Here is a 57228-nt window from a genome sequence, read left to right as displayed (position 1 = left end):
AATCCTGAGTTCCTGACGGATAGGCAAGCCAGGCACCGGCTGGCGTTATCCATCTTCCTGAGGATTCGCAAGGGTCGTGCATTGACCTACCCGGAGCTCACGACACTCTACAATCTCTGCCTGGTTCCCGACAAACAGCTCGATCTTGCCCTACCTTTGTATACGGCACTCACTGGCGAGGCTGCCCCGCATCCTAAAGATGTTAGCGGCATTCGCATCCCCATTCGGACAATGTTTGTTCTCTTGTGGACTAAGGGGAATGCCACACTCCCTCATGACTTCAACATCAGTGGCGTATGGGCTAAGTATCCGGAGCTGATTGATAGATCGCAGGGCTTTATCCACAAGATCGCGGGAGTCAAGACATCGAATCTGCATCGCTGCACTCGAAATTTTCAATACCGAGTCAACTGGCAGCGGCCCGAAGACATTGTATTTGAAGAGTTGTGGGAAGCAGCGCCTGTAGTAGTCGACAAGCAACGTGAAATAAAAAGCAAGTCTAAGAAGGGTAGCAAATGCACTGATTTTTCCTACCTAACATGGCTTCATCTATTTGCCAGAGAGCATCCAAAAATTGTAAGCCCGGATCAAGCCCGGCTTCTTGAAGGCTATCATGCTCACCTAAGTGCCACAACGTTCGAAATTTCGAGCACCGAGAACAGGAAATCTTATGCGCAGTTCGTCAAACACTGGGGCTCGATGGGTAATAATTACTCAAAAAATGAGAATCTCCAATCCAGAAGAGCCCGCTACGCCTCAGGAATAGATGGCCGAAAACACAAGGACAAACAACGAACCGAAGAAAAAAATACGCGAGCTGAGGAAACCAAAAAGGAGGCACAAGACTTACTCCCCCCGAGGAGTATGCTCTTTTGCCTGGTCGTCGCCGACCAACTATTTATAACTATGACTGGGTGAACGGCTACTACAATACCCAGGACCACCTAGACATTGAAAAGAACTTGTCCTGTTGGATTAAGGCTGGCGAGCTGCACCTTGAACACATTGAAGAACTCATAAGCATTAACAGCAGAAAGCAAGAAGTTGGATACATACATATTCTGATGGATTACCTAGGTAGGTATCTGCCTACTTGGCTTAGCAAACACCCCAACAGCGGCATCGAGATCCCGACCAACATTGAGAATTTTCACCGCTCCATTTTTTGGCATCGTACGTCCAAAAATAGCAACCTAAGCAACCCAAAGGACAATTCAAAAATCGATTTGCCGCTCACACTGATGCAGTTTTACGACCTGAAGCGCAGCATCAAAACCAAAGCCAGGTTCATTTTTTCGATATGGCGATATTTCGAAGTCGCGATAGCGAACGGCAACGTAGTAATGCCTAATGGTGAACCTCTAGTCAGTGGCCTCTATAAAAATCCGATCCATCCAGATTTGGACTCCACAGGAAGTGGCTCGGCAGGTAAAAGTGACAAAATCCCCCTCCCCATCGACTCAATGTTGATGGTGGAAGCCTATATGCTCGCACTCGACGCTATCGGGGTCGAGCTTCAAAACAAATGCCTCAGAGGTATCTATAGCTTCCAAGACACTTTGGATCTAAAAAACAGCAGCTGGATCGACCTCGAAAAATACGGAATCTCTTATTCCATCAAGTTGTGGAACCCGAATGACACCTCGCAGGAATTGGAGGTACCGCTCAAAAAAATCATCAATGCTTACTCGTGGAAAAGTGAAAAATACAAATCACCTAGCAGCGAAATTTACGTTCCATGGCTGTCACAGGTGAGGATGCTCACAACGGCTCTCTTCTCAGGGCTGCGCCTGCAAAATTGCCAATGGTTGGATATCCGCAGCTTTGATAAATATTACGACCACTCTATGAGGGGAAGCCTGAGCAGCTGCATCCTCTATCTCAATACGGACAAAAGCGGAAAAAGCCGCCCCATCACACTCCCTTATAAAGTCATGGATGTGCTGCTCCAGGAACGCCATTTCCAAACCAGGGAGTACGGAAAAAAATACACAGGCGTGCATTATCAAAATGACCCTAAGAGCACTAAAAAATACAGCAAGATCCACCCTCTTTTCCGTAGCCCTTGGCTCAATAACGGCGCTCCGTTTTCTGACACTTCTTACACCCTAAAATGGACGTTGGTTCTTCGCGGATTTCAGGAGATATACAACGAATTCGTACCTCCAGAGCGTCGTCATGAGTTCGTAGAACGCACTGCCGCTGGAGATTGGTCGGCAGTACATACTCCACATGCTCTGCGGGCCACATGGATTACCCATCGCCGTATCTATGCGAGCCTTGATTACGCCATTATCGGAGGGCAAGTCGGTCATGCTCAGAAGTATACAAGCGCGCATTATGTAGTGCCGACTCATCAAGAAGCTCTGGCCTTGATTGATTCCGCCAACAGAGCGGTCTCCGAGCATGCGTTTGCAGCTCTGACCGGAAGTCCTCCCAGCCCATCATCGCCTAATTCGGCGCTGGTTAAAGGCTGGGAACAGAACCGCAAAGAGACCGTGCGCGACCAGCATCTCATCTCCGTAATCCCTGATATCTTGAACGCCGACGAGACAGGCCTGGACTTGATTGCCAGCACTAAAACTCAGCGCGTAAAGTTCTTAGACTGTTGCATTTGTGCTCTTGATGGTGACTGCCCGAAAAAGCTGATGACTTTCACGCGAAAGGCTCGCACCTGTGGTATTTGCCCTTACGCAGTATTCGGGATCGATCATCTACCTGCCCTGAATGCAAGAGTCCGCGATCTTGCCTGTCGTGTGGAGCAACTCAGACCAAAACTTCAACAAACCCTTAAACACCAACCAAAATCGTCCAGCACAGAGATAATTTACAACGAACTTTCGCTTTGCACCCTGGAGCTGGCTGGTTATCGCCAAGTCATCCAGATCTTGGAGAAAAATTGGCGAGAAGAAAAATTTTCGAACGGGTACATCGCTCGTCATCGTGACCTTGCTAACGCTGTTCGTCACAGTGTTGATATGGCAGATCCCAAACAGCGCGTTATTTCGATGCTGATAGACGCCTCCCAGTTCCCAGCCTTCGCTTCAGAACATTACCCCCTGATTCTTGATGAATTGGCACGTAACCCGGAATTCCTCCAGGTTGCCAACCAACCATTCGAGGAAAGGGAAATCTACATTGGGCAGATCTTGTCGATCATGGGCGGTACAGGCCTTTCATTCGAGGAAATCTCCGCGTATGCGCTGAGCAAGCCCTCTGCCCTCCTCCTCAATCATCAAGCCCCGATGGCAGGGGCAAACTGAGATGACCTGGCGAACTCGTCTGTCCAAGTTAGGTTAATTGGCCAGACGAGCTCGTGGGACTGCGCACAACTGAACATGAAAAGAAAACCCACCAATGCTCTGTCTACCCCAACGCCTAAAGAGCGAAGAGGTGCAGCACAACTCAAGGCAACGATCGCTCGAATCCATGCCGCTTTGCAGATCCTTCAACAACAGGCTGAGCCCTTCAAAAACATCAGTCAGTTGGCAGATGAAGTCGCTCGTATATGCGGCATCGACCGCAGCCTGCTCTTGAAGCGCGGAAAGTCATACAGGAAGTGCCTCGACGCTTACCCAGGGCTCCTTGGCGATGGAGGTACCCCACCCACCCCATACAACACGGACATAGATCCACTGCATCCGGTCATGATCCGAAACACCCAGTTGGAGGAGGAGAACGCCAAGCTTCGCAACATCGTGGACGATTTGTCGAAACGCCCCGTGCAGGCTGCCCGGTCTCAGGACGTTGCTACCAAGGCCAGCGGAGTGGCTGAGTACCAGCGCGAGTATGAAGTGACCTGCCAGTTGGTGGACAGGATCCTCGATCACAAGCGGGCCATTCGGATCATAAACGACACCCTGACCGACCTCTCAGATGTCAGCGGCATCCCGAAACCGATAGCCGACTCAACACTCATTGCCCCCTATGTCGAATGGAAGAATGCCCGTGCGTGAACTGAATGATCGTATCTCCAATGCTGAGGCTGAAGTTGGGTTGGGAGCTGGGGCTAGGTCAGCCGGGAGTGCTTCTGGAGATGCTTCTGGAGGCGGTTCGCCGCATGAGGTGCTACGCGCCATGAAACCGGAACTGGAGTCGGCGAAGAGGCTGCGCCAGGTAGCTCTGGAGATCATCGAGTCAGGTAAGAGCGTGCCGATGCGGGCCGGCAAGATAAACCTTGCATGGCTGGCCGGGACGGTGGGTCTTACCAGGCAGGTCTTCTACGAGGGGCGTGGCGGGCCAGAGCTGTCCCAGATTGCTGAGCTGCTGCTGGAGCATGTGCGATCTCAACCCTCCACCAAGGCCCATTCGCAGTACGACAAATCACTGGCCAGCTTACGAACCGAGATCCAGCTGCTCAGAACCCAGCTGCGAGATGCCGAGCGCGGCTTGAAGCGTGCGGCTTTCCGGGAAGAGATCATTCGGTCAGGGAAGATCCTCACGTTCTGACTGGGCCCTTGGCAGGCCCCGCTTCGCGGCTCTACAGCAGATTCCGTCCAGCTTCATTCCCCTGTCTTTCTACCCAACGGTGCATCAGGCCAATGGCAAAGTACTACTTCGTCCGGAAATTCACGCTCACGCTGGGTGGCGAGCGGCAATTCCATCTCCTATCGCTGGCCACCGGGACATCCTTCAAGGCGCAGCTCGATCCGGAGCTAGTGTCGAAACCCATATTCCCCGGCATGACCTATCGCGCGTCCATCGCTAAGCGCGGTAGAGGGCTGGTCATTACCTACCTGTACCCCGCTCTTTGCGTGGAATACGATGAATGCAGGGCACTGGCGGGCTTCGTTGGTACACAGAAAGCGCTCCCCCAATACTCACCGCCGTCCGGACTCGCGAGCGTTTTGGAACAAGCTGCTTTGCTGGAACAGCGCAGTGTGCGGCAGCTGCTTGACCATGAGAGTCGGTTCATTCTTGGGAAGCACCTGGGCGATGCTCAGACGGCCCAGTTGCAGTTCGCATGGCAGGAGTACAAGGCCTTCCAGGAGTCGGTGTCTGGAATCATGATTCAAGAATTCGATCAAGCCAGTGCGGAGCAGATGGTGATTTGTCTGCCACTAAACGCCTGCTTCCTCCTTATTCATCCCCCACTGGCACTGCCGTTTCTTGAGACCAATGACGACTCAGTTCTGGATCATCCAGGCTTCGATCAGACGCCTGGATTGAGGAAGGCCTGGGCACTGCTAAGGCATCTGGAAGCCCAGTCAACGGCGGGGAACACCCTTGTTGAGGTCGCTTCTGTTTATGGGTGTGGGGCTGACGTGGTTGGGGTAAATGCGGTGGAGGTAGCTGGCGGTGGTGATGTTATCGGCAGCGTCATCGCGGGCTCGGATGATGTGCTTGAGGCGATTCGCGAGTGTGAGGGCCACGGCTGGGTTGTGGCGACGGAGGGCCACGTTCAGCTCAAGTCGAACCATATCCTGCAGAGCGCAGTACGCCATCATCTGACCAGGATCTGCACGCCCTTTCACCCAACCTATAGCGAGCGTGAGATTGAACACGCCTTCAGCCGCTTGAGCGCGTTCACCCCGGACATGTTCGCTTTCGACATGCTCGACGAAGTGACCCTGGCACTGAATTCACGCGTACTGCTCGTTCGATATGACGATGTCAAAGCAGCCGTCGAATTCACCCAGCAGTACTGTGCAGTCTCGGAGCTTTTGACGAATACCGTTCCGACCTCGGTGACGATCGCGAAGGCCAGGAGCGAGGCCTATGAAAATGAGTTAGGTCATGCCCCTGTCCCGTTCTACGAAATTACAGATGGCGCTCATGCGCAGGCAATCGTCGTACATCAGTTTAATCAGTTGCCCTTGTTCGAGATTTTTCAGCTGCTGGCAGAGCTGGAGAATGTGGTGAATTTGGTTGCGCTGGTCGATGCCACCCTGCCGGCCAATGCAGCTGTTGATCAGATGTCTCGCTACTTCCCCACCGTGGATGTCCGCATTCGCCAGCAAGGTGCTTTGCCAATCCAGCAATGCCTTCGGAAACTCTCCGAGATCGAGGCACGGATCGATGCAGAGGACGTTCAGCGCATCGCGGTGATCTGTGACTGCCCTGAGATTGCCCACCTGCTGAACCGGCGGTACAGCTCAGTTCCAGCAGATACGAAAGTGCCTAAAAAGGGCGATCTGATTCGGCTTTCTCCTCGTGGTCTTCGACGTAAGGATGACGCCCTGATTCGCATTGTGAACGTCAGGTCGAATGAGCTTTTCGTGTCTCAGTCACAGATGTATCGGATGATCAAAGCAGACGAGTTCGCAGGGTACTCATGGGATGCAGGATTCGCACTGAGCCCGAACGAAGCACTGGGGGTCGAGCTCCCTCCGGTACTGGTGTTCACCTCCGCTCAAGGCGGCGCTGATGGGGAAAGGCCGGGGGCTGCGTTCGTCAGGAACGTGCAGGCGCAAGGAGCTCGCGTGATTGAGCACTGCGTGTATGAGATTGAGGGCTCTCCGAGGCTTGCGAACCCTGGGACTTTGCAGCGGATTGTGCCGCTGGTTGAGTGATGTCAGGAACTGCTGAGCATAACTCCAACCATGCGTTGTGTCGGTTGCTTACAGAGCTCGCATAGACACGACCGATCAATAAACGCTTTGGCTCGGTATCCGCTGACTGAGACGCTTTTGGGTGCGAAGAGCCTGCAGATCCTCCAGTTGACAAACCAAGATTTCTGCACAAAAATACCGGTTGACAGTATCCCTTATTTGCACAGTTTTCGAGGTCGTATCGATGCACGAAATCCAGCACCCAAGTCATTTCGCACCCGAGTTGCTCCCCGAATACCTGGATCTGGTCTGCCAGGAAGTGATCTCAGTTGCGTATCAGGCGCTGGCTGATGCATCTACACCAAACGATACCGCATACACCCGCGCGACCCTGCTCTACGGGCGTCTTCAAGGGCTCTGTAAGGCGTTGGGTGCCGATGTGACCCTGCCATGGCTTGAGCTGCGAAACGGCACCATGGACTTCACGATCAGCATCAACGGAGTTTTGCTACAGATCGTCACCGACGATCCTGATGCTCCTAAGAAACTGCATCGGCTCAAGGCCAATCTGGTCGAGCTGTACCAACTGAGTCTCTTCGAGGCCAGCCCCGAGGTTTCCACCTGGAGACTGTTTGTCGATGGGAACAACGACCTCGAATTCCCTGAGTTCAAAGCCACGATCGTGGGCTTCGATATCAACCAAAATATCCTTTGCCACTGGGCACATGAATACAAGGCCAGCGTGCCGGTCAGAACCAGCGATCTCCCTGCTCAAGTCGAGATCGAGGAACCTTTGGTGGTTCGCAGAAACAAAGACGCCGACACGAAAAAAACCGACGAACCTGGCAGCGTAGATGGACGATAGAACACAGCAACTGGCATTAGGCGACGAATTCTCTCCGGACAAGCTGCGCCTTGCGCGCTGCGCGTCCGGCTGGTCGCTTGCAGACATCGGTGACCTGCTTGGAGTTACCCGGCAGTATGCTCACAAACTGGAGGTAAATGGATTTCCCTCCGCCGTACAGCTGGAAATGCTGAGCACGGCTCTGGGCGTCACTCAGGAGTTTTTCTTTGCGCCCAGACGCAGCTCCGTTGAACTTGAGCAATGCCATTTCCGAAGCGTGCGCGCCTCAACTGTGACGGTGAAGAAATCGATTGCAGCTCAGGTTGAGCTTTTCGAACTGCTGATTGATGAGCTCGACAAAGAAGTCGCGTTCCCGGATATCAGCTTTCGGACACATGATGAACCAGTGACAAGTGTCAATACTATCGAACAGATTGCTGAGCGTTTTCGTAGAGAGCAATCGTTGGGGCTTGGGCCTCTCTCGAACGTCACCAGACTGGTCGAGAAAATTGGAGTGCTGGTCGTCAATATCGCTGAAGCGGATGATCGCATCGACGCGTTTTCCTTACACAACAAGCGCCCACTGATTGTTCGCAACACCGCAAAGCAGAACCCATGCAGACAACGTTTCGACATCGCCCATGAGCTCGGTCACCTGGTGATGCACCAAGGTGTGGAAACGGGCTGCCGGCACACGGAAGATCAGGCCAACCAATTCGCAAGTGCCCTTTTGATGCCCAGGGCAAGCTTTGCAGGAGAATTCCCTGCAATGCGAGGCCGGTATCTCAACTGGCAAGCATTGGGTGAGCTAAAGCTGAGGTGGAAGGTTAGTTTCAAGGCTCTGATCTATCGGGCTCAGGCTCTGGATCTCATCAGCCAAGAGCAGGCCAAGTCAGGCTTCACTTACCTGAATCGTAAGGGCTTCACACGGCGGGAAGATCTCGATGATCAGATCGAGATGGAGTCACCTCGACTGGTGCAGCGCGCCCTGGATTTGCTGGATCATGCGAGTTGGAGAAAAGCTCTCAAGGCTTGTGGGCTTACCCGCGAGATGGTTGAAAGCCGCTTCATGCTCACACCACCTGAGCCACCTTTGAGGCTGGTCTAAAGGATCTACTACGAGGCGGATATGGAGCTCAATTTCGAACGGCTGCAGGCACATATCCTCCCTCTGACGACGGCAGAACCATAAAACCAAAATCCTGAAAAATGCAGGTGCAACTAATCGACCTAATCAGCAAGCAACAGATTTAGCCTGACGTCATAAGAAGATAATATCGAATGCAACATCGGTTACTTTTAAGCCCGCAACCCACACATCATGTTTTGAATGCGACGCCCTAAAGCCAACTTGACAGGCTGGCCCAACAGCATCGCTAGGCCGTAAAACACGGGTAGTATTCCCACTATTTACATACAAGGATGTCTGCAAGTGAAAACACCATCATACTTGCTAGAAAGTGCTCGCTTTGACTTCGGAGACGGCTCTGACGGACATGTTAAATTTATCGGCGAGAACGCCAACTTAAAGAAAACACACATCTCCTTTATCGTTGGAGCAAATGGCACTGGCAAAAGCCGCATGCTAGCCAGCCTAGTAGATGCTTTTAATGAGCAACATTCACAAAACTCAATTGAAGAAAAATATCATCGCCAACTATCAGGCTCACACAACCTGCCATGCATTGAAATAGTGGCGAGGGCACATGGTATCTCAGATCAGACAAGGGCCCAACACTCCGAAGAGAAAAAACTTTCTACACCACATCTTCCATCAAGAATCCTAGCCATTTCTAACCTAGTGATCGATAAGTTTCCTTATCGTCAAGATAGCATCGACGAAGATCAATTCTATTATTACCTAGGAGTCAGACAAGCGACCAATCTGACCACGACGGGATCGACCGATAGAGCGGTGGCTGAGTCGGTGATACGAATGCTTGCCGATAGCACGCGCCTGGAAGCATTTGGGTCATGGATTGATATGGTCTTCGGCAATGGCAGGGAAATCGCATTTGGGTTCAACAGACGTAAGCTTCAGGAAATACGAAAATTCCTCAAAATCGCTAACAAGTTCGAATATATACAAGAGCGGCTAGAGCGGCGCATGGGCTCTAGAAGGGCTGACATGATCAGCGGTGAGGAGCTGCTAGCTATGACAGGCCATATTGAGGAGCTGTTCACTCTACTGGAAAATAATCTTCAAACTCAACTCTACTCTAAAGTCGAGAGAGCCACATTGAGACTGGCCACACTTCAAGAGCAGGACAAATCTAATCTGAGTAGACTTGTGATTGGTTTTTTAGCTGCGAGTCGCGCTGGTATTTCTGTGTGGCCAAGCCTTTTGTTTGAGGGAAGATCGTGGTTGGGCTTTGAGGAGTTGAGTTCAGGGCAGCAAAATTTACTGTCAGTCGGCGCGAAAGTCATTGCCTACGCGACCCCTGGCTGCCTAGTGGTGATTGATGAGCCTGAGGTTAGCCTCAATGTAATTTGGCAACAGCGTTACGTGGAATTATTACAAAAGTCTTTAGCAGGGGCCACTGGGAGCCACGTCATCATCGCGACCCATTCGCCTCATATGCTGTCAAGCGTAGCGCATGGACTTGCCAGTATTGTCACGCTGGGGCGCAAGTCGGATCAAATAGTCGCTGAGGTTCAAGATGGCGTATTCGAGGGTTGGGGTTCCGAATCCGTCTTGTATAACGTATTGCAAATACCGTCTGCGTCAAACTACCACCTGACGAGAGAACTGAGCGCCGTGCTTAAGCACATCCAAGACGGGGGAAAAGACAGAGATTTTCTCAACGGCTTCATGACCAAGATATCTCGCATTAACTACAAAGGCATTGAGCCGCTGGCGCTAGTAGTTAAGGAAGTCCAAACTTACATGGAGCGTCTGAATTGAAAAGGTTCATAGTCCCCTCGTATGGATGGAAGCTAGTCAAAGAATTAAAGCATTATGCAATTACAACCAAGGCCAAAGATCCCTGGAGCCATGGAAAACAGGCAACTAAGAATTTCAAACAAGAAATGACGAGACTCATGCTTATCGAACAGAAGAGGCGCTGCGCTTACTGTGGCTGCCGACTGTTCGAAAAGCGCCCTCACCGAGATCATATAGCCCCGAAGGAATCGTATAGAGAGTGGATGTTTTGGCCTACCAATTTAGTTTTATCATGCTATACGTGCAACACCGACCTTAAGAAAACTTTCGACCCAATATTGGTCAAAGGAAGCACCTATCGACGGTCAGAATTCTCATTCGTACATCCTTACTTTGATGACCTCGACGACCACATCACCTATACATCGGAGGATGTTAAAGTTTTAATCCAAGAGCGTAACGGCTCGACTAAAGGCAAAAAGACCATCGATGTATTTGAGCTCTCCAGCGCGGAGCGTTCCAATCAGCGAGCTAAAGACTATCTCCATGACGAGGACGCGGCAGACTTGTATGGCCACCATCGTGCGTTGCTGGAAAACGCAAGAGCTGCCATTGAGACGCGGCTGTTGAAGATGAATGACTAGAAGCCATCTTGGTGAGGATTGAGTGACACTAATGAGTGTCCTCCCCAGTTCTCAAATGCAAAAGGTGCCTATGCGCCTTTTGGTCGCTGCATATTTACGCCGATGCGACATTCGATTCCCCGTTTACCAAGCTCTGCCCCGCTGGACATGACCAGCTGCGGAGCTGGGGGGCCGCACTGATTCCACCTCGGAGACTCGCAAGCGGATCGACGTCTTGATCAATACCCCAGGTGCTGGTCAGGGCCACTAGCCTATTGAACCATCGATTTTGGCGACCGGCTGACGCACCATGCGCCTGCCGTTCGCCGATTTCAGACGTACTCTGAGTGGATATCCACTACCCTTCCACGAAAGGCACTAAGTAGTTGGCCAATCTGTCCGCGCGTATCTGCGAGTGCTCGATTAAATGCTGGCAATGCCCTTCAAGCTCAATGTCGGTCAATTGAGACTCGCAGAGCGCTCTCAGCAATACCCTAGAATCTGCAACCATTTGATTCAGCCGATCAAGCGTGAGGGCATAGCTCTCGTGTGCTGACGCTGCTGCGGTTGCCTTGTTCGTGGGGTGCACAACCACACGTAGACTTGAGTATCCAGGGTAGTTTTGAACAAACCACTGCTCTGCGACAAGAAGCTGGCCATGCTCCTCCTTGGTTAAAGGGTTCCTGTCCTGCTTGCGACTTTTTGCTTCCAGGATCAGAGCAGCCTTGTTGGGTAGAAGCCATAGTACATCAGGCCCCTCCCCACCGACGTCATGGCGTTCGGTAGAAAGGCCTATCAAGACACCGAGATCTGCAAGCGCCTGCTCAAACTGGTTGGCAGAAGCGTTGCTGTTCAACCTGGATACCACCTGCTCGAAGCGTTGAAGCAAACCACGTCTCATCCGATATCCACGCAGCTGAGATGCAATAGCTGCGCCCTGCGCACCGGGAGTAGGGAGGGGTCGGTAGGGTGATGAGGTGCGCGGACGTAATAGGTTACGGTTCGCCGAAAATGCCGATCGTTGGAGCTCGTCACTGCGCTCGGCTTGCCCCCAATTGTTCGCTATCCGGCCTGCCAATTGGTATAGCCAACCGCGTGTTTGGTCATCAACCGCGTCCTGGGCACCAGCTACCTGATCCAAGCGAGCGATGGCCTTGTCATAACAGCCATCCGCCCAGAGGTTGAAAGCTTTGCGCTCCGTCGACGCCGTATCGAACCGCCTCGGATCTGGCGCTTCCGGCCCCACGTTTTCCGCGAGCGTAGCGGCATGGTATTCAACCCATTCAGTGTTCCGGTTGATGCTGAGCCCGATTGTATTTCCCAAATCGTTAACGTCACTGACTTCCTTGCTGACCGTCGACCCCATTTCGAGCTGTGCTCGGGTCGCACTCGTAAGCAACTTGAAGTTCGCGTCCTTGGCAATCCAACCTGCCAAATCAGAACCAAGAAGCAGCACTACGCAATGGTCACCCGCTCCACGCGCTCCACGTCCAATACCCTGCTCTATGCGCTGCGCTAGCATGCGGCTGATGGTAGCCCCACCGTATAGGGTGGCAGCACGCAGGAGCTCATAATCAGATGTCCCGGAGGGAAGCCCTTCCATCACCAGGATTCTGCATGAATCGCCAGGTAAATCGATCCCATCGTAACGGTTGGCAAATACGACTGGCCCACTCGTTCTGCGAGATTGCAGTGCCTCAATTGCATTCTCAACTTGGTCTGAGCCTTCGGCGAATTGAGCAGTGCCATCCCATGCCTTTGCAGCATAATTGGCATGCACCAACACCACAGCCCCAAGGTTCATCGCAGCGACTTGCTTGAGAATGGATTTAGCGACGCTTTGCGCATCGAAATCGAACTGCATCAGGCTTGGGATCAGGATCATCCGCTCACTGATCCCTGCGAGAGATCTGGAGGCCAACGCGTTGTTCACATGCTGAGGATCGGCGTCGAACGTACGGACAATTTCGCTATCGTCAGCGATGGTCGCCGACATATAGATTCGCCGGGGAGCATCAGCGAATGTGGGGAAATTGTTCACCTGGGGCAGGACAGTCGTAACGGTGAATGCTTTGCTACTGATCAGCGCATGGCACAGGTGCAGATTGTCCCGCAGTAATGGCCAAGCAAACGGAACGTCCTCGCCGTTGCCACGCAACATTCCCCTTACGGTGTCCAACTGCTCATTCCAGGCCCAATAAGGTACTTCCACGACGCCGTTGTTCAGCCCCGAAACGGTATCGTCAAAGGTTCCCAGTCGATCAATTTCTCGAAAGGCGTTACGGAATAAGGTGCACAGCGCGTTATACGTTTCCTTGTCATCCTCAGATGAGACCTCAAGAGTGAACGACTCGCGCACAACAGAGAATGCCACATGGGCGTCATCGAGGATTACTGCACCCACTTTAATGGGCATCCGCCCCCCACGAACCCCAAACTTGCTATGGCCGTTGAATAAGGCTTTGTACGACGCGACCATCACCGCTTTGCCGTTTATAAAGTCATCGTGCAGCGGCTGCCCTCGGGTATATGGGACAGCGAGAATCCCAAGCGATTTTGCTTTCTCCAGGGTTTGCTTGACCAACTGCGTGGTCGGAGCCAGATACAGCACAGGCTCTTTCAGATCATTCAAGGTCGACTGAGCAATCAGCAGACCTACTAGAGTCTTTCCTCCCCCGGTATGGAGCTTGACCACCGTGTCACGCTCGTCCTTACGCTTGAACCAGGCCTCCAGCACCTCAGCTTGACTGGTGTAAAGATCATTGATGCCTTGAGGCTTTGGCATGCGCCTGAAGATTTCCAGGGGATCTATCGGTGCCGGTCGCTGAGACTGCGATCTGAGTTTGTTGAAGTCCACCATCCTTGTTTACCTCCCAATCGCCGTTGAGCTTGAGCTTGAGCTTGAGCTGCCCATGTTCGTCCGATTGGATATCATCATCAACGATTAATTGTGATAGATCAGAGCATTCCCTGACAGCTTGTTCCATCTCTTGCAGATGGTCGCGACGCCCACAGGGTCGTCGCCAAGGATAGCGTGCTCCATTAGCAACACCCGAAAGCCCTATAGGCCGTCCTCCCCTCGAACGGGAACTCAATGTGCCACCTTCGTACTCACAATGGTCGAATCATCTACCCCACGCCGCGGGTACTAAGGTCGACTGATCTAGTCGAACGCGAGAAAGGCAGGTATTGGGACGTTGATCTCTCCCAGATACCTCTGCAACGAGAAAAACAGGGCAACGTGAATAGCCCGTTAGAGTATTCACTCTCCTCTGCCAATTTCAGTGAGATTGAACCGATCAGGTGTGAACATCTTCACGTGATGAGCGAACGCCTTCTCCATCGCATCCTTGACAGGGGAAATATAGGCCTGCCAGGATTCATGATTGTATTGCCTGATGATGGACAGGACTGAAAACTCCAAGTGATGTAACGAGTACTTCATCAAGGTATCCCCATCAGAAAGTTTTTCCCTCAGCACATTATAGAACTCATGACAATCAACTCTACCTTTGCCATCTTTCATAGTATGGCAGGGTATTGACCTTGAGGCATTTGCTATTCGGTTAACCTCTTCCATGTCTTTATAAAGGCACATCAACTCTGTCTCGATACTAGGCCTAACCCTCTCTTCTGCCCGTTCAAGAGCAGATTCAAGAATTTGAACTCTTTCTCGGTGATATTCATTAACAACTTCTTCAGAGACATCATTGAGCCATAACTGATGATGATATTCAGGAAGGCCGCCAATAGGCTTAAAATTTTGCAAATGAAAATCATGTAGACTGCACTTAGCAAAAGCCAAAGCTTGTTTCATATCTTCGGGTACGTTGATGCCGCTATGTACCTTTTCGAGCACTTTGTTAAGCTTGTCGTTATGAATATCGCCATCAGTCACGCACACAACCTCAAGGAATCTATTATCCCCAGACGCCTTTAGCTGCTCGCGATATACATAGATACCATACATGAGCGTTGGCATGTTATCCCATGCACCCGCTGTGATGACTTTGTACGACCCTTTCGACTCATGGGCGACCATCCCGAGAATAGTTTTGGCTAAATCATCTTCACAAATGACGATCACGGAAGGGATAAGATTACTAACCATAGAGCCATGGCGTTCTATCAATGTTTTCTTTGAATTTTCATCCATTGATGTGCTGACAGAGGTCATGCCCATAAACCCGACTCCAACATTCACCTTGAACACATTGACCTTCTCATCTTCCATGGCTCATCCTTTGACAAAATTTACGCTAGAATTTTAGCGATTAGCAGCATCACTTCAACGGCAGTTAATCAAATTTTGGTCACAAAAACCATTCATCAAAATGGCTGCCCAGAATGCACCATTTCCTCAAAAAATAGATACTTTTTGTGTTGTGCAGGGCGTCAGCACCCGATGGCCCTTGACCAGCCTATGGATGACGCGAAAGTAAATGCTAATGGGGGGATAAAGCATGCTTCTGCTGTACGAATGGGCTAGCCGTACAAGGATGCGCTCACTTAATGAGGAATGATGACTCAAGGCTACTGGCCATTTGCATACTGTCCCCGTAAGGAGCTCTACCATCCATTTTCGAGATGTCCAACAGCGCACCATTGCCGTAGCCGATCGGCATGATGATCATGGTGCGATGTGAAGGTCGTCGAGTCGAAGCGACGGATCTGCTGACCGACACCGGTGTCGGTGGAAGTGAACACGCTGGCCACCTTGCCGACTAATACACCTTCCGCCCGAACTCCGCTGGACTAGCGACCGGACTACCTTGTCTACGTTGCCATGCGCTGCTTTGAAGGCCTCAGGATTAAACAATAGGTGATTGGTCACCTGTCTGTGGGGGCATGGATATCAGGGTGCACCATGGTGCACAATCGAGAACGGAGCTATTCACCCGTAAAACCGGGTCATAGCGGAAGGAGACCACTACACGGATACACGCTTTAGGCCCCAAATGCCCAATAAGGGTTCGATTCCCTCTACCCGCTCCACATCATTGTGTTCCCACGCCAAATTGTTTTTAGCGGGGAATGATAAAAAACCGGCTCATGGAGCCGGTTTTTTTACGCCCGGATTTTACCCATCAATCCCCGCCTGCTCAGCCGCCCCCACCCGCAAAACCGTGTAATACCTCCAGCCGGCAGCCCTGGCGTTCCCCCATACACTTCTTGAACGACCTGCCGCTGCCGTTTGGTAGGTAGAGTGTTGATAATTTTTTTTCAGTGGTTATAGTCACCACCAACACACCACAAGGAGGTGATGTGGATAGCCGATATTTGATAGGCCATATCGTTGCAGACGGCTGGTATCTGGCACGCGTCAGGGGCAGCCATCATCATTTCAAACATCCAACCAAGCCTGGGCTGGTGACCATTCCCCATCCCCGGAAAGAGCTGTTGGACAAGACCGCCAAGAGCATTTTGAAACAAGCTCTGCTCGGTTGAGCGTTCCAGGGAGAACCACGAACATGCTGTATCCGATTGCAATCTCAACGGGTGACGACGACCACGCCTGGGGAGTGGAAGTCCCCGACATCCCTGGGTGTTTCTCTGCCGGAGATGACCTGGATGACGCCATGGCCATGGCACGGGAGGCCATAGAAGGTCACTTCGAGCTGCTGGCGGAAGATGGCGCGCCCATTCCCAGCGCGCAAAAAGTCACCCACCACGCGGCCAACCCTCTGTACGCCGGCTGCATCTGGGCGGTAGTGGACATTGATGTGACCAAGTACCTGGGCAAGGCGCAAAAACTCAACATCACCTTGCCGGGTTATCTGCTCAACCGCATTGATGAATACGTGCTGCATCACCCGGAAGAAAAAAGCCGCTCCGGGTTCCTCGCTTCGGCAGCGCTGAAAGTGCTGCAACAAGAGCGGTGACGCTCCCGAATTTGACCGCAAGAAACGTAGTTCACGCAGCTGCGATGAGCGCTAAAGTGCCAACCTGTCCACTAAATGGTCCGCCCAACAAGGAGCCCGCTCATGCCGTGTGAATACAAACTCATGCCCTCCCCCGTCGGCCAATTGACCCTGGTCGCACGCAACGGCAAGCTCGCCGCCATCTTGTGGGAAACCGAGCGCGCCAACCGGGTGCGCCTGGGCGAGTTGGTGGAGGTCGATGACAGCCCAGCGCTGCTGCAAGCGGAACGCCAGTTGAATGAATATTTTGCCGGCACCCGCGACCGCTTCGATCTGGAACTGGATTTCGAAGGCACCGAATTCCAGAAAAAAGTCTGGGCCGCGCTGTTGACCATTCCCTTCGGCGAAACCCGCAGTTACAGCCAGATAGCCACGCAGATTGGCAGCCCGAAAGCGGTGCGTGCGGTGGGGGCCGCCAATGGGCGCAATCCGATTTCAATCGTCGCGCCCTGCCATCGGGTGATTGGTGCGTCGGGCCGGCTCACCGGGTTTGCCGGTGGCCTGGAGGCCAAGCAGTACCTGCTCACGCTGGAGGACGGCGAGCCGACCCGGTCGCTGTTTTGATGACGCTATGGCTGGTCGGCCTTGGAATCCTTCATTTGCACGGATGATTTGCTGCCATCGGTATTGTCCTGGGTTTCGTTGTTCGAGCTGTCGAAGCAGCCCTGCAGGAGTACCAGGCAGCAGGCCAGGCAAAGGGTACGGGTAAGGTTCATGGTCGTGCGTCCATTCAACGGGGTGATAAGACAGTGACCCATCGGCCCGGGCCTGGGTTCGATACCCCCACGGTTGGCCCGCCGAACGGTCAAGCGGCATAAAAAAACGGCGGTTGGAGTTCAATCCAACCACCGTTCTCGGGAGCGCAACCTCCCTCAACCGTCGCCGCGACGACTCTTGCCGTAGGACGATGCCAGCGCCCGGGCTTTTTCCAGGCGGGTTTCCAGCTTAGGCAAGGTCTCATCGACCAATGCTTTGATTTCGGGGATCTCCGACGCAGCGCCTTCCTGCTTGAACAAGGCGATTGCATCTTCGTTGGCCTTGACCTGCTGGGCCGTGTAGGCGGCGTCAAACGAATCGCCATCGGTCAGTTCAGGCATCAGGGTTTCGGCCTTGTCGGCGATCTGGTCGCGAGGCGCCACCGGCAAGTCGAGTTTTTTCGCAATGGCCGCCAAATGCTGGTTGGCCAGGGTGCGTTCGTTGATGACCTCGATGGTGTAGTCCTTGATTTCCTGGGACGAAGTCTTGGCGTGGGCCATGCGGCTGGTTTCGATATCAGCCATGCCTTTGGCCGAGGCTTGTTCGATGAATTCGGCAGGCCCTTGGGCGAGCGCATTGCTGGCGCCGAGGCCCAGCAGCATCGCGAAAGTGGCGGTGCGTAACCGGATAGCCGTGCGGCTCATGATGGGTTCCTCCAGGTAATAAATACATGCCGGGGAACGAGCCCCGCCCTGAATCTGAATTTTCAGGGCGGCAAAGGTTTAGAAAAAACTTGTTGGTGCGACGAACGGTCGTGTGGCGTCAGGCGGTTTTACTGCCCAGCAAGCCCGGCAACGCATGGGCCAGGGCATTGAGCGCAAAGCCGATAAACATCACGCCACACAGCTTGGTGATCAACACTTCATGGCGCTGATACACCGCACGCACCTGCCGCGCGCCGACAACTGCGATCAGGATCCCATAGGCCAGCAGGCCGCCAAAAAAGCTCAGGACGATCAACCACGGCAACATGCCCCAGGTCAGCAACTCGGCCCGGCTCGACAGCAACGCAGTGAATGTAGCCACGGCCACGGGATATGCCTTGGGGTTGGTCAGGCCAAACAGGATGCCGTGCCAGAACGGTTGGCGCGCTGCACCCTGGGGCGACTCGTCGCTGCGGTTGCGGGTACGAATCGCACGAATGCCCAGCCAAAACAGATACAGGGCGCTGAGCACACCCAGCACATCAAACGCGCTGCTGCCGATTTCCCGCGCGCCGACAATCGCCACCAGCGCGGTGCTGCACCACACCACATCGCCCAACAGGTGCCCGCACAGAAAACCGGCCCCGGCCCGCCGGCCGCGCGCGGCGCCAATGCCAAATACCGCCAGCACCCCTGGACCCGGCGTGATGCCGTAGATAAAGCCCGAGGCAATGACGGCAAACAACAATGATGAAGTCATGGGTAACACGCTCAGAAAATAGTAGGGGCGCGTCGATTGTGCACAATCCACCCCACACTGCAATGCTAGGTTCCACGTCTGGCCAGCACGTCCTGCACTTGCGCGATCAACCACTGTAACGCGCCGTCCCCGCCGCGGCGTTTATGCCAGGCCAGTACAAAACCGAAGGACGGAATATGAAACGGTGGCGGTACCACCAGCAGATGCCGCGGATCGATATTCAGCAGCCCCTGTGAGGACACGGTAAGGATCAAGTCGGTGCCCTGGATCAACTGCGGCGCGACGCTCCAATGCGGCAGGCTGATCGCCACATGCCGCCGCTCACGGATCGCGGTCAGCGCCCGTTCGATTTCCGGGGTGCCACTGCCGCGCATTTCCAGCAACACATGGGGCCGCGCCAGGTAGGTGGGTAAGTCGAGCACACCCTCGGCGGGCAAACTATCGCGGTCCACCAGGCAGGCGTAGTGCTCTTGGAACAATGGGGTGCTGCGCAACTCGGCTGGCAGGTCGGGAAAGACCCCGGCGGCCAGGTCGATTTCGCCACTGAGCACCCCTTCTTGCATGCCCTCACGACTGGCGTGGGTGATGGCCAGGTCAATCCCCGGCGCCTGCTCGCGCAGCGCTCTTGCCAGCCCAGGCAACAGCAGCGCCGCGCCATAATCGGACATGGCCAAACGAAAAGTGCGCTTGGCCGACGCCGGTTCGAAACGGTTCGGCGCCAGCAGCGACTGCACCTGGGCCAGCGCATCAGCCAAGGGCGCCGCCAGTTCCAGCGCACGAGCGGTGGCGACCAGGCCACTGCCCTGGCGCACCAGCAACGGGTCGCCCAGCAGGTCCCGCAAGCGTGCCAGTGCATGGCTCACCGCCGGCTGGCTCAGGTGCAGGCGCTCGGCGGCGCGGGTGACGTGCTGCTCGCTGAGCAACGCGTCGAGGATCACCAGCAAGTTGAGGTCGATACGGCGCAGATCATTCATATGGTGCATGTTCAGCATAAGAACTTGGAATTTAAATCTGCGCGACGAATACCGTAGAGTCCAGTAAAACCTTTGGGAGATTGATCATGACCACGTTGCATTGGCTGGGCTTGTTACTGTTGGCGGTGATTGCCGGGGCGGTGGTGCCGTTTCAGAGCGCGATCAACGCTAACCTCGGGCGCGGCCTTGGGCATCCGCTGTGGGCGACACTGGCCTCGCTGCTGGTGAGTATCCTGGTGTTGCTGCCGGTAATTCTGGCGTTAAGGTTGCCGCTGCCAAGCCTGGGTTTTATCAGCAAGGCCCCACTGTGGATGTGGACCGGCGGCGCATTCGGCGTGTGTTTTATCTCCCTGGCCCTGGTCCTGCTGCCCAAGCTCGGCGCCTCCGGATTTATCGCCCTGGCCCTGAGCGGGCAGGTCCTCGCCTCGTTGTTACTTGATCACTTTGGCTTGTTTGGCTTGGTGGAGCGGCAACTGACAGCACCCCGTTTGCTCGGGGTGCTGATGTTGATCGGGGGGGTGGCGTTGATTCAGTTCAGTGCCGCACCGACCAGGGCGTTGACCGCCGTGGGATGAGGGTTCAGCGCTTGTCGGAGGTGCGCAATAGGTGTGGCAGGCCCCAGAGCAACAGCGCCGCCGCAATCAACGCGCACACACCAATCACATACAGCGCCGGGGTGGTGCTGCCTGTGATGTCCTTGATGCGCCCGACCATTACCGGGCTGACAATGCCGCCCAGTTGGCCCAGGGTATTGATCAAGGCAATCCCGCCCGCTGCACCTGCGCCGGCACCGGCCAGTAGCTTGGGAGGCAAGGTCCAGAAGGTCGGGATCGAGGCGATAATACCGGCGCCCAACAGGCCCAGGGCGATGATCAGGAATGTCGTGTGGTCATCAAAGATCCCGGCGCAGAAGAAGCCCACGGCACCCAGCGCCACCAGGCCGCTGACAAACTTGCGCCGCTCACCGGTTGCATCCGACCAACGTCCGATCACCACCATGCTGATCGCCCCGCAGACGTACGGAATCGCCGTCAGAAAACCGATGGTGACCGAACTCTGGACGCCAGTGCTGCGGATCAGTTGCGGCGCCCAAAAGTTCAGGCCATAGGATGCCACCTGGATCAGGAAGTAGATCAACCCCAGGGTGAGGAACCCGGGAATTTTCAGGGCCTGGAGCAATGAGCCTTTCTTGTGAACTTCATGCACCGCGATGCGACTCGACAACAGGGCTTTCTCTTCAGCGCTCAGCCACGGCGCATCTTCAATGCGGTCCTTGAGCTGGGTCAAAACCATCCATGCCAGCACCACGCAAGGCAAGCCACCGAGCAGGAACAACCAGTGCCAGCCGCGCAGTTGCAGCACGCCATCCATGTGTTCCAGCACCAGGCCGGAAAACGGCGCGCCCACCAACCCGGCAAACGCCGAGGCGAGGAACAGCATTGAGGTAATCCGCCCGCGGAAATCCTGGGGGAACCACAAGGTCAGGTAATACAGCACCCCCGGCGCAAAACCGGCCTCCATGGCGCCGATCAGAAAGCGCAATGTGTAGAACTGCCACTCGGCCGTCACAAATACCATGGCCGCCGTGGCAAGGCCCCATGACACCATGATCCGGGCGATCCAACGTCGGGCTCCGACCCGGTACAACATCATGTTGCTCGGCACTTCGAAGATCACATAGCCCATCACAAACAACCCCGCGCCCAAGCCGTAGGCGGTGTTGCTCAACCCCAGATCGGCCTGCAACTGGAACTTGGCGAAGCTGATATTGATACGGTCAAAAAACGCGAACAGATAACACACCATGATCAATGGCATCAGGCGCCAAGCGACCTTATTGACCAGGGCTTTCATTTCATCGGGCTCAACGGCCGGGCGTACGCCGGCCTCCATCGTCTTTGGCTTCATGTGTTTCTCCAGGGGGACTGCCCACAGGCGTCCGAATTGTTTTTGTTGTCTGGGTGAGGCTCACAGGGTGGCGATATACGCCGGGGGCGGATGCAGGTCACTGTTGCGGCCGGCCTTGACCACCTGGCCAGGCAGTTCATGGCCGAGCAGCGCCGGTAATTGCCTGGACATCTGCAACAGATGTGGCAAGTCGATACCGGTGGGGATGCCAACTTCTTCACACAGGTTGACCAAATCTTCGGTGCAGATATTGCCCGACGCCCCCGGTGCAAACGGGCAACCGCCGAGCCCGCCGAGGGCCGCATCAAAACGCCGGCCTCCGGCCTCGTAGGCCGCCAGTACATTGCACAACCCCAGGCCACGGGTATTGTGAAAATGCAGGGTCAAATCGCTGGCGCGCACACGCTGCAACACCCGATTGACCAGGCGCCGGACCTGACGCGGGTTGGCCATGCCGGTGGTATCGGCCAGGGTGATGCCCTGGACGCCCAGTTCGAGATAGGCGTCCACCAGGTGCAGCACATGGTCCTCGTCGATCTTGCCTTCGAACGGGCAACCGAAGGTGGTGGCGATACTGCCATTGAGGCTTACCGGGTAATCGCTGGCAAAATTCACCACCTCGCCGAAGGCCGCCAGCGAGGCTTCGCAGCGCATGCGCAGGTTGGCCAGGTTGTGGGTCTGGCTGGCGGACAGCACCAGGTTCAACTCATCCGCGCCAGAGGTAACTGCACGCTGGGCGCCCTTGAGGTTGGGGATCAGTGCCACATAGATCACCCCGGTGCGACGGCGAATCCCCTGGAATACCTGTTCGCCATCCCGCAGTGCGGGAATAGCCTTGGGCGAGACAAAGGAGCCGGCCTCGATGCGCGAAAAACCGGCCTGGGACAATTGGTCGATCAGGCTGATTTTATCGGCGGTCTCGACCCAGCCCGGCTCGATTTGCAAGCCGTCCCTGGGCGAGACTTCCTGCACAATCAGTGGGTCGGAATAATCAACGATCATTGCACTACTCCCGCGTTTTTCAGGCGCTGAATATCAGCCTCGGCCAGGCCCATGCCGCCGAGAATTTCATCGGTGTGCTGGCCCAGGCTGGGACCTTGCCAGTTCACGGCGCCGGGGGTTTGCGAGAGTTTGGGCACAATGCCCGGCATCTTCACCGTCAACCCGCCAGGCAGTTCGGCGTTGAGCAGCATGCCCCGAGCCTGATAGTGCGGATCGGCGACGATATCAGCCACCGAATAAATACGTCCGGCGGGCACCTCGGCCGCCTGCAAGGCATCGAGCACCCGTTCGATGGGCAGGCTGCTGGTCCAATGGGTGATGGCCGCATCCAGCAGGCCGCTTTGCGCCGCACGGCCGTCGTTATGGGCGAGCGCCTCATCCTCGGCCAGATCGATGCGGCCAATGGCAGTCATCAGCCGTTTGTAGATGGGGTCACTGTTACCGGCGATCACCACATAGGCGCCGTCGGCAGTCGGGTAAGTATTGGACGGTGCAATACCGGGCAAGGCGCCACCGCTGCGTTCACGAACATGGCCGAGCATGTCGTATTCCGGCACCAGGCTTTCCATCAGGTTGAACACACTCTCAGCCAAAGACACGTCCACCACCTGCCCATCGCCCTGCCCGGTCTTGACCCGCAGCAGCGACATCAAGGCGCCGATCACCCCGTGCAACGAAGCCAGGGAGTCGCCGAGGCTGACCCCGACCCGGGCCGGCGGTGAATCGGGGTTGCCAGTGGTATAGCGAATCCCGCCCATGGCTTCGCCGATTGCACCAAAACCCGGGCGGTCGCGATAAGGCCCGGTCTGGCCGTAGCCGGAGATGCGTACCAGGGTCAGCCTGGGGTTGAGGGCATGCAACACGTCCCAGCCCAGGCCGAGTTTCTCCAGGCCGCCAGGGCGCAGGTTCTCGATCAGCACATCGGCATCGCCAAGCAACTGCTTGACCAGCGCCAGGCCTTCGGCTGACTTGAGGTCCAGGGCCAGGGATTTCTTGTTGCGCGATTGCAGATACCACCACAGCGAGGTGCCCTGATGCAGCTTTCGCCATTTGCGAAGCGGGTCGCCTTGGCCCATGGATTCGATCTTGATCACCTCGGCACCAAACTCGGCCATCAACCGGGCGGCGAACGGCGCAGCAATCAACGTGCCGATCTCGATCACCTTGATACCGCTCAGGGGAGCCGTCATAGGGCGTACCTCTTGTGCTTGGAATGTGAACCCAGGCTAGAGGACGGTGAAGGGGTAAATCCAACCTTCAATTGGCAACGAGCGTTCGCAAAACGCGAACGACCAGGGAACGAGCCGACAGACCATTCCGTCAGACCGCACCCTCAGAGGCGTGTAGATATTCAAACAATAAACGGCTGACCGGCGACAGCGCGGCTTCATCGCGCACCACCAGGACCAAACGGCGTACCGCCCATTCATCCGTCAGCGGGACCGCCTGCAGGCCCAGCGAGCGCCCGAACAATTCATAGGCTTTCTGCGGCAGGATGCCGATGCCCATGTGGGCCTGGACCATGCGGCACATCGCATCGAAGCCCGGCACATGGATGCGCAGGTGCAGCATTTTGCCAGCCTCCCGCGCCGCTGCGTGGGTACGCATATTGATCGAACTGGCGACATGCAGGCCGACATAATCGCAGCCCAGGGTTTCGCTGAACGACAACCCCTCACGGTCGGCCAGCGGGTGATCCATCGGCATCAGCACCATCAGGTTGTCGCGGCGATACGTCACGCTGAACAAGCCCTTGGTATCGGTATCGCTGGAGCAGATCCCCAAGTCCGCCACACCGTCGAGCACACCCTGAACCACACCCGTGCTGGGGCGTTCTTCAAGGTCGGTCTTGAGCTGCGGATGCAGCGCGGTGAAGTCGCGCAAATCTTCCGGCAGGAACTGGATGATCGCCGACAGGTTGGCCAGCATCCGCACATACCCACGCACGCCATGGCTGTGTTCGCCCAATTCCAGGCCCATCTTCTGCACGTTGAACAGCATCTGCCGGCCGTGATGCAACAAGGTTTCACCCGCCGCAGTGAGGCTCATGCCCTTGGCCTGGCGCACAAACAATGTCAGGCCCAGCATTTTTTCCAGATCCACCAGACGCTTGCTGGCGGCCGATACGGCAATGGATTCACGCGCTGCAGCGCGGGTCAGCGTGCCCTCCTCGTACACGGCGACGAACAGCTGCAAGGTGATCAGATCCAGGCGACGGATCAGGCTTTTGGACAACATCACATACGCTCAGCGGCCAGACGGTGGATCTCGGCGGGCTCGATCACCGCTTGCGGCGCGCCATGCCGGACCACCGCCAGCATCGCCCGTCCGACGGTCTCAGTACTCACGACCCACGCCGGCCGCACACGACGCACCAACGACAGCAGCGGCCCGATCAGGTTGTAGATTGTCTGGTAAAGCGGGGTTTTAGAACGCACGCCATGCAACGGCTGGATGATCCCCGGACGGAACAGGTAAACCGCCTTGAACGGCAGGCGCAGCAAGGCATTCTCGGTCTTGCCCTTGACCCGCGCCCACATCACCTTGCCCTGCTCGGAGCTGTCGGTGCCCGTACCGGACACATACACAAAAGTCATCTGCGGATTGAGCCGCGCCAGGGTGCTGGCGGCGACCAGGGTCAGGTCGTAGGTCTGGCGGGTGTAGGTGGCTTCATCCATACCCACCGACGACACCCCCAGGCAAAACAGGCAGGCATCAAAGCCTTGCAGCAAATGCTCCAAGGGTTGGAAGTCGAACATATCGGCGTGTAGCACCTGATGCAGCTTGCCATGCTCCTGGGTCAACGCCGTGCGCCCCACCGCCACCACTTCCTGCACATCAGCGGCCAGCAGACACTCACGCAACACGCCCTGGCCGACCATGCCGGTGGCGCCGAATAGCAAAACTCTCATAAGGGTGGGCCTCGGTGGCAAGCTTCAAGTTAAGAGCAGTACAAGCTGCTCAGATTAACAGCTTGTCGCTTGAAGCTTGCCACTGCTCGACTCAAAACGCGCTGCGGAAAATCTCCTCGATCTGCCGCTGGTCAGCGCGCCGTGGGTTGGTCAGGCCGCAGGCGTCCTTGAGGGCGTTGGTCGCCAGCAACGGAATGTCTTGCAGCTTGGCGCCCAGCTCACGCAGGCCGGCCGGGATTTCAACGTCCTGGGACAGGCAGCGGATCGCTGCGATGGCCGCCTGCGCGCCTTCTTCGGGGCTGGCGTGTTTGTCGGTCACACCCAGGGCGCGGCCGACGTCGCTCAGGCGCGCCGCGCTGACGCTGGCATTGAAGCTTTGCACGTGGGGCAGCAACACCGCGTTGCACACGCCATGGGGCAAGTCGTAAAGGCCGCCCAACTGGTGGGCCATAGCGTGGACAAAACCCAGGGAGGCGTTGTTGAAGGCCATGCCCGCCAGAAATTGCGCGTAGGCCATGTTTTCACGGGCCGCCATGTCGCTGCCGTCACGCACCGCCAGGCGCAGGTTGGCGCTGATCAGTTCGATCGCCTTGATCGCGCACGCATCGGTGATCGGGTTAGCCGCCGTAGAAACATAGGCTTCGATGGCGTGGGTCAACGCGTCCATACCGGTGGCGGCGGTCAGGCCCTTGGGCATGGCGACCATCAGCGCCGGGTCGTTGACCGACAGCAATGGCGTGACGTTACGGTCGACGATGGCCATTTTCACGTGGCGGGTTTCGTCGGTGATGATGCAAAAACGGGTCATTTCGCTGGCAGTACCGGCGGTGGTGTTGATGGCCACCAGCGGCAGTTGCGGCTTGCTCGATTGGTCGACACCTTCGTAGTCGCCGATATGCCCGCCATTGGTGGCACACAGGGCGATACCCTTGGCGCAGTCATGGGGCGACCCCCCGCCCAACGACACCACGAAATCGCAGCCACTGGCCTGCAACAACGCCAGGCCGTTCTCGACGTTCTCCACGTTGGGGTTGGGTTTGGCGCCGTCGTAGAGCACCGAATCGATGTCCTGCATCGCCAGTTTCTCGGCAATCATGCGGGCCACGCCCGCCTTGGCCAGGCCGGCGTCGGTGACGATCAGCGCCTTGCGAAAACCGTAGTTGCGGATCGCGCTCATGGCTTCGTCGAGGCAATCGATGCCCATGATGTTGACGGCGGGAATGAAGAACGTGCTGCTCATGGTGAACCCTCGGGGATACGTTGATGCCTACAGCATCAACCCCACCCGCCTGCGGCATCTTGACCAAGATCAACGCCCGCCCGTGATAAAGTCACCGCCCAGCCGTTTTTGAGTAGACCCGCCGCAATGAAGGATTTCCAGGATATCGACGCCGCCCTTGAAGACTGGACCGCACTGCGCAGCAGCACCGCCTTTTCCGCGATCCTGATCGGCAACGGTGCCAGTCGTGCGGTATGGGAAGATTTTGCCTACGACTCGCTGTTTGAAAACGCGCGCACCGTCGAAGAGAAGCCCTTGAGCGCTTCCGAATTGAGCGTGTTTGACGCGATGCAGACCCGTAGCTTCGAGCAGGTGCTGGGCGCCCTGAAAACCACCAGCCGCGTCAACAAGGCCCTGGCCGTCAGCTCCGCCGCGCCACGTAATCGCTACTACGCGATCAAGGAAGCGCTGATCAATAGCATCCACGCCGTGCATATCCCCTGGCGCCTGGTGCAACCCTCGACCCTGGCCACGATCAATCAGGAACTGGCGAGCTACAAGACGGTGTTCACCAGCAATTACGACCTGCTCAACTACTGGTCGATCCTGCACACACCGGGCATCGACGACCTGTTTCGCGGCGCCGATTCACGCTTTGACCTGCGCGACACCGCCACCGCCGCGACGCGCATTCTGTACCTGCACGGTGGCCTGCATCTGGTGCGCAACCTGGATGGCTCGGCGCGTAAATTGCCGTCCACCGACAGCACGTTGCTCAGCAGCTTTGCCATCAACAACACCATCAAGACCCTCGACGATGTGCCGCTGTTTATCAACGAAGGCCCCAGCAGCGAGAAGCTCAAGAGCATTCGCAGTTCGGATTACCTGTCGTTCTGCTATGAACAGTTGCTGGGGCAGGCAGGCGCGCTGTGCATCTTTGGCCATCACCTGAGCGAACAGGACGGGCACTTGGTGCAAGCCATTCGTCGGTCGCGGATCAAGACCCTGGCGATCTCGGTGTTTGGCCGCAGCGACGGGTTTATCCAGCAGCAGAAGCGGCGGTATGCCGCGCTGTTCGAGGGGATGGAGGTGGAGCTCAGGTTCTTTGCGGCGCGCAGCCATGCGTTGGGCAAGCCGGCATTGTCGGTGCCGGTCGAGCACTGATCCCAGCCTAACTGGAGACCCCATGTGGGAGCGGGCTTGCTCGCGATAGCGGTGGGTCTGACGCTGGATGTGTTGAATGACACACCGCTTTCGCGAGCAAGCCCGCTCCCACACAAGCCAGCTCCTACATTGACCGCGTTCCAGGCCTATTCTTCGGCGCTGTGCACCACTACCAACAACTGCGCCTGCACCTCACCGACTGAACGGATCCGGTGGGGCTTTTGCGCATTGAAGTGCAGCGCATCGCCGCGCTCCAGCAGCACCCGCTCGCTCATGAAGTCCACTTCCACCCGGCCTTCATGCACAAACAAAAACTCCTCCCCCACATGCTCCTTGAAGGTCTTGTCGCTGAACTCCGACGGCGGGTAGATGATGAACGGCAGCAGGCTGCGCTCGCTGACCTGATGGGCCAGTACCGCATAACCCGGCGAGGTATCAGGCCGCTCATGGCTGCGCACCAGGCTGTAGCTGTCGAGGCTGACGCTGTCTTCGCTGAACAATTCTTCGACCTTGACGTTCAACGCCTTGGCCAGTTTCAGCGCGGCGGCAATCGACGGGGTGTTCAGGCCGCGTTCGACTTTGGACAGGTAACTCTTGGTCATCCCGGATTTTTCGGCCAATGCCTCCAAGGTGACCCCGAGTTTTTTTCTCAATAATTTCAAACGGATAGACATGCGCAGCGTTTAATCCAAGCAGGATGCGATGATTATTGCTTGCCAATGACACAAAGTGTCATATAGCCTCTTTAGTGTCATTTGCAGAACCCAACGACCTTGCGAGCAGCGGGAACCCGCAAATCGACGTCCATTGAACCACCCAAAGGACACCGATATGGCCAAGACATTAGCACTCCCCAAAGACCAACTGGTCAAGCAAGCGCTGACCCAGATGCAAAGTACCCTGGCGGATAATACGTGGACCGACCGGCAAAAGCTGGCCCTGACCTGCCGTATTCTGTTCGAGAACGGCCACGACTCGGGCCTGGCCGGGCAGATTACCGCCCGTGGCCCGCAGCCTGGCACCTACTACACCCAGCAACTGGGCCTGGGTTTCGATGAAATCACCGCCAGCAACCTGCTGCTGGTCAACGAAGACCTGGAGGTGTTGGAAGGCCACGGCATGCCCAACCCGGCCAACCGTTTTCACAGCTGGGTCTATCGTGGCCGGCCGGATGTGAACTGCATCATCCACACCCATCCGACCCACATCGCCGCATTGTCGATGCTCGAAGTGCCGCTGCAGGTGTCGCACATGGACCTGTGCCCGCTGTATGAAGACTGCGCATTCCTCGAAGCCTGGCCGGGTGTGCCGGTGGGTAATGAAGAAGGCGAAATCATCACCGAGGCCCTGGGCGACAAGCGCGCCATCCTGCTGTCTCACCACGGCCAGTTGTCCACTGGAAGCACCATCGAAGAAGCCTGTGTGATCGCGCAATTGATCGAACGGGCGGCCAAACTGCAATTGCTGGCCATGGCCGCCGGTACCGTCAAGCCGATCCTGCCGCAGTTGGGACGCGAGGCCCATGACTGGATCTCCAAGCCCAAGCGCCACGGCGCCGCGTTCAACTACTACGCTCGGCAGAACCTGCGCCAACACGCCGATTGCCTGAACTGAAGCCTTTTTCGACCGGAGACATTCCATGTCCACCCCAACTATTCACGGCATTATCGGCTACACCATCACCCCGTTCAGCGCCGACGGCAGCACCCTTGACCTCGACGCCCTGGGCCGCTCCATCGACCGTCTGATCGACAGCGGCGTGCACGCCATCGCCCCGCTAGGCAGCACCGGTGAAGGCGCCTACCTGAGCGATGCCGAGTGGGATGAAGTCAGCGCCTACAGTATCCGCAAGGTCGCCAAGCGCGTGCCGACCATCGTCAGCGTGTCCGACCTGACCACCGCCAAGGCCGTGCGCCGCGCACGCTTTGCCGAAGCCGAGGGCGCTGATGTGGTGATGGTACTGCCGACGTCCTACTGGAAGCTCAGTGAAGCGCAGATCCTTGCGCACTACGCGGCCATTGGCGATAGCGTCGGCGTGCCGATCATGCTCTACAACAACCCGGCCACCAGCGGCACGGATATGTCCGTGGAGCTGATCCTGCGGATCGTCAACAGCGTTGATAACGTGACGATGGTCAAGGAGAGCACCGGCGATATCCAGCGCATGCACCAGCTGTACCGCCAGGGCGAAGGCCAGGTGCCGTTCTACAACGGCTGCAACCCCCTGGCCCTGGAAGCCTTCGCCGCCGGGGCCAAGGGTTGGTGCACCGCTGCGCCGAACCTGATCCCACAGCTCAACCTGGACCTGTACCAGGCGGTACTGGCCAATGACCTCAACCGAGCGCGGGAGGTGTTCTATCGTCAGTTGCCGGTGCTGGACTTTATCCTCAAGGGTGGCTTGCCGGCGACGATCAAGGCAGGTTTGCGCATGACCGGGCTGGAGGTGGGTGATCCGCGACTGCCGGTGTTCCCGCTGGACATGGCGGGCCAGGCGCAGTTGCAGAAACTGCTGACCTCATTGAGCTAAACCACAACCCTGTGGGAGCGGGCTTGCCCGCGATAGCGGTGGGTCAGACACATCGCAATCGCGAGCAAGCCCGCTCCCACATTGGATTGCATAGGCCTTTAAATTTACGGAGACAAATAGCAATAGTTCTCGATATCATTCGCGACTTTTCTGCAGCGTGCTGCGTCAAGAAGGATATCCATGTCTCGTTTCAAGCCCGACCCGTTGTCGGCCGACGCCTTTCGCGGGTTTTATGCAGACATCCTGCATTACCTGCGCAGACGCACGGACAACGCCAGCGACGCGGCGGACATGACCCAGGATGTCTTTACCCAATGGCTGGACTACAACGACCGGACCAAGGTCGAGCAGCCACGGGCCTTTCTGTTTCAGATGGCACGCAACCTGTTGCGTGACCATTGGCGCAAACAGAAGGTGCGGCACAGCGTCCACCATCAACAGGCCGAATGGGACGCCGAGCCTGTCACCGACGAGCAAAACGATCCCATGGCCGCCGCTCAACGCATCCAACGCCTGGAACAGTTGAAAGAAGTCCTCGCCGAACTCTCGCCCCGCAGGCGAGAAGCCCTTATGCTGCACCGCTTCGAAGGCCTGAGCCAGGCGCAGATCGCCGAGCGCATGGGCGTTTCGATCAGCATGGTGGAAAAGCACATCGCCTTTGCCCTGCTGCACTGCAAGCAGCGACTTCAAAAAGACCCGGGCAAGGAGCAGCCAGAATGACCCGCTTGAGCACCCGCGACGGCCACGGAATTGATGAGCACGACACCATCGATGCCCAGGCAGCCAGTTGGTTTGCACGCAATCGCAACGAAGTTGGCACGCAGGACCGCAAGGCCTTCGCCGCCTGGCACGCCGTGCCGGCCCATGCGCGCGCCTACGCCGAATTCGAACAGCTGTGGGCCGACCTTGGCGAACTGCAGCAACTGAACAAACCCGTGCCCCTGCCCACGCGCAAACCCGCGCCTTGGCGCCCGGCGCTGGCGTTGGCTGCCGCGCTGGTCTGCGCGTTGCTCGCCAGTAACCTGGGGGCCCCGCGTGGGCTCTATCACACCGAGGTCGCGGCGCAGGCCAAAGGCATGCGCACCCTGGACCTGCCGGATGGCAGCACCTTGTACGTCAACGCCAGCACCCGCTTGCGGGTGGACTTCGATGCCCATCGCCGCGTGATCCATCTGGACCAGGGCCAGTTGTACGTGGAGGTGGCGCCCGACAAGGAGCGGCCTCTGTTCGTGCGCGCGGGCGAGGCCGACGTGCGGGTGGTGGGCACTGCGTTTGACGTGCGTCGCAGCCAGCAGCAACTGGTGGTCAGCGTGGCCCACGGGACCGTCGCCTTCGCCCCCGACCAGAACGCCAGCGCCGTGCTGCTCAGCGCTCAACAACGGGCGACCTACAGCTACGCCAAGGGCTCCATGCAGCAGCAAACCCTGGCCGCTGGCGAAGTCGCCGACTGGCGCAGCGGCCACTTGTCCTTTCGCAACCGCGAGCTGGCCAGCCTGCTGGATGAGCTGAGCCTGTATCGGCCCAAGGCCGTGGTGTTGGCCGATGGCCCAGTGGCGCAACTGAAGGTTTCCGGCAATCTCGATGTCAACGACCCGGATGCGCTGCTCAACGCACTGCCTGCCTTGCTGCCGGTGAAAACCGTGCCCCTGGCCGACGGCAGGGTCCGTATCGAAGCACGTAAGTAGCGCCATTTGAGAATATTTTGCATTCGCATGTGAGGATTTTTTTTCCTGCCGCGTCTTCCTCCGGTCTGCGTTTGATACGCATGCCTTTTTTGGCTATTTAGCCGCCTTGGGGGATTTCATGTTTCGCGCGCCTTGCCTTGCCCTGCACCTGTCTCTTCGACCGACACTCATCGCCGCCTGCCTAGCCGTCAGCCTCACGGCCCAGGCCGAGTCGCTCAAACTGCAACTGCCGGCCCAACCGCTGGCCACATCCCTGAGCCAGGTGGCGCAACAGGCGAAAATCCAGCTGCTGTTCGATGAGGACCTGCTGAAAAATGTCCAGGCGCCCGCGATCAACGGTGATTACACCCCCGAAGTAGCGATCCGCACCCTGCTCAAGACCGGCGAATTCACCCTGATCAAAGTCGGCAGCACCTATGTCGTGCGCCCCGAAGAAAGCCGCACCACCAACAGCACCAGCGTGCAGTTGGACGCTTTGAGCGTGATCGGTACCGGCAATCAAGTCGATGCCAGCACCGTTGGACGCTCGACCCTGTCCCAGGCCGATATCGACCGCCTGCAACCCAACAACATCGCCAGCCTGGTACAGACGCTGCCAGGGGTGACCATGGGCGGCTCGATGAAGCCTGGCGGACAGATCATCAACATTCGCGGGATGGGCGAGGCCGAAGACGTGCCGATGACCGTCGATGGCGCGGCCAAAAGCGGTTTCGAGCGCTATCAGCAAGGGACCGTGTTTATCGAGCCCGAGATGATCAAGAGTGTCGAGGTGGAAAAAGGCCCGCACTCGGCCTTCACCGGCAACGGAGGCTTCGGTGGTACGGTCAACATGGTCACCAAGGATGCGCCAGACCTGCTCAAGGACGGACGCAACAGCGGTGCGATGCTCAAGTATGGGTATGCCAGCAACGACCACGAACAGGTCTACAGCGGTGCCGTGTATGGCCGCACCGACGACGGTCGCATCGACGCCCTGGCCTACCTGACCAAGCGCGACGGCGGCGACATGAAGCTGGCCGACAAGCGCGACTACGACAGCAAGGACTACCCGATCAACCCGCAGCGCCTGCCCAACAGCGCACAAGATGTGGACGGTCAACTGTTCAAACTGAACATGTACCTCACCGATGAGCACAGCCTCGGTTTCTCCTACTCCCGGGCCAACAGCGAACGCTGGACGCCGTTTTCGGCCAGGAGTTACCCATCGCCACCGCGCAAGGCCGATATCGACCGCTATGGCTATGACGCTGCCGTCAGACGGTTCCTGGCCAACCGCCACACCGTCGATACCACTTGGTCGGGCAAGTACGAATACCAGCCCCTGGGTAACCCGCTGATCGACATGAAGCTCAGCTATTCGGAGTCCAACACCGACCAGACCGACACACGCGATGCCACGGCCGTGACGAGCTTATCCACGGGCGGGCGCAAGATGGACACCGCCTACACCGACAAGATTCTCGAACTGCGCAACATCAGCCTCTTCAACACGGGCCCGCTGGACCATGCCTTGACCACCGGCGTGCAGATCCGCAAGCACATCCGCGATACCGAAAGCTGGATGCCCGGTGAAAAGTACGACACGCCTGAGTACAACTACGGGCATTTCCAACCGGCGTTCATGCCCCACGGCAAGGTCGACACCCATGCGTTCTACATCCAGGACGCCGTAACCCTGGGCGACGTGACCATCACCCCATCCCTGCGGTATGACCACGTGGTCAACCGTGGCAAAGCCAACGACGCGCCGTACTACAGCAACCCCGACCCGGCCTTCGGCCACGACTACAGCGACCGCACCTATGCCGGCTGGTCGCCGCGCCTGGCAGCGTTCTGGAAGGTCACCCCGGACGTGGTGATGTTCGCCAACTGGAGCAAGACCTGGCGCGCGCCGGTGATCGACGAACAATACGAAGTCCAGGGCCTGGGCAGCCGCACCTCCACCAGCCGCAACCTCGACCCGGAACGCATCACCGCCATCACCGTGGGCAACATCACCAACTTCGCCAACGTGATTGCCAGCGGCGACAGCCTGCAACTGCGCACGACGCTGTTCCACAACAAGATCGAAGACGAGATTTTCAAGGCCACCGGCCTCGGCTGCCAGCAACAGAACTACATGGAAGGCTCCATCGCCAAGGTCTGCACCGACATGGCGTCGAAGACCAACTACCGCAACGTCGGCAGCATGACCATCAAGGGCTTCGAGCTCGAAGGCTACTACGACTCGACCTACCTGTTCGGCTCCCTGAGCTACTCGTGGGCCACCGGCAAACGCGAAAACCCCTACACCAACCCGTGGGCGACCGACATCCACGTGTGGGCCCGTGACATTCCACCGGCCAAATGGGTCGCGATGCTGGGCACCAAGATTCCTGCCTGGGACGCACAAGTGGGTTGGCAAGGCCAGTTCGTGCGCAAGACCGATCGCCTGCCCAGCGACAAATATTCGAGCGGCCTGAACAGCGGCTTCGGCGACAGTTTCTACGACCAGTACCCCAACGCCAGCTACGACACCCAGGGCCTGTTCGCCAAATGGACACCGCAACAGCCGTACCTCAAGGGGACCGAAGTCAACTTCACCGTCGACAACCTGTTCAACCGCAGCTACATGCCGGCCTTGAGTGGCGACAGCGCCACCAGCGTCGGACGCAATGCCAAGATCAGCGTAACGCGGTTCTTCTAACGCTGTAGGAGCCGGCTTGCCGGCGATGAGGCCCTTGAGCCAAGCGTTGTTTTACGGGCGCCATCGCCGGCAAGCCGGCTCCTACGGGAACTGTACGGTTCAATCTGCACCCAGCTGTAAGCCCGCGCCGTGCGGGCTTTGTGGCTAGATGGGCAGCCTCTTCCAGCCCATTCGATCCGGTTGTTCCCATGAACTCGCGCGAAAATACCGGCATGGCCTTAGGCCTGCTCGGCGTCATCATCTTCAGCCTGACCCTGCCCTTCACCCGCATCGTGGTGCAGGAAATCCATCCGTTGCTCAATGGCCTGGGCCGCGCGTTGTTCGCGGCGGTGCCGGCAGCCTTGCTGTTGCTGTGGCGCCGCGAAGCCTGGCCGACCTGGCGCCAGGTACGCGGCCTGAGCCTGGTGATTGCAGGGGTGATCCTCGGCTTCCCGGTGTTGTCGGCCTGGGCCATGCAAACCCTGCCCGCCTCCCACGGCGCCCTGGTCAACGGCCTGCAACCTCTGTGCGTGGCGTTGTATGCGGCGTGGTTGTCCCATGAACGGCCGTCAAAAGCCTTCTGGGCCTGCGCGGCGCTGGGCAGTGCGTTGGTGCTTGGTTATGCGCTGATCAGCGGCGCCGGTAGCATCCAGGCCGGTGATTTGCTGATGCTTGGGGCAATTGCCGTGGGTGGCCTGGGCTATGCCGAAGGCGGCCGGTTGGCCAAGGAGATGGGCGGCTGGCAGGTGATCTGCTGGGCGCTGGTGCTGTCGACGCCACTGTTGATCGGGCCGGTGGCGTACCTGGCGCTGCAACACGAAGGCGCGATTTCGGCCCGCACCTGGTGGGCGTTTGGCTACGTCTCGCTGTTTTCGCAGTTCCTGGGGTTCTTTGCCTGGTACGCCGGGCTGGCCATGGGCGGAATCGCGCGGGTCAGCCAGATCCAACTTCTGCAGATCTTCTTCACCATCGCCTTTTCCGCGCTGTTTTTTGGTGAGCACATCGAGCCGATTACGTGGCTGTTTGCCTGCGGGGTGATCGTGACGGTGATGCTGGGGCGCAAGACGGCTGTGCAGCCGGCCAAGCCGCATACACTCTAAATGTGGGAGCGGGCTTGCCCGCGAAAGCGGTGGTTCAGCCGCCCACTATATCGACTGACACTCCGTCATCGCGGGCAAGCCCGCTCCTACATTGTCTTCAGGGCAGGTAGTTATCGGCGCGTAGCAGGGTTTCCAGGCAGTGCTCGCTGATCTGGTAGAACGCCTTCAATTCGCGGATTTTCTCCAGCAACTGCGCGTTATCCGAAGGCTCGGCACGCTTGACCGCCAAAATCATCTTGTTCTTGTTGGTGTGGTCCAGGGAGATGAACTCGAACACCTTGGTCTCATAGCCACAGGCTTCCAGGAACAACGCGCGCAAGCTGTCGGTGACCATTTCCGCCTGCTGGCCCAGGTGCAGGCCATATTGCAGCATCGGCTTGAGCAGCGCCGGGCTCTGGATCTGTAAGCGGATCTGTTTGTGGCAGCACGGCGAGCACATGATGATCGACGCCCCGGAGCGGATGCCGGTATGAATCGCATAGTCGGTGGCGATGTCGCAGGCATGCAGGGCGATCATCACGTCCAGCTCGCTGGGCGCCACGCTGCGCACATCACCGCACTTGAACACCAGCCCCGGGTGTTCCAGGCGAGCGGCGGCGTTGTTGCACAGGGTGACCATGTCTTCGCGCAACTCCACGCCCGTCACCTGGCCGTCGGCCTTGAGGGTGTTGCGCAGGTAGTCGTGGATGGCGAACGTCAGGTAGCCCTTGCCCGAACCAAAATCCGCGACCCGCACTGGCCGGTCCAGTTGCAAGGGGGATGAGGTCAGCGCATGGCTGAACACCTCGATGAACTTGTTGATCTGCTTCCACTTGCGCGACATCGCCGGGATCAGCTCGTGCTTGGCGTTGGTCACGCCCAGGTCGGCGAGAAACGGCCGCGTCAGGTCAAGGAAGCGGTTTTTCTCGCGGTTGTGTTCGGCCGATGGTGCTTCACGCAGTTGCTGGGGTTTGCTCTTGAACAGCGAGCTTTTGTTCTTCTTGCTGTATTCCAACTGCGCCTCGTCGGTCAATGACAGCAGATGGGCGTTCTTGAACGAGGCTGGCAACAGCGCGGCAAGCGTCGCGACGGCGTCTTCGAGGGGGAAATTCTTGGTGATATCACGGGTCTTGTAACGATAGACAAAAGACAGGCACGCCTGCTCCTTGACCGTCACCGGCTTGATGATCAGGCGTTGCAATTCGGTTTCTTCACCCACGTACTTGGCCAGCACCAGCTTGATAAAGGCATTCTGCTCAAGGCTTGCGCGCAGCAGTTCGATGAACTGGGCGTGATGATCCGGCGCGGGGGTGGCCGGTTTAGGGGTGACAGACATGAACAAAAACGCCTCGGGCAGGGAATGCCGGGCATTTTAGGGGGGATGGGGGCTCAGGGCACGGAGTAATTTGCCCAACGGTCAGCACAATTCAAAATGTGGGGGCTGCGCATAGCTACCCAGACAACGTTCAGAAACTGACGACTTGCCCTGTGGCGAGCGGGCTTGCCCCGCGCTGGGCTGCGAAGCAGCCCTAAACCCGGTCATCGCGATTTATCTGAAAAAACGCGTCGGGCTTTTTGGGGCTGCTTCGCAGCCCAGCGCGGGGCAAGCCCGCTCGCCACAGCAGCCCGATCTGTTTGGATTGTTGTGTAGATACCTATGCCTGCATCGCTGGCAAGCCAGCGCCTACAGAAGGTGGTGGCCACCGGTTACTTGAGGACGATCAGGCGGTTGGGCAGTTCGTTACGGGTGTGGGTCTGGGGCACATGCACCTTGAGCAGTTCGCCACAGGCCTCGATGCAGGTGATAAACCCGGTCAACGTCTGCCCCTGTTTCACCTGCTGGGTAAACGTCTTGACGATGGCATCCCAACTGCTGTCATCCAGGCGCTGGGAAATCCCGTCATCCACCAGGATCTCCACGTAACGCTCGGCCTCGCTGACAAAAATCAGTACCCCGGTGCTGCCCAGGGTGTGGTGCAGGTTCTGCTCCAGGAACTGCCGGCGTGCCAGGTTCGACGCGCGCCAATGCCGCACCGAGCGCGGGATCAGGCGGGTGGTGATGGCCGGCAGGCGGAACACCAGGCACAGCACAATGAACGTCGCCCATTGCGCCAGCAGCAGCGTGTGCATGGTCAACCAGCCCGACAGGTAATGCACGATCCCCGGCACCACCAACGCCACCACACTGGCCCACAGCAGCGGGATGTAGGCGTAGTCGTCGGCGCGGGCGGCCAGCACGGTCACCAGTTCGGCGTCGGTCTGTTGCTCGACCCTGGCGATCGCTTCGGCCACTTGGCGCTGCTCGTGTTCTGTCAGTAAAGCCATGGTTGTAGATGCTCTTTAGTTATTGTCATTACCAGCCACCCGAAGCCCCGCCGCCGCCAAAACCGCCACCGCCGCCCCTGAAGCCACCGCCCCCGCCACCGCCGCCGCCACGCCCACTGCTGCTGAGAATCGCCAGCAAAATGGCGCCTACCGGCAGGCCCATGCGGTTGCACAGCCACAACACCACCAGCAACAGAATGAACAAGCCGATGGAGAATACCGGGTTGTCCTTGGCGAAGTTGGGATCAGCCACATGGGCCGGCACGGCCAGCGGCTCGCCACCAACCACCTGGATCATGGCGGCCACGCCGTCGCTGATGCCCTGGGTGAAATTGCCCGCCTTGAACTTGGGCGCAATCACCTGGTTGATGATCACCCATGACTGCGCATCGGTGAGTACGCCTTCCAGGCCGTAGCCCACTTCGATGCGCAACTGGCGCTCGTCGCGAGCCACGATCAACAGCGCACCGTTGTCCTTGCCCTTCTGGCCGATGCCCCAGTGCCGACCCAGTTGATAACCGAAGTCTTCAATGGGCAGGCCTTGCAGGTCGGGCACCGTGACCACCACGATCTGGTCGCCGCTGGTCTGCTCCAGCGCCTGCAATTGCTGGCTCAGTTGCGCACGCACCGGCGGGTCGATCATCTGCGCGTTGTCGACCACCCGTCCGGTCAGCGCCGGAAAATCCGGCGCCGCCTGGGCAGTCAGGCTCACGGCCAGCAGCAGCGCCGCCAGCCACCCAGCACGCAGGGTCATCAGAATTTCACTTGTGGCGCTTTATCGGCATCGGCACTGGTGGCCTCGAAGTTGGCGCGCACCGGCAAGTCGCTGTACATCACGCTGTGCCACAGGCGGCCTGGGAACGTGCGGATCTCGGTGTTGAAGGCCTGCACGGCGGCGATAAAGTCGCGACGGGCCACGCTGATGCGGTTTTCGGTGCCTTCAAGCTGCGATTGCAGGGCCAGGAAGTTCTGGTTGGCCTTGAGGTCCGGATAGCGCTCGGACACCACCATCAGGCGGCTGAGGGCACCGCTCAGGCCTTCCTGGGCTTGCTGGAACTGCTTGAGTTTTTCCGGGTTGTCGAGGGTGCTGGCATCGACCTGGATCGAGGTCGCCTTGGCGCGCGCTTCGATCACGGCGGTGAGAGTGTCCTGCTCATGGGCCGCGTAGCCCTTGACCACTTCGACCAGATTGGGGATCAGGTCGGCGCGCCGTTGATACTGGTTCTGCACCTGGGCCCAGGCCGCCTTGACCTGTTCGTCCAGGGTCGGGATCTTGTTGATGCCGCAACCGCTCAGCACGCTGCTGATCAGTAGCAGGGCCGCGGCTTTCCAGCCCCATCGAATAGTCTGTGCTGCTTGCATGGTGTGTCTCCTGACCAACCTTATGGAATTTGACGACTGACCCTATACATCACGCGCTTGGGGCATAATCCGCCACTACTGGATTACAGCGAGCCAATCAGCTAAAAGATGCCCTTCTTTATGGATAGTTCATAAAGAGCCCGCAAGTGTGCGGTATGTACCCACACAACACCCGAACAACAATAGTCGCTCCCCACATTTTGGCCGAGCAGTGTTTACGTGACGCTGCGCAGTACGCCGAAAAAGGATATTCATGAAAAAGCTGTGTTTGCTGGGCCTTGTTGCCACTCTGGCCAGTCACTCCGTCGTTGCCGAGACCAAGCCCGCTGCGCTTAAGGACAAGGACGCGTTCGTCAGCGACCTGCTCGGGCAGATGACCCTGGATGAAAAGATCGGCCAATTGCGCCTGATCAGCATCGGCCCGGAAATGCCGCGGGAGATGATCCGCAAGGAAATCGCCGCCGGGCGCATTGGTGGCACGTTCAACTCCATCACCCGCCCGGAAAACCGTCCGATGCAGGACGCGGCCATGCGCAGCCGCTTGAAGATCCCGATGTTCTTCGCCTATGACGTGATCCACGGCCACCGCACCATTTTCCCGATCAGCCTGGCCCTGGCCTCAAGCTGGGACATGGACGCCATCGGCCGCTCCGGGCGCATTGCCGCTAAAGAAGCGGCGGCAGACAGCCTCGACATCACCTTCGCGCCGATGGTCGATATCTCCCGCGACGCCCGCTGGGGCCGCACCTCCGAAGGTTTCGGCGAAGACACCTACCTGGTGTCGCGCATCAGCGAAGTGATGGTCAAGGCCTTCCAGGGCACGAGCCCGGCCCAGGCCGACAGCATCATGGCCAGCGTCAAGCACTTCGCCCTGTACGGCGCGGTGGAAGGCGGGCGCGACTACAACGTGGTCGACATGAGCCCGGTCAAGATGTACCAGGACTACCTGCCGCCCTACCACGCCGCGATCAAGGCCGGCGCCGGCGGCGTGATGGTGGCGTTGAACTCGATCAACGGCGTGCCCGCCACCGCCAACACCTGGCTGATGAACGATTTGCTGCGTAAAGAGTGGGGCTTCAAGGGCCTGACCGTGAGCGACCACGGTGCGATCTTCGAGCTGATCAAGCACGGCGTCGCCAAGGACGGTCGCGAAGCGGCCAAGCTGGCGATCAAGGCCGGCATCGACATGAGCATGAACGACCAGCTCTACGGCAAGGAGTTGCCAGGGCTGCTGAAATCCGGCGAGATCGAGCAAAAAGACATCGACAACGCCGTGCGTGAAGTGCTCGGTGCCAAGTACGACATGGGCCTGTTTGCCGACCCGTACCTGCGTATCGGCAAGGCCGAGGACGATCCGGCCGACACCTATGCCGAAAGCCGCCTGCACCGCAGCGAAGCCCGCGACGTTGCGCGGCGCAGCCTGGTGTTGCTGAAAAACCAGAACGACACCCTGCCCCTGAAGAAATCCGCGACCATCGCCCTGGTCGGCCCGCTGGCCAAGGCACCCATCGACATGATGGGCAGTTGGGCCGCCGCCGGTAAACCTGCGCAATCGGTGACCCTGCTGGACGGCATGAACGCGGTGATCGGTGAACAGGGCAAAGTGATCTACGCCCGTGGCGCCAACATCACCAGCGACAAGGCGGTGGTGGACTACCTCAACTTCCTCAATTTCGATGCCCCGGAAGTGGTGGATGATCCGCGCTCGGCCCAGGTGCTGATCGACGAAGCGGTCAAGGCCGCGAAAAACGCCGATGTGGTGGTAGCCGCCGTGGGCGAGTCCCGTGGCATGTCCCACGAGTCATCGAGCCGTACCGACCTGAACATCCCGCAAAGCCAGCGCGACCTGATCACGGCCTTGAAAGCCACGGGCAAGCCGCTGGTCCTGGTGCTGATGAACGGCCGGCCGCTGTCGATCCTCGAAGAGAGCCAGCAAGCCGACGCGATCCTGGAAACCTGGTTCGCCGGTACCGAAGGCGGCAATGCGATTGCCGACGTGCTGTTCGGTGACTACAACCCCTCGGGCAAGCTGCCGATCACCTTCCCACGCTCCGTGGGGCAGATTCCGACCTACTACAACCACCTGACCATTGGCCGGCCATTCACGCCGGGCAAACCGGGCAACTACACCTCGCAGTACTTCGATGACACCACAGGCCCGCTGTATCCGTTTGGTTATGGCCTGAGCTACACCCGCTTCAGCCTGTCGGACATGGCGCTGTCGTCCACCACCCTGAACAAGACCGGCAAGCTCGACGCCAGTGTCATCCTGAAAAACACCGGCAAGGTGGATGGCGAAACCGTGGTGCAGTTGTACATCCAGGACGTGGCCGGCTCGATGATCCGCCCGATCAAGGAGTTGAAGAACTTCCAGAAGATCCTGCTCAAGGCCGGCGAATCGAAGGTGGTGCACTTCAGCATTACCGAGGATGACTTGAAGTTCTACAACACCCAGCTCAAGTTCGCGGCCGAACCTGGCCAGTTCAATGTGCAGATCGGCCTGGACTCTCAGGACGTGCAGCAGCAGAGTTTCGAACTGCTGTGATTTGAAGCGGTATGTGGGAGCTGGCTTGCCTGCGATGGCAACACCTCGGTGGCACTGATAGACCGAGGTGCCGCCATCGCAGCATAGGTATCTACACAACTTTGCCGCAACGCTTAAATCCAGGCAGATAGCGAAGTTGTGGCGAGCGGGCTTGCCCCGCGCTGGGCTGCGAAGCAGCCCCAAAACCAGCCGCTGGGGTGTATCTGGTACAACGCATTCGGCTTATTGGGGCTGCTTCGCAGCCCAGCGCGGGGCAAGCCCGCTCGCCACGGGGGAGTTCGTCAGTTTCTGAAAGTTGTGTAGATACTTATGGCCATCGCAGGCAAGCCAGCTCCTACATTGGATTGGCGGTGTGCTCCCTAGCCTCTTCGATCCAGCAGGTTGACCACCAACCGATCAATCCAGCCCCACACCCGCTGTTTGACCCGCCGCCACAATGGCCGGGCCTTCCATGCCTCCAGGCTGACCGCCTGGCTCTGGGCAAAATCGCGCTCGAAGCTGCCCGCCACCGCCAGCGTCAACTCCGGATCCAAGGCTTCCAGGTTGGCCTCCAGGTTGAAGCGCAGGTTCCAGTGATCGAAATTGCACGAGCCGATGCTCACCCAATCGTCCACCAGCACCATCTTCAGGTGCAGGAAACAGGGCTGGTATTCGAAGATCTGCACCCCGGACTTGAGCAGGCGCGGGTAATAACGGTGCCCGGCGTAGCGCACCGAAGGATGGTCGGTGCGTGGCCCGGTCAGCAGCAGGCGTACATCCACACCGCGCCCGGCTGCGCGGCGCAGGGCCCGGCGTACGCCCCAGGTGGGCAAGAAGTACGGCGTGGCCAGCCAGATACGGCGCTGGCCGCTGTTCAGGGCGCGGATCAGCGATTGCAAAATGTCCCGATGTTGGCCCGCGTCGGCATACGCCACCCGCCCCAGGCCCGGGCCGGTCGCCGGTACTTTGGGCAGGCGCGGCAAACCAAAATGCGTGGCTGGCTTCCAGGCACGGCGGTGGTCGTTGACCCGCCACTGGCGGTCGAACAGGGCTTGCCAGTCGAGCACCAGCGGGCCGCTGATTTGCACCATGACTTCGTGCCACTCACAGGTGTCCTGCCCTGGCGTCCAGAACTCATCGGTGACCCCGGTGCCGCCCACCACGGCGATGCTCTGGTCGACCAGCAGCAGCTTGCGGTGGTCGCGGTAGAGGTTGCGCATCCAACGGCGCCAGCGCAGGCGGTTGTAGAAGCGCAGCTCCACCCCGGCATCGGTCAAGCGGCGCCGCAGGCCCAGGGTAAATGCCAGGCTGCCGTAGTCATCGAACAGGCAGCGCACCTGGACCCCACGCTCGGCCGCGTGCACCAGCGCCTTGACCATCTGCTCGGCACAGGCACCCGCCTCCACCAGATACAGCTCAAGCTCCACCTGGCGTTCGGCGCGGGCGATCGCCACCAGCATCTGCGGGAAAAAGTTCGGGCCGTCGATCAGCAATTCGAAGCGGTTGGCGCTGCGCCAGGGGAACACCGCGCCGCTCATGTCAGCGCGCCGTGAAAATCAGCACCGCACCCACCGGCACCGACAGGCTGATCGCGTCCAGCCCGGCAGCATTGCGCAAAGTCTCTACGCCAGAGAGCAAGTCAAAATCCTTGGCGTGCAACACCAGCGGCTCCAGGGTCACCACCTGGAAACGCCGGTCATCCAGGCGTGTCGCCAGCAGTTCGGCGTTGTAGGTCTGGGTCTTGCCATGCAGGGTGACCGACAGCGGCAGGCGCAACTCCAACTGTGCCCCGGTGGCCAGGTCGTTGATAGGTTGCAGGTTGATTTGAGCGTTGATCAGCGCATCGGGGTGGGTCTTGATCTGGAACAGGTCGTTGCGCATGCGCTCGTCGCGCAGCGGGATGCCGCTGTTGACCGACTCCAGCTCGACTTCCAACTGCGCTGCGCCTTTGTCATCGACCTTGCCGTGCAGCACCAGGAAGCGCTGGACTTCAGACAGGTCAGTGTTTTTGGTGGTGACGAACGACAGCCTTGAGGATTCGTTATCCAGGTACCAGGCGGCCTGCACAGGCACGGCGATGGCGGCCAGTAGCAGGAAGGCCAGGGGTTTGAAGACGGATACGTTGAACATTAAACACTCGCGCGGAGAAAAACCTGCTCGAACAGTAGCAAAGACCCTTTGTAGGAGCGAGCTTGCTCGCGAAAATCGTCAACGCTAACGCGTGCATCCTGGATACTCGCGGTGTGCCCAGGTTTTTCGCGAGCAAGCTCGCTCCTACAAGGAGGGTGCCGCTTCAGGCCAGTGCGTGCTGCACGCCTTGCACCGTCGCCTCCAGGCTAGCCAGATGCAGACTCAACACCCGTTCCACCGGCGCCTGGTGCATCGGCCAATGCAACGCCATGCTCCCCACCAGCCGCCCATTGGCCCGCACCGGCAGCGCCACCGCGCGGATCAGGAATGGCAAGCGCACCGGATACTCCCAGTACCCTTCGGTACGCTGGCCAAACCCCTGGTGCTGGGATTGCTCGCACGCACGGTACTGATCGTCGGCCGGCACATGCTCGCGGCTGGCCAGGCGCTGGACTTCATCCGCCGCCAACTCGGCCAGGCACGCCTTGCCCATGGCCGAATGGAACAGGCTGGCATGCTGGCCGACGATCTGGCAGTTGTTGGGGTAGAGCTTGCGCAGCACCGTGGGGATCGCGCTTTCCATGACTTCCAGGCGCTCGCCGTCGAAGTTCGACAAGTCCGCCACCAACCCGGTGCGCTCGCTGAGTTCCAGCAGCCACGGCGCCGCACACTCCACCAGGCGGCGCTTGAAACGTTGCTGGGTATCGCCGAACAGGCGCTGGGCGCTGATGCGATAACGCCGGTCGCTCAGGCCACGGTAGATCCAGCCCTGCTCCTGCAAGGTCAGCAACATCCGCGACACCGTGGCCTTGGGCAGGCGCGTCAGGTAATGCAGTTCCTCAAGCCCCAGGGCCTGGTGCTCGCCGAGCAACTCAATGATGGCCAGTGCCCGCTCCACTGAACGCACAGTCCCCGTGTCGGCGTTGCTGCCCATGGCTGATCTCCCGGTTGCTGATGGATGATCGAATTTCACAGCAAGATACAGGCCGCCCTCCCCTCAGGCGTTCGCCCTCAAGCATTGCGGAGGGCGGCGCTGGACCCAATGCGTCAGTTGCTCATGGGCGTAGGCCAGTTGCAGTACGGCGCGATCCGCCTGGGCCGGGCCGATGATTTGCAGGCCCATGGGCAAGCCTTGGGGGTTGAAGCCCACCGGCACACTCATGCTCGGCAGGCCGGCCAATGTCGGGCCGATCACTACCTCCATCCAGCGGTGATAGGTGTCCATGGTTCGCCCTCCAACGACGCGCGGCCAGTGCTGTTGTGCATCGAAAGGGAACACTTGGGCACTGGGCAACAGCAGAAAATCGTAACGCTCGAACAACTTGGCCAGGGCGCGGTACCACTCGCTGCGCGCCAACGAGGCCTGATACACATCCGCTGCGCTCAGCTGCAGGCCGCCCTCCACTTCCCACTGTGCTTCCAGCTTGAGCAACCCACGTTTTTGCGGGTCGGCATACGCCGCCCCCAGCGCGCCCTGCACCAGCCAATGACGATGCACCAGCCAGGTGTGCCACAGGCGCTCCATGGAAAAGTCCGGCTGGCAGCCTTCCACTTCGCAGCCCAACGCACTGAAATCGCCGAGGGCTGATTCACACAGGCCAAGCACGCCATCGTCCATCGGCAGATAGCCGTTGTAATCCCCCAGCCACCCCAGGCGCGCGCCCTTGAAGTCGCGGGCCAGCGGCGCGCCGAATACGCTCGGATCGTCCTTGAGCGACAACGGCACCCGCGCATCAAAGCCCGCCTGGATGCTCAACAACCGCGCCACATCCGCCACGCTGCGGCCCATCGGGCCTTCGGTGGCCAACTGCTGGACAAACACCTCCGGCGCCGGCCCATGGGGCACGCGGCCCTGGGACGGGCGCAAGCCAAACACGTTATTGAACGCCGCAGGGTTGCGCAGCGAGCCCATCATGTCGCTACCGTCGGCCACCGGCAGCATGCGCAGCGCCAACGCTACCGCCGCCCCGCCGCTGCTGCCGCCGGCCACCAAGGCGGGGTCGTAGGCATTGCCGGTGGTGCCGAACACGCTGTTGTAGGTCTGCGAGCCCAGGCCGAATTCAGGCACGTTGCTCTTGCCGATGATAATCGCGCCACTGGCCCGTACCCGCGCCACGGCGATGGCGTCTTCAGCGGGCACCTGTTCGGCGAACAGTGGCGAGCCCATGGTCGTGCACAAACCCTTGGTTGCTGCCAGATCCTTGATCGCCTGGGGCATGCCATGCATCCAGCCACGGGAGCGGCCCTGGTCCAGCTCTCGGTCACAGGCCCGGGCCTCGGCCAGCACGTGCTCTTCGTCGCGCAACGACACCAGGGCATTGACCGACGGGTTGAAACGCGCAATCTGCGCCAGATAAGCCTGCATCACGTCGTGACACGACACCTGCCGGGCGTGGATCGCCTGGGACAACGCAATTGCATCGAGCTCAACAATGTTCAAGGTTTCACTCCCTTGGTAAAGCGCGCCGGTGCTGCGGCCCTCGGCGCCTCATGCATGCAGTAAGTGCCCAGCAGCGTCAGGACGCAAGCGAACAGCACATAAAACGCCGGGGCCACCGGGGTGCCCAGCTCTTTGCTCAGCCAGGTGACGATCAGCGGAGCAAAGCCACCAAACACCATCACCGCCACGTTGTAGGCCACTGACACCCCGGTGGAGCGCACCTCGATGGGAAACTGCTCGGCCAGGGCCGTCGGCGCCGGGCCGAAGAAGCCGCCGATGGCGATGCACAACATCACTTGCATCACCAGCAACCGCTCGATGGACGGCGCCGCCGCGACCCACACGTACAGCGGGTAAACCATCACGAAAAACGCCAGGGTGAAGCCCATCAACACCGGCCGCCGCCCCAGGCGATCGGACAGCAGGCCAGACAGCGGAATCACCACGGTCATCAGCGCCACGGCGAACATCTGCACCATCAATACCTGGTCCAGGGGCAGGCCCAGGTTCTTGTGGGCGAAGGTCGGCATATTCACCAGCACCACGTAGAAGGACACCGTCGCGCCACAGGCCAGGCCCATGCTCACCAGGATGCTGCGCCGATGCTCACGCAGCACCGTCATCAGGCTCGGCGCCGGGCCGGTGGCCTGTTTGCGCGCCTCGATAAATTCCTCCGGGTCTTCCATATGCCGGCGAATCCACAAGCCCACCGGGCCGATCAGCAGGCCGAACACAAACGGCAGGCGCCAGCCCCACAAGTCGAGGGTTTCTGGAGTAAAAAAGTGCGTGACCAACGCGACCATCGCCGCGCCGCCAAACACCGCCAGGCACTGCCCGACCAATTGCCAGGAGCCGTACAGGCCCTTGCGATGGGCCGGCGCGCTTTCCACCAGGAATGCCGTGGCGCTGGCATATTCACCGCCCGTGGCAAAGCCCTGGAGCATGCGCGCCACCACGATCAACAGCGGCGCGCCCATGCCGATGGCGGCGTAGTTGGGGGCAAATACGATCAGCGCGATAGACACGGTCATCAAGCGGATAATCAGTTGCATGGCGGCCTTGCGGCCTTTGCGGTCGGCGTACATGCCCAGCAGGATGCCGCCCACCGGGCGCATGAAGAAACCCACGCCGAAAGTGGCCAGGGCCATCAACAGCGAGGCGTATTCGTCGTCCGAGGGGAAGAACTGCCGGGCGATGATGCTGGCCAGAAAGCCGTAGACGATGAAGTCGTACCACTCCAGCGCGTTGCCGACCACCGCCGCTACCACTTGCCGGGTGCGGGACACGCCTTTTATTGAAGTCTGCATGAGAACACTCCATTCAACCTGTTGAGGAAAGGTCCAGCGGCAGGAAAAAGGCAGGGGTTCAGGCCGGTTTGAGCCAGCTCTCGGCCAAGGCACCCCAGTAGGCGGCACCGGTCAGCAGGATCTCGTCGTTGAAGTCATAGGCAGGGTTGTGGACCATCGGCCGCGACACGCCGTTGCCGATAAACAGGTAGCTGCCGGGGCAGCGCTGGAGCATCCAGGCGAAGTCTTCGCTGCCCATCAGCTTGGGTGTATTGGCGTCGACCGCCGCTTCACCAAGCAAGGCAATGCCGACCTGGCGGGCGAACTCGGTTTCGTCGCCATGGTTGACCAGCACCGGATAGGCCGGGCGATGTTCGATCTGCGCGGTACAGCCAAAGCTCTCGGCCTGGGTCTGGATGATCGCCTTGACCCGCTCCAGCATCTGCTCGCGCACCGGTGCATTGAGGGCGCGCAGGCTCAGGCGCAATACGGCCTGCTGGGGGATCACGTTGGCCGCTTGCCCCGCTTGCAGGGCGCCGACCGTGACCACCGCCGCTTCCTGGGCATTGATGTTGCGCGCCACTACCGTCTGCAAGGCCATGACCGTACTGGCGGCGGCGACCAGCGGGTCGATGGTCAGGTGCGGCATGGAGCCGTGCCCGCCGACACCTTCGAGGGTCACGGTGAGCAGGTCCTGGGAAGCCATCATCGGCCCGGTCCGCAGGCCCAGGTGGCCGGCAGGCAAGCCGGGCATGTTGTGCATGCCGAACAGCGCGTCACAGGGGAAGCGCTCCAGCAAGCCATCGGCGAGCATCGCTTCGGCGCCGCCCTGGCCTTCTTCGGCCGGCTGGAAAATCAGGTTGAGGGTGCCGTCGAACTGACGCGTCGCCGCCAGGTAGCGCGCGGCGCCCAGCAGCATGGTGGTGTGACCGTCGTGACCGCAGGCATGCATGCAGCCGGCGTGTTGGCTGCTGTAGGCGACGCCGGTGTTTTCGATGATCGGCAAGGCGTCCATGTCGGCCCGAATCCCCAGGGTGCGCGAGCTGCTGCCATTGCGCAGCACGCCGACCACGCCGGTCTGGCCGATGCCGGTATGCACTTCATAACCCCAGTTTTTCAGGGACTGGGCGACCAAGGCCGAGGTGCGGTTTTCTTCAAACCCCAGTTCGGGGTGGGCGTGGATATCCTGGCGCACGGCGTGCAGGTCGCTGGCGACATCGCTCAGCCAATCCAGGATGTGCTGGTGTGGGCTCATGGTGACTCTCCTCGCAGGCGGGTATTCCCGTTCTTTTTTGTGGCACCGCCACAGATAACCGCGATGGGCGTGCGAGGACAATCAAAGGTGGTTCCACCCTGTGGAACCTCAGGGCAGCAGGCGACAGCCCTGGCGCTCGCCCAGCCATTGGGCGCTGTGGCTGCGGCCCAGGCCACTGGCGGTGACCAGGCGCGTATCCGGGTGATCGGCAAAGGCGCTGGTGGGGATGTATTGCTTCACATAGCCCAGGCAATAGTCAGCCGGGTTGCCCGCCACATACCGGCACGAGCAGTACTCCTTGGCGGTGTAGGCGGCAATGATGTCGGGGAAGGCTTGCAGGTTGACGCGCTCGTGCCAGGTCCAACCCAGCACCGCGAGCAACAACAGGAGAAACAGGCTGATAAACGGCCGACGACGGATCATGGCTGCACCGCCGCAAGCACGCGCTTGAGCAGTTCATTGTGGCGATAGCTGCCATCGCGGTCATCGCCATAACGCACGATCACCAACCTTGCCTGGGGCAACACATACAACGCCTGGCCCCAGTGGCCCAGGGCCGCGAAGGTATCGTCGGGCGCATCCGGCCAGGGCCGGGCAGCGCCCTGCACTTGACGGTTGAGCCACCAGTGGCCGCCGGGCACCGCTTCGTCCTGGCCCGCGATGTACTGCGCCAGGGGTTGGCGATTGAAGTCGACCCACGCCTTGGGCAGCAATTGCCGCTCGCCCCAGCGCCCGTCCCGCGCCATCAACAAGCCAATGCGCGCCAGATCGCGGGCAGTCATGTAGGCATAGGACGAGGCGACAAAGGTTTCATTGGCGTCACTTTCCCAGGTGGCGCTGCCAATCCCCAAGGGCGTGAACAGCGCGGTCCACGGGTAATCGACATACGCCTTATGGCCAAGCATGCCCTTGAGGGCGGCGGACGCCAGATTGCTGTCGCCGCTGGAGTAGCGAAACGCCTGGCCCGCTGCAGCGAAGGTAGGAGTGTCGGCGGAAAACTCCGCCATATCGGCATGGCCACGGGTGTAGAGCATGGCCACCACCGAGGATTTCAGCGGCGCGTATTCGTAGTCTTCCTGCCAGTCCAGGCCCGAGGTCCAGTTCAGTAGGTGCGCCAGGGTGATGCTCGGGTGTTGCTTCATCGGCGGATAGAAACGCGCGACCGGGTCGCTGAGCTTGAAGCGGTTTTCGCCGTAGGCAACGCCCAATACCGTGGCCATCAGGCTTTTGCTGATGGACCAGGTCAGGTGCGGCGTGCTGGCGGTAGTGGGCGCGGCGTAGCGTTCATAAATGACTTCGCCGTCACGGATCACCAGCAACGCGTCGGTGCGGATGCCTTGGCGGGTGAGGTCATTGCGGGCCGGGAAGGCATAGTCCTCCAGGGCCTTCACGGCGGGGCCGGTCAATTGCGCGCCCTGGGCCCAATCCTTCGCCGGCCAGGCCTGGGCGTGTGCGGTAGCGGTGAACAGCAGCATGGCGACGCACAGCAGGCCTTTGACCATGGACAAGCACTCGGGGGCATTCAAACCCGCGAGCCTAATGCAGATAAATGACGGTTTGGCGACAAGGCCATCGGTTTGCCGCGCCGCATAAACCCAAGCAGCTAAAGCTGTCGTGGCGAGCGGGCTCGCCACATAAGCTCAAGGGGATGGGTTCAGGGCTTTTTCCAGGCGCTTGGCCCGGGCGCTGGCGGCAAGGTCCAGCACGGCTTGGTCGCGCTGCCACATGGCGGCCCACGCCCCTTCACTCATCGCTTGATTGACCTGCGGCTTCAGCGCCTCGAACTGCGCAAACAATCCCCCCAACAACACATGCCCTGCCGCCGAGGCCGTGGGCTGGCGAATGACTTCGGCGCAGCCGGCCAGCAACGCCAATAACTGCAAACGCAGGGTCTGGGGCCAATCACACTCCTGGCCGATGCCATGCAGCCAGGCGGTCATCGCGCTCAAGACATAGGTGTCTTCCAGCGTGCGGAAGGGTTTGACGTAGTCGTCCCAGCCATCCCCTGGCAAACGCTCGCAGGCGGCATGGTCGAGGTGGACGCGCCCGTGGCTGATATCGGGCATCAACGGGATCGCGGGCAAGGGCTCGACGCGTACGCCGGGTTCGCCGGCCAGCACTACTGCCAGGCTCAGGCGCGGTTTTTCATCGGCGGCCTCGCAACGCGCGGCGACCAATAGCCAGTCGGCGGCATCGCCGGCGGTGACGAAGTCCTTGCGCCCGCTCAGACGCAAGTCGTCCAGGCGCGTTTGCATGTCCACTGGGCGCAGGCTGCGCTGTTCGGTCGCACACAAGGCGCCCAGGCTGTGGGGCGCGCTGGGCCATAACGCGCGCAAAGCTGCTTGATAACCCACCAGAAACGCCAGGCCGGGCGTGGCCATCAGGCGCGCACCCTGGGTTGCCAATTCGAAGGGCGTCACCTGCCCCAGGCGTTGCAATAAAACGCTGTAGCCCTCGGCCAGGTTGGCGTGGACGGGCAGTCGGTCGGGTCGATCGAGCAAAGCGTGCCAGGGCATGGAGGGCTCCTTGGGGGCTGTCATCTAAGCGTCACCGTAGATTCATGGAGATGACACCGGGGGTACATAGCCTGACTTTGCACAACAAAGTCGACTGGCCGCAACCCTGGCCGGCACCTGGAGACTCGCCATGACTCAGATCGCCCGCATCAGTGACACCGGCAATGAACGCCGTCTGCAAGCCGAACGCCTGATCGGCGCCCAGGCTTTGCAGGAAGCCCAGGCCCTGCGTTTCACCGTTTTCAGCGGCGAGTTCAATGCCAAGCTGAAAGGCGCGGAGCTGGGCCTGGACATGGATGACTATGATGTTCACTGCAGCCACATTGGCGTACGGGACTTGAACACCGGGCGACTGGTTGCCACTACCCGGCTGCTGGATCACCAGGCGGCCAGCACCTTGGGCCGGTTCTACAGCGAAGAAGAATTCAGCCTCCACGGCCTGTTGCATCTGCAAGGGCCGATCCTGGAGATCGGTCGTACCTGCGTCGACCCGGCCTACCGCAACGGCGGCACCATCGCGGTGCTGTGGGGCGAACTGGCCGAAGTGCTCAACCAGGGCGGCTACAGCTACCTGATGGGCTGCGCCAGCATCCCGATGCACGACGGTGGCATCCAGGCCCACGCAATCATGCAGCGCCTGCGCGAACGCTACCTGTGCAACGAACACCTGCGCGCCGAACCGAAAAAACCGCTGCCGAGCCTGGACCTGCCGTCCAACGTCATCGCCGAAATGCCGCCGCTGCTCAAGGCCTACATGCGCCTGGGCGCGAAGATCTGCGGTGAGCCATGCTGGGACGAGGATTTCCAGGTGGCTGACGTGTTCATCCTGCTCAAGCGCGACGAGTTGTGCCCGCGTTATGCCCGCCACTTCAAGGCGGCCATGTGATGGGGCGCCTGCGGGTCTACGGGCGGATCGCCCGCGTGCTGCTGGTGGTAAGCCTGGGCTTGAGCATGGCCGGGGTGTTTGGTCTGTTCGAGCGCCTGGGGGTTGCCAACTCCATGGTGCGGCGCCAGCGCTGGTCGCGGTTTTTCATGGCGCGCTTGAGCAATGCCCTGCCCTTTCGCGTGAGCGTGCATGGCGAAATGCCGCAACAGCCGATGCTGTGGGTCAGCAACCATGTGTCCTGGACCGACATCCCGCTGCTGGGCATGGTGACGCCGCTGTCGTTCCTGTCCAAGGCCGAGGTGCGTACCTGGCCGGTGGCCGGTTGGCTGGCGGCCAAGGCCGGCAGTCTGTTTATCCGCCGTGGCTCGGGTGACAGCCAATTGATCCGCAAGCAGATGACCCGTCATCTGCAGCAAAAACACCCGCTGCTGATGTTCCCTGAAGGCACCACCACCGATGGCCGCAGCCTGCGCACCTTCCATGGTCGGCTACTGGCCAGTGCGATTGATGCCGATGTTGCGCTGCAACCGGTGGCTATCCGGTATTTGCGCGATGGGCAGATTGATCCGCTCGCACCGTTTATTGGTGATGATGATTTGCTCTCGCACCTGATGCGCCTGTTTGGCAATGATCAGGGCGACGTTGAGATTCATCTGCTCAAGCCGATTGCCTGCGCCGGCCAGGAGCGTGCAGCGCTGGCGTATCAGGCGCAGCAGGCGGTGCACAAGGCGTTGTTCGGCGAGGCGGTCCTGCCAGCCGAACCAAGACATATAGGCACACTGGCCGCTGCCTGAGCCTCCCTGTAGGAGCGAGCTTGGCTCCTACATAGAGGTAGTGTGTTGGGCGGAAAATACCTGCAGTTGGGGATAGAACACCCGGAAGTCCTCGCTCAACGGCTCATACAACAGCCGCAGTTCCTGCATCGCCTGGCCCAGTTCCTCGGGTTGGCTCAGGCGCCGGGAAATCCCCCGCAGCACTTGCTCCATCACCGCAAACTCGCGGTAGGAGCCCAGCCAGTCATCAGCCGCCATGTAGGGCGCAATCTGCGCCAGGCGCCCCGGCAGCTGCGGTTCGGCCGCCAGTACCCGGTAAACCTGGGAGGTAAAGCGCTCCAGCGGCTGGTCGGCATACTGGGCCCAATCCCGCGCCAGGCAATGGTCGAAGAACACGTCGAGGACGATCCCCGCATAGCGCCGCCGGGTCAGGGTGAAGCGTGACAATGCCTGCCCGACCAGTGGATGGCTGTCGGTAAAGCGGTCGATCGAGCGATGCAGTTGGATTGCTGCCTCGATTTGCGGGCTGTACTGGCCCTGTAGGCGGCCTTTGACGAAATCGCCATAGAGGCTACCCAGCAGTTGTGCAGGAAGTTGGCCGCCAAGGTGCAGATGTGCGAGATAATTCATGGCGCGCAGTTTAGCACTGCCATCAACGTATCGTTATAACCCGATATACCGATTTATCTGGTAACAAGATCAAAATCGTATTGGTATATCGGGATATAGCGATTTAAAGTTCGCCTCATCGCGATATAACGTTTTACCAATACCGAGCCCTGCCATGTCCATTGACCTCGACGAAATAATAAAAGCCCTGGCACACCCAGTACGGCGAGACATTCTCAACTGGCTGAAAGACCCGAAAGTGCAGTTCCCCGAGCAAGTGCACAACCACGAGTACGGCATCTGCGCCGGCCAGATCGACCAGCGCTGCGGCCTGTCCCAATCCACCGTGTCGGCACACCTGGCCACCCTGCAACGCGCAGGCTTGATCAGTAGCCAGAAAGCCGGGCAATGGCACTTTTTCCGCCGCAATGAAGACGTGATCCAAGCGTTTATCCAAGCCATCACCGAAGAACTCAGCCCCCCGCTGTAAAGGACCCCTCGATGCCTCTCTCGCTACTCATACTGGCCCTAAGCGCCTTCGCCATCGGCACCACCGAATTCGTCATCATGGGCCTGTTGCCCGATGTGGCGGCCGACCTCGGTGTGTCGATTCCAGGCGCCGGCTGGCTGGTGACCGGCTACGCCCTGGGCGTGGCCATCGGTGCCCCGTTCATGGCACTGGCCACCGCCAAGCTGCCGCGCAAGGCCGCCCTGGTAGCGCTGATGGGCATTTTCATCATCGGCAACCTGCTCTGTGCCCTGGCCAGTGACTACAACGTGCTGATGTTTGCCCGTGTGGTGACCGCGCTGTGCCACGGCGCGTTCTTCGGGATCGGCTCGGTAGTGGCCGCCAACCTGGTACCGGCCAACAAGCGCGCGTCGGCGGTGGCCCTGATGTTTACCGGCCTGACCCTGGCCAACGTACTCGGCGTGCCCCTGGGTACCGCGCTGGGCCAGGAAGCTGGCTGGCGCTCGACCTTCTGGGCCGTGACGGTGATTGGCGTCATTGCGCTGATCGGCCTGATTCGCTTCCTGCCGGCCAAGCGGGATGAAGAAAAACTCGACATGCGCGCCGAACTGGCGGCCCTCAAGGGTGCCGGCATCTGGTTGTCGTTGAGCATGACTGCGCTGTTTGCCGCGTCGATGTTCACCCTCTTCACCTACGTCGCGCCGCTGCTGGGGGATGTAACCGGTATCTCACCCAAAGGCGTGACCTGGACCCTGCTGCTGATCGGCCTGGGCCTGACCGTGGGCAATATCATCGGCGGCAAGCTGGCGGACAAGCGCCTGGCAGCCACCCTGATCGGCGTGTTTATCAGCATGGCCGTGGTGTCCACCGCCTTGACCTGGACCAGCGTCGCCATTATTCCCACCGAAATCACCCTGTTCCTCTGGGCCACCGCGTCGTTTGCCGCCGTGCCGGCGCTGCAGATCAACGTGGTGACGTTCGGCAAGGCCGCGCCCAACCTGGTCTCGACCCTCAATATCGGCGCTTTCAACATCGGCAACGCGCTAGGCGCCTGGGTTGGCGGCAGCGTGATTGCCCACGGTTTCGGCCTGACCAGCGTGCCGTTGGCGGCTGCAGCCCTGGCGATCCTGGCGCTGGTGGTCACGCTGATCACGTTCCGCCAGAGCGGCGATGCCGACCTGGCGCCGGCCACTAATTAATCACTTAGAACAGACGAGCGTTTGCGATGACGACTATTTTCGATCCGATCAAACTGGGCGATGTGCAACTGTCCAACCGCATCATCATGGCGCCACTGACCCGCTGCCGTGCCGATGCCGGCCGCGTACCCAATGCGCTGATGGCTGAATACTATGTGCAGCGGGCCTCCGCCGGGCTGATCCTCAGCGAAGCCACCTCGGTGACGCCGATGGGCGTGGGTTATCCGGACACCCCGGGCATCTGGTCCAACGACCAGGTGCGCGGCTGGACCAACATCACCAAGGCCGTGCATGGCGCAGGCGGCAAGATTTTCCTGCAGCTGTGGCATGTAGGGCGTATCTCGCACCCGTCCTACCTGGACGGCGAAGCCCCGGTGGCACCGAGCGCCATCCAGCCGGCAGGCCATGTCAGCCTGGTGCGCCCGCTGGCGGACTACCCGACCCCACGCGCCCTGGAAACCGCAGAAATCGCGGATATCGTCGACGCCTACCGCGCGGGTGCCGAAAACGCCAAGGCTGCCGGTTTTGATGGGGTGGAAGTGCACGGCGCCAACGGTTACCTGCTCGACCAGTTCCTGCAAAGCAGTACCAACCAGCGCACTGACGAGTACGGCGGGTCCCTGGAAAACCGTGCACGATTGTTGCTGGAAGTGACCGATGCAGTGATCGAAGTCTGGGGCGCCGGCCGCGTGGGCATGCATTTGTCGCCGCGGGGCGATCTCCACGACATGGGCGATGACAACCTGGCAGAAACCTTCACTTACGTCGCCCGTGAACTGGGCAAGCGTGGCATCGCCTTTATCTGCGCCCGCGAAAAAGAAGCCGGCGACAGCCTGGGCCCACAACTGAAGGCCGCGTTCGGTGGCCCGTACATCGTCAACGAGCGCTTCACCAAGGACAGCGCCAACACCTGGCTGGCTTCGGGCAAGGCGGATGCGGTGGCCTTTGGCGTACCGTTTATCGCCAACCCGGACCTGCCGGCGCGCCTCCAGGCCGATGCACCGCTGAATGAAGCGAACCCACAGACCTTCTACGCCAAGGGCCCGGTCGGTTACATCGACTACCCGACCCTGCCACTGTAGGAGCGAGCGTGCTCGCGAAAAACCTGAGAACGCCGCAATAAACCAGATGCACTGCGTTATCGTTTACGTTCTTCGCGAGCACGCTCGCGCCTACACAAAAGCAGAAACGCAAAAGCCCCGGTTCGTGAGAGCCGGGGCTTTTTATGTGAGCCATCCGTTGTAGGAAACACTCCTTCACAGCAATGCAACAATATCGCTACAAAATACTTAGCCGGCTACCTTTCAACCCGGCGCCAGCGCGTATATAAAGTCACCCCACAAATAAGTCGGAAGGACGATTGACCGTCCTTGGGCTTTACTGTTGACACAAACGA

Annotated in this window: 54 protein-coding genes (1 of these 54 cut by a window edge); 26 read left to right on the top strand and 28 right to left on the bottom strand. The window is 59.2% G+C overall.

The features are described 5' to 3' along the window. From C5F71_RS29390 to C5F71_RS19625, 9 genes are all read left to right on the top strand, one after another. A protein-coding gene (locus tag C5F71_RS29390) for a hypothetical protein (RefSeq protein WP_256587934.1) crosses the window boundary here: on the top strand, window positions 1-918 show its 3' portion. The gene continues 120 nt to the left of window position 1, outside the view; 918 of the gene's 1038 nt are visible here — the last part of the coding sequence; its start codon lies beyond the left edge, outside the window; its stop codon occupies window positions 916-918. Then, window positions 873-3263, top strand: a complete 2391-nt coding sequence (locus C5F71_RS19660; RefSeq protein ID WP_256587933.1) for a site-specific integrase — start codon at window positions 873-875, stop codon at window positions 3261-3263. Before C5F71_RS29390 ends, C5F71_RS19660 begins: the two co-directional genes overlap by 46 nt. Window positions 3264-3338: 75 nt before the next feature. Continuing rightward, window positions 3339-3956 carry a hypothetical protein gene (locus C5F71_RS19655; protein ID WP_104911769.1) on the top strand — a complete coding sequence of 206 codons (618 nt, stop codon included), beginning with the start codon at window positions 3339-3341 and terminating at the stop codon, window positions 3954-3956. 121 nt (window positions 3957-4077) lie between these two features. Beyond that, on the top strand, window positions 4078-4449 hold the full coding sequence (locus tag C5F71_RS19650; protein WP_104911768.1) for a hypothetical protein: 372 nt from the start codon (window positions 4078-4080) through the stop codon (window positions 4447-4449). A 92-nt stretch (window positions 4450-4541) separates the two neighbouring features. Then, the gene (locus C5F71_RS19645) at window positions 4542-6512 is read left to right on the top strand and encodes a hypothetical protein (protein ID WP_104911767.1); all 1971 of its coding nucleotides are present in this window, start codon (window positions 4542-4544) and stop codon (window positions 6510-6512) included. Between the two features lie 223 nt (window positions 6513-6735). Further along, on the top strand, window positions 6736-7356 hold the full coding sequence (locus C5F71_RS19640) for a hypothetical protein (RefSeq protein ID WP_104911766.1): 621 nt from the start codon (window positions 6736-6738) through the stop codon (window positions 7354-7356). Then, window positions 7346-8443, top strand: coding sequence for an ImmA/IrrE family metallo-endopeptidase (locus C5F71_RS19635; protein WP_056847373.1), 1098 nt, complete (start codon window positions 7346-7348; stop codon window positions 8441-8443). Before C5F71_RS19640 ends, C5F71_RS19635 begins: the two co-directional genes overlap by 11 nt. A 324-nt stretch (window positions 8444-8767) precedes the next feature. Further along, entirely contained in the window at window positions 8768-10240 is a 1473-nt protein-coding gene (locus C5F71_RS19630) for an AAA family ATPase (RefSeq protein WP_158682876.1), read from the top strand. A 125-nt stretch (window positions 10241-10365) separates the two neighbouring features. After that, window positions 10366-10863: an HNH endonuclease gene (locus tag C5F71_RS19625; RefSeq protein WP_371923398.1), complete on the top strand. Its 498-nt coding sequence runs from the start codon at window positions 10366-10368 to the stop codon at window positions 10861-10863. Window positions 10864-11200: 337 nt separating this feature from the next. Here the strand turns inward: C5F71_RS19625 and C5F71_RS19620 are convergent, their stop codons facing one another. The 3 genes from C5F71_RS19620 to C5F71_RS19615 all read right to left on the bottom strand — a co-directional run bounded on the left by C5F71_RS19620 (window position 11201) and on the right by C5F71_RS19615 (window position 15076). Next, a complete protein-coding gene (locus tag C5F71_RS19620; RefSeq protein WP_104911765.1) occupies window positions 11201-13627 on the bottom strand; it encodes a DEAD/DEAH box helicase in 2427 nt (808 codons plus the stop codon). Beyond that, window positions 13602-13829: a hypothetical protein gene (locus C5F71_RS28960; RefSeq protein WP_158682873.1), complete on the bottom strand. Its 228-nt coding sequence runs from the start codon at window positions 13827-13829 to the stop codon at window positions 13602-13604. The genes C5F71_RS19620 and C5F71_RS28960 overlap by 26 nt, the downstream gene beginning before the upstream one ends. Before the next feature lie 275 nt (window positions 13830-14104). Next, window positions 14105-15076, bottom strand: a complete 972-nt coding sequence (locus tag C5F71_RS19615; RefSeq protein ID WP_104911764.1) for a hypothetical protein — start codon at window positions 15074-15076, stop codon at window positions 14105-14107. A 1031-nt stretch (window positions 15077-16107) separates the two neighbouring features. Between C5F71_RS19615 and C5F71_RS19610 the strand changes: the two genes are divergently transcribed. From C5F71_RS19610 to C5F71_RS19600, 3 genes are all read left to right on the top strand, one after another. Beyond that, complete coding sequence (locus C5F71_RS19610; protein ID WP_029299101.1) at window positions 16108-16290, top strand: type II toxin-antitoxin system HicA family toxin; 183 nt, start codon at window positions 16108-16110, stop codon at window positions 16288-16290. Window positions 16291-16313: 23 nt separating this feature from the next. Then, a complete protein-coding gene (locus tag C5F71_RS19605) occupies window positions 16314-16724 on the top strand; it encodes a type II toxin-antitoxin system HicB family antitoxin (protein ID WP_070995801.1) in 411 nt (136 codons plus the stop codon). Window positions 16725-16826: 102 nt separating this feature from the next. Continuing rightward, window positions 16827-17327 (top strand): methylated-DNA--[protein]-cysteine S-methyltransferase, encoded by a 501-nt coding sequence (locus C5F71_RS19600; protein WP_029299103.1) that lies wholly within the window; start codon window positions 16827-16829, stop codon window positions 17325-17327. 5 nt (window positions 17328-17332) lie between these two features. On the opposite strand, the gene C5F71_RS29080 is transcribed toward C5F71_RS19600, so the two are convergent. The 4 genes from C5F71_RS29080 to C5F71_RS19585 all read right to left on the bottom strand — a co-directional run bounded on the left by C5F71_RS29080 (window position 17333) and on the right by C5F71_RS19585 (window position 19915). Next, a complete protein-coding gene (locus tag C5F71_RS29080; protein ID WP_166647832.1) occupies window positions 17333-17479 on the bottom strand; it encodes a hypothetical protein in 147 nt (48 codons plus the stop codon). A 156-nt stretch (window positions 17480-17635) separates the two neighbouring features. Continuing rightward, window positions 17636-18163 carry a DUF4142 domain-containing protein gene (locus C5F71_RS19595; RefSeq protein ID WP_029299104.1) on the bottom strand — a complete coding sequence of 176 codons (528 nt, stop codon included), beginning with the start codon at window positions 18161-18163 and terminating at the stop codon, window positions 17636-17638. Between the two features lie 118 nt (window positions 18164-18281). Beyond that, a complete protein-coding gene (locus C5F71_RS19590; RefSeq protein ID WP_029299105.1) occupies window positions 18282-18923 on the bottom strand; it encodes a LysE family translocator in 642 nt (213 codons plus the stop codon). Window positions 18924-18988: 65 nt separating this feature from the next. Then, entirely contained in the window at window positions 18989-19915 is a 927-nt protein-coding gene (locus C5F71_RS19585) for a LysR family transcriptional regulator (protein ID WP_104911763.1), read from the bottom strand. Between the two features lie 68 nt (window positions 19916-19983). Here C5F71_RS19585 and C5F71_RS19580 point away from each other — a divergent pair, with 68 nt between their 5' ends. Next, window positions 19984-20472: a DMT family transporter gene (locus C5F71_RS19580; RefSeq protein WP_029299107.1), complete on the top strand. Its 489-nt coding sequence runs from the start codon at window positions 19984-19986 to the stop codon at window positions 20470-20472. A gap of 4 nt (window positions 20473-20476) precedes the next feature. On the opposite strand, the gene C5F71_RS19575 is transcribed toward C5F71_RS19580, so the two are convergent. The 6 genes from C5F71_RS19575 to yiaY all read right to left on the bottom strand — a co-directional run bounded on the left by C5F71_RS19575 (window position 20477) and on the right by yiaY (window position 26959). Further along, window positions 20477-21805: an MFS transporter gene (locus tag C5F71_RS19575; RefSeq protein ID WP_029299108.1), complete on the bottom strand. Its 1329-nt coding sequence runs from the start codon at window positions 21803-21805 to the stop codon at window positions 20477-20479. A gap of 60 nt (window positions 21806-21865) precedes the next feature. Next, a complete protein-coding gene (locus C5F71_RS19570; RefSeq protein ID WP_092234185.1) occupies window positions 21866-22807 on the bottom strand; it encodes a hydroxymethylglutaryl-CoA lyase in 942 nt (313 codons plus the stop codon). Continuing rightward, the gene (locus tag C5F71_RS19565; RefSeq protein WP_092234182.1) at window positions 22804-23997 is read right to left on the bottom strand and encodes a CaiB/BaiF CoA-transferase family protein; all 1194 of its coding nucleotides are present in this window, start codon (window positions 23995-23997) and stop codon (window positions 22804-22806) included. Before C5F71_RS19565 ends, C5F71_RS19570 begins: the two co-directional genes overlap by 4 nt. A 130-nt stretch (window positions 23998-24127) precedes the next feature. Beyond that, complete coding sequence (locus C5F71_RS19560) at window positions 24128-25045, bottom strand: LysR family transcriptional regulator (RefSeq protein WP_029299111.1); 918 nt, start codon at window positions 25043-25045, stop codon at window positions 24128-24130. After that, complete coding sequence (locus C5F71_RS19555) at window positions 25045-25719, bottom strand: NAD-dependent epimerase/dehydratase family protein (RefSeq protein WP_104911762.1); 675 nt, start codon at window positions 25717-25719, stop codon at window positions 25045-25047. Before C5F71_RS19555 ends, C5F71_RS19560 begins: the two co-directional genes overlap by 1 nt. A gap of 91 nt (window positions 25720-25810) precedes the next feature. Continuing rightward, complete coding sequence (gene yiaY, locus C5F71_RS19550; protein WP_029299114.1) at window positions 25811-26959, bottom strand: L-threonine dehydrogenase; 1149 nt, start codon at window positions 26957-26959, stop codon at window positions 25811-25813. Between the two features lie 126 nt (window positions 26960-27085). On the opposite strand from yiaY, the gene C5F71_RS19545 reads away from it, so the two are divergent. Beyond that, on the top strand, window positions 27086-28102 hold the full coding sequence (locus C5F71_RS19545; RefSeq protein ID WP_104911761.1) for a DUF4917 family protein: 1017 nt from the start codon (window positions 27086-27088) through the stop codon (window positions 28100-28102). Between the two features lie 146 nt (window positions 28103-28248). On the opposite strand, the gene C5F71_RS19540 is transcribed toward C5F71_RS19545, so the two are convergent. Next, a complete protein-coding gene (locus C5F71_RS19540) occupies window positions 28249-28776 on the bottom strand; it encodes a helix-turn-helix domain-containing protein (protein ID WP_029299116.1) in 528 nt (175 codons plus the stop codon). Between the two features lie 157 nt (window positions 28777-28933). Between C5F71_RS19540 and C5F71_RS19535 the strand changes: the two genes are divergently transcribed. From C5F71_RS19535 to C5F71_RS19510, 6 genes are all read left to right on the top strand, one after another. Further along, on the top strand, window positions 28934-29716 hold the full coding sequence (locus tag C5F71_RS19535) for an aldolase (RefSeq protein WP_029299117.1): 783 nt from the start codon (window positions 28934-28936) through the stop codon (window positions 29714-29716). 25 nt (window positions 29717-29741) lie between these two features. Further along, window positions 29742-30629, top strand: a complete 888-nt coding sequence (locus C5F71_RS19530; protein ID WP_104911760.1) for a dihydrodipicolinate synthase family protein — start codon at window positions 29742-29744, stop codon at window positions 30627-30629. A gap of 180 nt (window positions 30630-30809) precedes the next feature. Continuing rightward, the gene (locus C5F71_RS19525; RefSeq protein ID WP_104911759.1) at window positions 30810-31349 is read left to right on the top strand and encodes an RNA polymerase sigma factor; all 540 of its coding nucleotides are present in this window, start codon (window positions 30810-30812) and stop codon (window positions 31347-31349) included. Next, window positions 31346-32314: a FecR domain-containing protein gene (locus C5F71_RS19520; RefSeq protein ID WP_104911758.1), complete on the top strand. Its 969-nt coding sequence runs from the start codon at window positions 31346-31348 to the stop codon at window positions 32312-32314. The genes C5F71_RS19525 and C5F71_RS19520 overlap by 4 nt, the downstream gene beginning before the upstream one ends. 118 nt (window positions 32315-32432) lie before the next feature. Next, the gene (locus C5F71_RS19515) at window positions 32433-35000 is read left to right on the top strand and encodes a TonB-dependent receptor (RefSeq protein ID WP_104911757.1); all 2568 of its coding nucleotides are present in this window, start codon (window positions 32433-32435) and stop codon (window positions 34998-35000) included. 188 nt (window positions 35001-35188) lie between these two features. Further along, the gene (locus tag C5F71_RS19510; protein WP_070995791.1) at window positions 35189-36079 is read left to right on the top strand and encodes a DMT family transporter; all 891 of its coding nucleotides are present in this window, start codon (window positions 35189-35191) and stop codon (window positions 36077-36079) included. Window positions 36080-36176: 97 nt separating this feature from the next. On the opposite strand, the gene C5F71_RS19505 is transcribed toward C5F71_RS19510, so the two are convergent. From C5F71_RS19505 to C5F71_RS19490, 4 genes are all read right to left on the bottom strand, one after another. After that, entirely contained in the window at window positions 36177-37394 is a 1218-nt protein-coding gene (locus C5F71_RS19505) for an SAM-dependent methyltransferase (RefSeq protein WP_104911756.1), read from the bottom strand. Window positions 37395-37765: 371 nt separating this feature from the next. Then, window positions 37766-38383: a TPM domain-containing protein gene (locus C5F71_RS19500; protein ID WP_029299129.1), complete on the bottom strand. Its 618-nt coding sequence runs from the start codon at window positions 38381-38383 to the stop codon at window positions 37766-37768. Window positions 38384-38411: 28 nt separating this feature from the next. Further along, window positions 38412-39140 (bottom strand): YgcG family protein, encoded by a 729-nt coding sequence (locus C5F71_RS19495; RefSeq protein WP_371923397.1) that lies wholly within the window; start codon window positions 39138-39140, stop codon window positions 38412-38414. After that, on the bottom strand, window positions 39137-39745 hold the full coding sequence (locus C5F71_RS19490) for a LemA family protein (RefSeq protein WP_029297013.1): 609 nt from the start codon (window positions 39743-39745) through the stop codon (window positions 39137-39139). The genes C5F71_RS19495 and C5F71_RS19490 overlap by 4 nt, the downstream gene beginning before the upstream one ends. Before the next feature lie 253 nt (window positions 39746-39998). Here C5F71_RS19490 and bglX point away from each other — a divergent pair, with 253 nt between their 5' ends. Beyond that, entirely contained in the window at window positions 39999-42290 is a 2292-nt protein-coding gene (gene bglX, locus C5F71_RS19485) for a beta-glucosidase BglX (protein WP_104911755.1), read from the top strand. 359 nt (window positions 42291-42649) lie between these two features. Here the strand turns inward: bglX and C5F71_RS19480 are convergent, their stop codons facing one another. The 9 genes from C5F71_RS19480 to C5F71_RS19440 form a co-directional block, all read right to left on the bottom strand. Beyond that, on the bottom strand, window positions 42650-43807 hold the full coding sequence (locus C5F71_RS19480; RefSeq protein WP_092234153.1) for a phosphatidylserine/phosphatidylglycerophosphate/cardiolipin synthase family protein: 1158 nt from the start codon (window positions 43805-43807) through the stop codon (window positions 42650-42652). Window position 43808: 1 nt separating this feature from the next. Then, on the bottom strand, window positions 43809-44399 hold the full coding sequence (locus C5F71_RS19475; protein ID WP_104911754.1) for a YceI family protein: 591 nt from the start codon (window positions 44397-44399) through the stop codon (window positions 43809-43811). 163 nt (window positions 44400-44562) lie between these two features. Continuing rightward, window positions 44563-45333, bottom strand: a complete 771-nt coding sequence (locus tag C5F71_RS19470) for an IclR family transcriptional regulator (RefSeq protein ID WP_029297019.1) — start codon at window positions 45331-45333, stop codon at window positions 44563-44565. Window positions 45334-45396: 63 nt separating this feature from the next. Then, the gene (locus C5F71_RS19465) at window positions 45397-46839 is read right to left on the bottom strand and encodes an amidase (RefSeq protein WP_104911753.1); all 1443 of its coding nucleotides are present in this window, start codon (window positions 46837-46839) and stop codon (window positions 45397-45399) included. Then, the gene (locus C5F71_RS19460) at window positions 46836-48146 is read right to left on the bottom strand and encodes a citrate-proton symporter (protein ID WP_029297023.1); all 1311 of its coding nucleotides are present in this window, start codon (window positions 48144-48146) and stop codon (window positions 46836-46838) included. The genes C5F71_RS19465 and C5F71_RS19460 overlap by 4 nt, the downstream gene beginning before the upstream one ends. Before the next feature lie 58 nt (window positions 48147-48204). Next, a complete protein-coding gene (locus C5F71_RS19455) occupies window positions 48205-49380 on the bottom strand; it encodes a M20 aminoacylase family protein (RefSeq protein WP_104911752.1) in 1176 nt (391 codons plus the stop codon). A 108-nt stretch (window positions 49381-49488) separates the two neighbouring features. Next, window positions 49489-49803, bottom strand: coding sequence for a hypothetical protein (locus tag C5F71_RS19450; RefSeq protein ID WP_029297027.1), 315 nt, complete (start codon window positions 49801-49803; stop codon window positions 49489-49491). Further along, on the bottom strand, window positions 49800-50882 hold the full coding sequence (locus C5F71_RS19445; RefSeq protein ID WP_104911751.1) for a serine hydrolase: 1083 nt from the start codon (window positions 50880-50882) through the stop codon (window positions 49800-49802). The genes C5F71_RS19450 and C5F71_RS19445 overlap by 4 nt, the downstream gene beginning before the upstream one ends. Before the next feature lie 138 nt (window positions 50883-51020). Further along, the gene (locus tag C5F71_RS19440; protein ID WP_104911750.1) at window positions 51021-51896 is read right to left on the bottom strand and encodes an acyl-CoA dehydrogenase family protein; all 876 of its coding nucleotides are present in this window, start codon (window positions 51894-51896) and stop codon (window positions 51021-51023) included. Between the two features lie 130 nt (window positions 51897-52026). Between C5F71_RS19440 and olsB the strand changes: the two genes are divergently transcribed. Next, the gene (gene olsB, locus C5F71_RS19435; protein WP_029297033.1) at window positions 52027-52782 is read left to right on the top strand and encodes an L-ornithine N(alpha)-acyltransferase; all 756 of its coding nucleotides are present in this window, start codon (window positions 52027-52029) and stop codon (window positions 52780-52782) included. Next, window positions 52782-53576, top strand: a complete 795-nt coding sequence (locus C5F71_RS19430) for a lysophospholipid acyltransferase family protein (protein ID WP_104911749.1) — start codon at window positions 52782-52784, stop codon at window positions 53574-53576. The genes olsB and C5F71_RS19430 overlap by 1 nt, the downstream gene beginning before the upstream one ends. 27 nt (window positions 53577-53603) lie before the next feature. Here the strand turns inward: C5F71_RS19430 and C5F71_RS19425 are convergent, their stop codons facing one another. Beyond that, window positions 53604-54185: an ACP phosphodiesterase gene (locus tag C5F71_RS19425; RefSeq protein ID WP_104911748.1), complete on the bottom strand. Its 582-nt coding sequence runs from the start codon at window positions 54183-54185 to the stop codon at window positions 53604-53606. 154 nt (window positions 54186-54339) lie between these two features. Here C5F71_RS19425 and C5F71_RS19420 point away from each other — a divergent pair, with 154 nt between their 5' ends. Genes C5F71_RS19420 through C5F71_RS19410 form a run of 3 tightly spaced genes read left to right on the top strand, consistent with a single transcriptional unit; the run spans window position 54340 to window position 56914 of the window. After that, window positions 54340-54654: a helix-turn-helix transcriptional regulator gene (locus tag C5F71_RS19420; RefSeq protein WP_029297039.1), complete on the top strand. Its 315-nt coding sequence runs from the start codon at window positions 54340-54342 to the stop codon at window positions 54652-54654. Window positions 54655-54665: 11 nt separating this feature from the next. Further along, window positions 54666-55832, top strand: coding sequence for an MFS transporter (locus C5F71_RS19415; RefSeq protein ID WP_032858023.1), 1167 nt, complete (start codon window positions 54666-54668; stop codon window positions 55830-55832). Between the two features lie 26 nt (window positions 55833-55858). Then, the gene (locus tag C5F71_RS19410; RefSeq protein ID WP_092234132.1) at window positions 55859-56914 is read left to right on the top strand and encodes an alkene reductase; all 1056 of its coding nucleotides are present in this window, start codon (window positions 55859-55861) and stop codon (window positions 56912-56914) included. Window positions 56915-57228: the final 314 nt, after the last annotated feature.

Source organism: Pseudomonas sp. LG1D9, from assembly GCF_002949995.1.
Lineage (GTDB): Bacteria > Pseudomonadota > Gammaproteobacteria > Pseudomonadales > Pseudomonadaceae > Aquipseudomonas > Aquipseudomonas proteolytica.
Note: the sequence above shows the minus strand (reverse complement) of the source record. Positions and strands in the feature narration are given on the sequence as shown.

Bases quoted from the DNA above. Each gene is read 5' to 3' on its own strand.
- C5F71_RS19595 (WP_029299104.1), bottom strand. From the start codon at position 18,163: ATGAGCCGCACGGCTATCCGGTTACGCACCGCCACTTTCGCGATGCTG.
- C5F71_RS19645 (WP_104911767.1), top strand. From the start codon at position 4,542: ATGGCAAAGTACTACTTCGTCCGGAAATTCACGCTCACGCTGGGTGGC.
- C5F71_RS19450 (WP_029297027.1), bottom strand. From the start codon at position 49,803: ATGATCCGTCGTCGGCCGTTTATCAGCCTGTTTCTCCTGTTGTTGCTC.
- bglX (WP_104911755.1), top strand. From the start codon at position 39,999: ATGAAAAAGCTGTGTTTGCTGGGCCTTGTTGCCACTCTGGCCAGTCAC.
- C5F71_RS19500 (WP_029299129.1), bottom strand. From the start codon at position 38,383: ATGGCTTTACTGACAGAACACGAGCAGCGCCAAGTGGCCGAAGCGATC.
- C5F71_RS19540 (WP_029299116.1), bottom strand. From the start codon at position 28,776: ATGTCTATCCGTTTGAAATTATTGAGAAAAAAACTCGGGGTCACCTTG.
- C5F71_RS19655 (WP_104911769.1), top strand. From the start codon at position 3,339: ATGAAAAGAAAACCCACCAATGCTCTGTCTACCCCAACGCCTAAAGAG.
- C5F71_RS19565 (WP_092234182.1), bottom strand. From the start codon at position 23,997: ATGACGGCTCCCCTGAGCGGTATCAAGGTGATCGAGATCGGCACGTTG.
- C5F71_RS19635 (WP_056847373.1), top strand. From the start codon at position 7,346: ATGGACGATAGAACACAGCAACTGGCATTAGGCGACGAATTCTCTCCG.
- C5F71_RS19455 (WP_104911752.1), bottom strand. From the start codon at position 49,380: ATGAGCCCACACCAGCACATCCTGGATTGGCTGAGCGATGTCGCCAGC.
- C5F71_RS19505 (WP_104911756.1), bottom strand. From the start codon at position 37,394: ATGTCTGTCACCCCTAAACCGGCCACCCCCGCGCCGGATCATCACGCC.
- C5F71_RS19420 (WP_029297039.1), top strand. From the start codon at position 54,340: ATGTCCATTGACCTCGACGAAATAATAAAAGCCCTGGCACACCCAGTA.
- C5F71_RS29080 (WP_166647832.1), bottom strand. From the start codon at position 17,479: ATGAACCTTACCCGTACCCTTTGCCTGGCCTGCTGCCTGGTACTCCTG.
- C5F71_RS19475 (WP_104911754.1), bottom strand. From the start codon at position 44,399: ATGTTCAACGTATCCGTCTTCAAACCCCTGGCCTTCCTGCTACTGGCC.
- C5F71_RS19600 (WP_029299103.1), top strand. From the start codon at position 16,827: ATGCCGTGTGAATACAAACTCATGCCCTCCCCCGTCGGCCAATTGACC.
- C5F71_RS19590 (WP_029299105.1), bottom strand. From the start codon at position 18,923: ATGACTTCATCATTGTTGTTTGCCGTCATTGCCTCGGGCTTTATCTAC.
- C5F71_RS19570 (WP_092234185.1), bottom strand. From the start codon at position 22,807: ATGATCGTTGATTATTCCGACCCACTGATTGTGCAGGAAGTCTCGCCC.
- C5F71_RS19650 (WP_104911768.1), top strand. From the start codon at position 4,078: ATGAAACCGGAACTGGAGTCGGCGAAGAGGCTGCGCCAGGTAGCTCTG.
- C5F71_RS19510 (WP_070995791.1), top strand. From the start codon at position 35,189: ATGAACTCGCGCGAAAATACCGGCATGGCCTTAGGCCTGCTCGGCGTC.
- C5F71_RS19525 (WP_104911759.1), top strand. From the start codon at position 30,810: ATGTCTCGTTTCAAGCCCGACCCGTTGTCGGCCGACGCCTTTCGCGGG.
- C5F71_RS19545 (WP_104911761.1), top strand. From the start codon at position 27,086: ATGAAGGATTTCCAGGATATCGACGCCGCCCTTGAAGACTGGACCGCA.
- C5F71_RS19640 (WP_104911766.1), top strand. From the start codon at position 6,736: ATGCACGAAATCCAGCACCCAAGTCATTTCGCACCCGAGTTGCTCCCC.
- C5F71_RS19560 (WP_029299111.1), bottom strand. From the start codon at position 25,045: ATGTTGTCCAAAAGCCTGATCCGTCGCCTGGATCTGATCACCTTGCAG.
- C5F71_RS19580 (WP_029299107.1), top strand. From the start codon at position 19,984: ATGACCACGTTGCATTGGCTGGGCTTGTTACTGTTGGCGGTGATTGCC.
- C5F71_RS19575 (WP_029299108.1), bottom strand. From the start codon at position 21,805: ATGAAGCCAAAGACGATGGAGGCCGGCGTACGCCCGGCCGTTGAGCCC.
- C5F71_RS19460 (WP_029297023.1), bottom strand. From the start codon at position 48,146: ATGCAGACTTCAATAAAAGGCGTGTCCCGCACCCGGCAAGTGGTAGCG.
- C5F71_RS19410 (WP_092234132.1), top strand. From the start codon at position 55,859: ATGACGACTATTTTCGATCCGATCAAACTGGGCGATGTGCAACTGTCC.
- C5F71_RS19425 (WP_104911748.1), bottom strand. From the start codon at position 54,185: ATGAATTATCTCGCACATCTGCACCTTGGCGGCCAACTTCCTGCACAA.
- C5F71_RS19620 (WP_104911765.1), bottom strand. From the start codon at position 13,627: ATGCCAAAGCCTCAAGGCATCAATGATCTTTACACCAGTCAAGCTGAG.
- C5F71_RS19530 (WP_104911760.1), top strand. From the start codon at position 29,742: ATGTCCACCCCAACTATTCACGGCATTATCGGCTACACCATCACCCCG.
- C5F71_RS19445 (WP_104911751.1), bottom strand. From the start codon at position 50,882: ATGGTCAAAGGCCTGCTGTGCGTCGCCATGCTGCTGTTCACCGCTACC.
- yiaY (WP_029299114.1), bottom strand. From the start codon at position 26,959: ATGAGCAGCACGTTCTTCATTCCCGCCGTCAACATCATGGGCATCGAT.
- C5F71_RS19490 (WP_029297013.1), bottom strand. From the start codon at position 39,745: ATGCAAGCAGCACAGACTATTCGATGGGGCTGGAAAGCCGCGGCCCTG.
- C5F71_RS19605 (WP_070995801.1), top strand. From the start codon at position 16,314: ATGCTGTATCCGATTGCAATCTCAACGGGTGACGACGACCACGCCTGG.
- C5F71_RS19440 (WP_104911750.1), bottom strand. From the start codon at position 51,896: ATGCCCTGGCACGCTTTGCTCGATCGACCCGACCGACTGCCCGTCCAC.
- olsB (WP_029297033.1), top strand. From the start codon at position 52,027: ATGACTCAGATCGCCCGCATCAGTGACACCGGCAATGAACGCCGTCTG.
- C5F71_RS28960 (WP_158682873.1), bottom strand. From the start codon at position 13,829: ATGGAACAAGCTGTCAGGGAATGCTCTGATCTATCACAATTAATCGTT.
- C5F71_RS19470 (WP_029297019.1), bottom strand. From the start codon at position 45,333: ATGGGCAGCAACGCCGACACGGGGACTGTGCGTTCAGTGGAGCGGGCA.
- C5F71_RS19480 (WP_092234153.1), bottom strand. From the start codon at position 43,807: ATGAGCGGCGCGGTGTTCCCCTGGCGCAGCGCCAACCGCTTCGAATTG.
- C5F71_RS19520 (WP_104911758.1), top strand. From the start codon at position 31,346: ATGACCCGCTTGAGCACCCGCGACGGCCACGGAATTGATGAGCACGAC.
- C5F71_RS19515 (WP_104911757.1), top strand. From the start codon at position 32,433: ATGTTTCGCGCGCCTTGCCTTGCCCTGCACCTGTCTCTTCGACCGACA.
- C5F71_RS19535 (WP_029299117.1), top strand. From the start codon at position 28,934: ATGGCCAAGACATTAGCACTCCCCAAAGACCAACTGGTCAAGCAAGCG.
- C5F71_RS19430 (WP_104911749.1), top strand. From the start codon at position 52,782: ATGGGGCGCCTGCGGGTCTACGGGCGGATCGCCCGCGTGCTGCTGGTG.
- C5F71_RS19585 (WP_104911763.1), bottom strand. From the start codon at position 19,915: ATGCTGAACATGCACCATATGAATGATCTGCGCCGTATCGACCTCAAC.
- C5F71_RS19415 (WP_032858023.1), top strand. From the start codon at position 54,666: ATGCCTCTCTCGCTACTCATACTGGCCCTAAGCGCCTTCGCCATCGGC.
- C5F71_RS19625 (WP_371923398.1), top strand. From the start codon at position 10,366: ATGACGAGACTCATGCTTATCGAACAGAAGAGGCGCTGCGCTTACTGT.
- C5F71_RS19555 (WP_104911762.1), bottom strand. From the start codon at position 25,719: ATGAGAGTTTTGCTATTCGGCGCCACCGGCATGGTCGGCCAGGGCGTG.
- C5F71_RS19615 (WP_104911764.1), bottom strand. From the start codon at position 15,076: ATGGAAGATGAGAAGGTCAATGTGTTCAAGGTGAATGTTGGAGTCGGG.